Below are 46,535 nucleotides of genomic sequence, written 5' to 3'. Positions count from 1 at the left end.
GTTCTGCCTGGTCCTGGCGGACAGCGACGACTGACGCCTCACAGACACGGCGACGACAGCCAACCCGGCCCCGTCCCAGGCCACCAAATTCATCGCCGGGGTTTCGCTCCGAAGCGGCTGGGTAGCTTTCCTCGATGACGAAGATCCGGTCAAGGAGCAGTGGTCGAGTACGCGATCGCCGCGGATCGGGTGGGGGGTACGCCGGCCGTACCGCGGGGTCGCCGTTCGGATCACGTGGTGGCCCCGGCAGGCTCCCGATCAAGGCGGGCGGTGGTGTCATCGGACTGCTGGTCGTGGTCGCGATCATCGTGCTGCCCAGGATCTTGGGCAGCGAATCGTCACCGATCGGGCCCGCGGCCCAGGTGGAGGACTCGGGCCCGGCCGCGTGCGAATCAGAGCTGGAGCAGATCGTGTGCGGGGCCGTCGACGACGTGTCGGTGTACTGGGAAGGGCAGTATCCGCTGTCCTTCCAGGGCACATTCCCCGGAACGGACACGGTCTTCTTCTCTGGCGCGACGTCCACCGGATGTGGACGGGCATCGGCCCAGACCGGCCCCTTCTATTGTCCAGCAGATCAGCTCGTGTACTTCGACCTCGAGTTCCTCGCACAGCTCCAGGAACGATTCGCGGCGACAGGCGACCTCGCCGCCCAGTACATCGTCGCTCACGAATACGGCCATCACGTTCAGAACGTGACGGGAATCGCCGATCGAGTCGGTGCCGCCCAGCGGTCACGGCCGTCGGCGACCAACGGACTCAGCGTCGCGCAGGAACTCCAAGCCGACTGTTTCGCTGGCACCTGGGCTCGATCGGTCGCCGACCGAGGTCTGCTCGAACGCCCCGAGGAGATCGGCGAAGCGCTCGGCGCTGCCGAAGCCGTCGGCGACGACCGGATCTTGGAATCGTCCGGCCAGGACGTCGACCCGGAGAGCTTCACCCACGGCTCGGCGGAACAGCGCCGGAGCTGGTTCGAGCAGGGTTTCGAAACCGGTGACCCCGAGGCATGCAGCACGTTCGACGGTTCGCTCGCCCCCTGAGGCTCACGCGTCAACCGTGCCGGTCTCCCTCGGTCACCGCCTGTTCGCTCGCGATCTCACGTCCGCCGACCTGGACGAGTCGCAATGTCGTCACGAGGCCGACACCACCGATCAGGTTGCCGAGCGCGGCGAACGACACGAATCCGAGCCAGTCGCCGTACCCGAACTCCGCCCCGCCGATCAGGGCGACGAACAGCTCGATCGATCCGACGATGGAGTGCGCGAGCGGGCCGGCAACCAGCACGAACGCCAGTGAATAGGCGGCAACCAACTTGGCCGGCATCGACTGCGTGCTGTGCAGCAGCCACGTCATGAGGGTGATCACCATGCCTCCGAGCAGTGCGCTGGCCGCGAAGGTAGTTCCGATTCCTGCATCGAGATAGTCGGCGGACGCCTCTGACGCCGTGACCGCGAGATCCGGCAGCGCGGTCACGATCAGACAGGCGACGATCCATCCCGCCACGATGTTCGCAACCAGGGTCACCACCCACAGTCGTGCCAACTGGCGCATTCGAACCCGGCGGGCGATGACGGCAGCAACCGGGACGAAGAAGTTCTCGGTGAACAGTTCGCTGTTGCCGAGCGTCAGCGCGATGAAGCCGACGGGAAATGCCAACGCACCGAGCAGGACACTCCCGGTTGCTTCGCGCACCACCAGCAGTGCAAGAACCCCGACGCCAACATCGAATCCGCCGACCGCACCGGTCGCGACGAGCGCGAGCCACCCGCGGGTGCAACGCTCCGTCCCCTCGTCGATCGCACGCTCGAATGCAGCGGGAACGTTCTCGACCGATGGATCCCGATCGATCTCCCGACGCTCGGACCTCGCCTCCGGTCGAATGCTCCTCGTCTCGCTCACGGTCGCTCGATGCGTGTCCCGGTTTCGGGTGTCAGCTCTGGGCCGCGGCGATGAGCTGCTGACAGGCCTGCTCGCACTCGCGGCATGCGGCGGCGCACTGCTGACAGCACCGATCGTCGTGCTGGCTGCACTCGTTCGCACACTGGGCGCACAGTGCGACGCACGCCATGACCACCTTCTGCCACGCGTCGCCACGGGGCGCCGGCCGAGCGAGCATCTTGGCGGTCATCGCGCACAGATCTGCACAATCCAGGCACGTGCGGATGCACGTCGCCATCGAATTGGCATCTCGGCCGAGGTCCGAATCGGCACACGCCGAGCACGCGAGTGAACACTCCATCGCCGCCTGAGCGGCGCGGTTCAGTTCGGCGAGGTCGAACGTGGTCTTGTCGGGGTGGTCGGCGAGGATGTCAGCGAGGCCCATGGGGGTTCCCTTCGTGCGGTCGTACTCGGTTCGGCTGATCGCAACGATGAGCCGTCGAAGTCGAGTCGTACCCGCATCGATCGGCGTCAAACCCGCACGAGCCTTCCTTCCCGCAACGGTCGACCACCGAAACGGCCCGATCCGTTACGTCGAACCGTGCGAATCCGACCGGTCGGAACCGGGTACCGAACGGTGACACCGTTCACCGCCCAGAGGAGAGTCATGAACCCCCTTCACCGATTCACGACGGCCATCGAGGCCGCGTCCCGACTCGATCGACTGTCGTCGAAGGTCAGATCGATCGCGGCTCCCCTCGGGCGGCCATCGCTCGTCCGCGATGGTCTCACCGGACGTTGGCTGGGTCACAGCGTCCATCCGATGCTGGTCGCCGTGCCGATCGGGTGTTGGGCCGGGGCTGCGCTCCTCGATGTATCCGGAGCGTCGGCCCCGGCCGCCCGACGCCTCATCGGCGCCGGCACCCTCGCAGCCATCCCGACAGCGGCAACCGGCGTCGCCGACTGGTTCGACACCTCGCAGGCCGAACAACGGGTCGGACTCGTCCATGCGTTGCTCAACGATGCCGCCATCGCCCTGTTCACGGCGTCCTGGGTCGCTCGTCGCACCACGAGACCGACCGCAGCGAAGGCCCTCTCGGGTGTTGGGCTGGCGATGGTCGGAGCAGCTGGCTACCTCGGCGGCCACCTCGCCTACTCACGTGGGGTCGGGGTGAACACCACCGCGTTCCAATCCGGACCGAGCGAGTGGACCAGGCTGATCGAGGAGTCGAGTCTGTCGACCGACGAACCGGTCCGGGCCACCCTCGACGGCCTCCAGTTCGTGGCGATCCTCCGCTCCGATCACGTCGACGTGCTCGAAGACCGGTGCACCCATCGTGGCGCGCCGTTGTCCGACGGAACTGTCGTCGACAACTGCGTCGAATGTCCGTGGCATGCGAGTCGCTTCGACACTGCCGATGGAGGAGTCGAGGCGGGTCCGGCGTCGGTGCCACAGCCTGCGTATCTGGCGCGCCTCGTCGACGGGTGGATCGAAGTGCGTCGCGACGAATCCGGCGGACTCCGCCAACACCCGACCGGATCCGCACACGGTTCGGGTTGACCCCGCTCGACCGGCGATCGGAGCCAGAGGATGGTTGTCGAATGACGGTTGCTCACCATCCCGACGGTCGAGGAGCGTCCATCAGGAGCTTGGCCAGCGCACTCTCCGAGCGCCCGAGCCACTTCGACGTGCGCGACGAACTCCACGCCTCAGCAATCGTCTCGTCGTCGGCCTCCACGATCAGTGGATGCACGTAGGAGCTGCGGGCGACCGCACGGGTGTTGCCGAGTTCGTCGGCGGCTTCGTCGATGGCCTCCAGAACGCGCGACCCGGTGGCACGGGCCTCGACCGCGATCGCGGAGCCACCCCAGGTGCGGAAGTCCCGTGCCGAGAACGCCGACCCCACCTGCTCGACGATGAAGTGGTTCACATCGGAGGCGGTGGCACGTCGGCGTTCGCCATCGGGTTCGATGTCGAACCAGAACAGCTCGTCGTCAGCATCCTCGGCCAGCTCCGAAAGGACCGCAACGAGATCCTCGTCCTCGATCACGACAGCGCGTTCCTTGCCACTCTTCGCGGTGTAGTTCAGCATCATCACGTCGTCATCGACGACGTGATCGACCGTGAGCGTCGTCGCCCCGTAATGACCGTTCGTCGCCGAGTCGTCGTTTCCGACGCGGAGAAGCGAACGATCGATCAGTGCGACCGCCGCCGCAACCGCGTGATCGCGTGATCCGAGGGGCTGGTCGAGCGCCCGCTGTGTCGCCTTGCGGATGACCACCACGGCGCGCGCGAAATAGTGGAGGCGCGCGAACTTGCGATCCTCACAGAAGGAGCGGAAACGGTCGTGGTATCGATACTGCTTCCGACCGGCATCGTCGGTCCCGGACGCCTGGAGGTATCCGAGGGGATCGGGCGAGATCCAGACGTCGTTCCACGCAGGCGGGATGGCGAGCGCCTCGATGCGTTCACGCTCGACGAGGTCGATGTCGTTCCCGGATGCGTCCTGATAGCTGAACCCGCTGCCCCGGCGTCGCCGAGCGATGCCGGGCTGATCGTCGGCGATGTCGACCAGCCCGGCAGCCGGCGCGAGCACTGCGGGATCTCTCTCGATCAACTCGTCCGGGACACGCACGACCATCTCGACTCCACCGCGTCTACCGTCGATTGAAGATGCTGTACCCGCCCGGACCCACGAGGCAGCCGAGGACGATCAGCACGATGCCCAGGATGATCTGGCCCTGGAAGATCTGGACGATTCCGACGACCACGAGGATCACGGCGATGAGCCAGAGGATGAATGCCATGGGAGAACTCTCCTTGAGGAGTGACACATCGAAAGCGGTGAACGATGGGCGTCGACACCAGTACCCCCGAGCGCGACATTCCATTCGGCACACTCCCGGCTGCTCCGCGACGTCAGCGCTCGACATTTCTCGACGGGAGCATGAATCGGTGTTCGCGGGTCGGGGTACTGCTGACCCATGAGCAACGACAAGGCATCCATCTCCAACGACGACATCTCCTCCGGACCGACCGAAGACGACGAGAACCTCGACGCCCCCGGCGAACACTCCAAGGACACCGGCGACGAGCCGACCGAGGACGACGAGAACCTCGACGCCCCCGGCGAGCACTCCAAGGACACCGGCGACGAGGCCTGACCTGAGCATCTCGGCTGATCGCAGGCCGCACGCCCCGTCGGACCCCGCGTCCGACGGGGCGTTGGCGCGCTGCGTCGGCGACGTCGACACGTTCGAGAGCGAATACTGGGGGCGGGCCCCACTCCACCGGCACGGCGCATCCGCCGATTCTTTTCGCGACATCCTCACGACCGGCGACCTCGATGCCTTTCTGTGCAGTGGGATCCGGCGTCCGGTGGTCCGTCTCGTCGAGAACGGATCGCCGGTGTCGGGCGATCGCTACACGAACCGGGCACGCATCGGAGGGAGGGACTTCCGTGATGTCGTGGACCCCGATCGTGTCGCCGAACTCTTCTCGGGCGGCGCCACGATCGTGGCTCAATCACTCCATCGCACGCATCACAAGGTTCTCTTCTTCGCCGAGCGACTCGGCGACGAGATCTCCCACCCGATCCAGGCCAACGCCTACCTCACGCCGCCCCATGCAACCGGTCTGGCCCCGCACACGGACGGACACGACGTCATCGTCGTCCAGCTCGCCGGTTCGAAGCGCTGGTCCGTCGAGTCGCTCGGAGAGTTCGAACTCGGCGCCGGCGACACCCTCTATGTTCCGGCGGGTACCGAGCACGTCGCTTCGTCGAACGACCAGACTTCGCTGCACCTGACACTCGGAATCCTGCGGGTCACGTATCGATCCGTTCTCGAACGAATCCTCCGTGACGGTCCGGCTCGACTCGACGATCCACTTCCGCTCAGATTCCGGACCGCCGACGACGACATGCACGCCGAACTCGGGCCGATGATCGACGAGGTCCGGCGTCATCTCGCGTCGATCGATGTCGCCGAAGTCGCTCGATCCGAACGGACTCGGCGCACGAGGCGGCCACCGCGACCAGGGGCGCTGAATGCTGCCGTCGGACTCGCGAACCTCACACTGCAGGCCTGCGTCATCCGGACCGTCGACTGGACGGCGATCCGTCGAGCCGACTCCGTCATCCGGATCGAACGCGACGGACACTGGATGAACGTCCCATCGGTGTGTGCCCGTGCGATCGCACAGTTGCGGCGCGCTGATCACGTCCTGATCGATGACCTCGTCGGTCTCGACGACTCCAGCAAGCTGATCCTCGCTCGACGGCTGATCACTGCAGGATTCTGCCGCGCGACCGACGAATGATCGGGCCTCGCTATTCCTCGACGACACCGAGGAAGTCGTACAGGCCACCGACCTTCATCACCATCACCTGGAACGGTTCCGAGACCACCACCCGTAACTGACAACCGATGCGATCCAGTGAGTGGCGCAATCTGATCAGGCTGCCGAGCGCCGCCGAGTCGATGATCGTGGTCCGAGTGAGATCGACGGTGAGCCGAACGAGTTCCTGCGACAGCGCTTCACCGGCGCGATCGAAACGCGCGATCTGGACGCGGTCGAACTCCCCGATGACCCGGATCTCGGCCTCGGGCACGTCGAGGTCGCCGCGCACGGAGATCTCGAGATCGAGGCGTCCCGGTCGATTGCTCATCGGACGATCCCGAACCCGGCGAACGGCAGCGTGACGACGGTTCCGGTGCGCGACGACTCGAATGCAATCGCAGGAACGAGCGCCCGCGCGAGGAGGAGACCCCGCCCACGTTGGTCGGGTTCGCCGCCATCGATCGGGATGGGTGGAACAGATCGCAGAGCCGTCGAGAACCCCTCTCCCGAGTCGATCACACGGACCAACTCATCGGAACCGAAACGCACCTCGAGCACGATCGGCCGGTCCACCCCGAGCCGCGCGTGCTCGTCGACTGCGTTCGCGACGATCTCGGTCAAGGCGACCAGGAACGTGCTCTCCGCGTCCGAGTCACGGAAGGTGACGACCCGCCGCACCGTGGAACGGCTGATGGAGATGGACACGAGGGCGGGTGGCATCTCGAGTCGGAAACCGCCTCTCACCGACACCTCGGCGACATCGCTGCTCATCATTCCTCCTGCTCGTCGAGTTCGTTGCGAAGCCTGTCGATCGCGGACGACAGGCGACGATGGACCTGAGGCTGCGAGATTCCGATCAGACGGCCGATCTCGGATTGGGTCATGCCATCCCGATAGCGGTACTCGATCAATCGTCGTTCCTCGTCATCGAGTCTCGACATGGCGTGGGAGAGAAGTGCCGCGTCCATCGAGTCCCCAGGTGCCGCGAGATCGATCCCAGCATGCTCGACGGAGGAGGAGAAGCGCGACTCGCGCACGCGGACCGCCTCCATCACCCGCTCCCGCTCGAAGCCGGTTTCGTCGGCGACCTCGCCGACCGACGGCGAGCGTCTCAGCCGTGCCGTCAACCGCTCGGATGCCGAAGCGACCGTGATCGAATCCTCCTGCAGCGAGCGCGGCACCCGCACTCCCCAACCGTTCGATCGAAGATGCTTCTTGAGTTCACCGTTGATCGTGACCACGGCGAACCGCACGAAGACTCCGCGTTCGGGGTCATAGCGTCGGCACGCGAACAAGAGCCCGAGTCGTGCAACCTGCCGAAGATCCTCGTCCACTCCCGCTCCGAAGCTGTATCGACGCGCCAGCCTGTCTGCGAGATCGACGTGCCGATGGAAGAGTTCATCGGCCTCCACGTCGGACAGTGTTCCGCTCCTCGAACCGGTCACGGTCACACCGGCCCGCGTCATCCCAGCCGCGCAGCGAGGCGGACGCTCGCGGGGTCCTTGGAGATGGTCACATCGAAGAACGACTCGACGATCTCGCTGACGTCGCCAAGCGATGCACCGTCGTCGGCCAGCCCGGCTCCGGTCTCGAGACGGAGTTCGATGACGAGCAGATTGCCACGCGAGGTGACCACCGCCGCCTGCACGCCACGGTGATGCAGCGCGTCGATGCAGTCCTCGAGCGGGATGTCCAACGACTCGAGGGCGGCCAGATCGACGTCTCCGTCGGCGCACAACTGATCGACGACAGCCAAGAGGACGCGGAAGATCATCGAGCTGTCGCACCCGTCGAAATCGCAACGCACGTCCTCCATCACGTCCATCGTGTCGCTCACCGATCACTCGTGACGCGGCGGATGACGACTGCGGTGATGTCGTCGGACACACGCTCGTCCTGGATGAAGCCGATGACGTCGTCCACGACGCCGTGAGCCGTGCGCAGCGGACTCGTCGACCAACGGTCCTCGAGCGCCTCGTGGAGACGATCCGATCCGAACTCCGAACCGTCGGACGAGCGGGCGTTCGCCGGCCCGTCGGAGAACATCGCGATTCCATCGCCCGGTTCGAGTGCCCGACCCGCCTGTACGCCGTACGCGTGATCGGCGATCACTCCGAGCGGGAGCTCGGCCGTCAGGTCGAGACAACGCGCCTCTCCGCCTTCGACCGCCCACGCGGGCTCATGACCGGCGTTCACGAACTCGATGCCGCTCGCATCGATCCGCACGGCCAGTCCGGTGACGAAGCAGTCCCCTGCGAACTCCTCGAACAGCACGGCGCTCGCCGCGTTCATCTGTGCTGCGAGACCTCCACCGGAGCGACGCGTGTTCCGAATCGCCGACAGCGCCAGCACGCTCGCCATCGTCGCTGCAACCCCGTGTCCCATGCCGTCGAGCGAATACGCGAAGAGGGCGCCGTCGGTTGTTGCATAGTCGAAGGCATCTCCTGCGACCTCGTAGGCCGGCTCGAGCACGCTTCCGATTGCGTACTGGCCGAGGAGGTCCGCACGGTTCGGTAGCGACGCCCACTGCATCTCGGCCGCAACGCTCATCGAGCTCCGCCGTCGCACGCGCTCGAGATCCTCGAAGCGGGCACGGTGTGCGTTGGTGATCGGTCCCAGCAACTGCACGACCTCGTCCGACGGCAAGTTTGCGGGAGATGCGCGCACGACGAGCACCGGGTGTTCTCGATCCGAGATCGGAATCCAGTGCAGATCGTCCTCGACGAACGGGCGGTTCTCAAGCATTGCGGCGCGCATCGCGCCGTCCAGGGGGAACGACGTGGTGGCGCCCGGCGTCGATCGCACCTCCACCATCCGATCGAATGCATGGTCGATCGCGAACAACGCTGCATCCTCGCCGAACGTCTCGGTCAACGCGTCGAGGACGCCGGCGAAATCGCGAGCGGACGCCACACTGGTCAGGTCGACCATCGGCATCATCGTAGCTGCCGAGCGTCGCGGAGGATCATGATCGGTGAGTACCCGATCGGCGCGGTCGCATTCGCTCACGGATCGATCCGTCAGCCGACCGGCTCGTGCACGATCTGCAGGTAGCCGTCGAGATTGGCGACCTCGAAGACCCGGCGTTGGAAATTGCGGCCCGTGACGAACTCGACGCTCACCCCGCGCTCGGTTGCGACCTGATGGAGTCTGGCGGCACAGCCGAGAGCAGCGGAGTCGATCATCGTCGTCGCGGTCAGATCGATCACCACTCGATCACCGCCGGTGAGGATCGCTCGCACGGTCTCGAACAGGAGCGGAACGCTGTCGCGGATCAGATCGCCCGTCACCGTGCACCGAACGCGACCGCGCGCGAACTCGAATGACACCTGGAGTGCGTCGTTGCTGCGTGATGACACGGAGCATGGGTACCCCCGTTCGGGAGATCGAAACCACCAGACGAACTGTGCAACCTCAGCCGCGACTCGATCTTTCGAGCCGGACGGGGCGGGACGAACGAGGAGTCCGACCGACGAGTTCCGCGTCAGGTCGTTCGCGTCCACACGCGTGCGTCGAACGACTCGTCGACGCATCGTGTGCGGAGCTCGAGCCAGGGCACTCCATCGAGCCAGGTGCCGATCGATCGACCCGACCGGGGGTAGTCGGTCTCGCCCGTGAAGTGCACGGCGATCAGGTCGCCGCCCGGCTCGAGCCAGCGATCCAGCCCATCGAGCGCGGCTCGGGCGCCGTCGTCGCCGAGGTAGTAGGCGACCTCCGACCACACGACCAGATCTCCCCCGCCATCGGGCCAGAACCGAGGGAACACCTCCTGGCGGACCTCGACGTTCGACCGATCGGACAGACGTCGTCGCGCTCTCTCGACGGACGACTCGTGGAAATCGAACGCGATCAGCTCGTCGCAGCGAGCGGCCAGCAGCTCGGTCAACGAGCCGATCGAGCAACCGGGTTCGAGCGCGCGTCGGTATCGATGTCGCGGGAGCAGGGCAAGTGTGAGCGCATATTTGCGGCGTTCATACCACGCTGAGTCGAAGCCCCACGGGTCGTCGTCCTCGGCGTACATCGCATCGAAGTAGCCGAGTGGAACACCGGAGGCTTCATCGTGGGGCGCCATGTCGGAGTCGGTCACGGGCTCGACGAGCCGGTTACAGCGCCGAGCTCGCGCTCGCCGTGATGCTGACGGAGGTACAGGTGCGTATCGGAGAATCGGGTCGCCAACGCGGCATCGGTGGTGAACGGACGGGGTCCGAATGCCCGACCGAAGCGGTCGAGCACATCGGCGCACATCCGCTCGGTGAGATGGCGCAGCGAGCGAGCACGCCGCTCGGCCTCGACCCGGTCGTCGGGTGCCGCGTCGATCTGTCGAGCTGCGCTGTCGAAGAGCGCTTCGAGGCCCCACGCCGCTGCCCTCAGTGCACCGAGTTGCGCCTGTCGATGCGGATCGGAACCACCCGAGCGATCGCCAGCCTCGATGATCCCGAGCGTCGCTCCCGCCCAACAGGCCGCGGGTCCACACGCTCCGTGCCAGAACCCGACGCGATCGAGATACCAGTTCGGCGGGCCGACCATCCGGTCCGGATCGATCGGGTGACGGTCGTAGCGCACCACACCCGTGGCGGTGTCGGAGAGCGCACCTGTCGCCCATCCACTCGTGTCGAGTTCGATCCCGACGTCCGGACCGGCATCGACGTCGACGAGACGTTGGCGGCCGTCGTGATCGATCACCGTGACGAGTGCCCGGTCGACGATTCCGAGGCCGCTGCAGAACAGCTTCGTTCCCGAGATCGACGACGCCTCGAGTCGGGGATCTTCGGGACCGGACGATGCCCACACCCCGTACAGGGATCCCCCGTCCGGCTTCCGACCGGCTTCATGCAGGATCGACGTCGCGTCGCAGTGAGCCTCCGCGAGCCGCGCCACGCCCACCGGCAAGGTCCGTGCGATCTCGATGAGGGCTCGATGGCGTGCCGCGGTCGAACCACTCGCGGGGTCCGGCAGGTCGAGACGACCCGACACGAGCAGGTCTCGCAGGCAATCCGTCGTGCTTCCGATCGTGTTCACGGTCGCACCTCGGCGACGGCTGGACCGCACGATTCCACGAAGTATTCGTGTGTCCACATCGCCGGCTCCACCCATTGCTCGTCGAGGACGGGCGCCCGATCACCCTGACCATCGAACTGGCTGGCGTGTTCGCGCATTGCACGCTGTTTCGTCCGGCGGTCGTCGGCGTCGAGTTCGAACGACAGGAGTCGCCCGGCGTCGATCTCGTCGGGTCGACGGTGATGCCACGTCCAGAACAGCGAGAAGATCAGCGTCACCGGCACCTGTGCAGCCGCCTCGAGCGCGGCGCGCCCGCAGGCCTCGTGATCGGGGTGGACATCGTGGTTCCATGTCGCAACGAGCAGGTCGCCCGGCCGCAGCACGTCGATGATTCGGTCGCTCAGGTCGGACTCGTCCTCATCGACGTGGCTGTCGGGGAACCCGAGCCGCCGGATCGATCCATCTGCGACACCGAGCACGTCGAGGGCCGAACGTTGCTCACCTCTGCGGGTGGCCGCGAGGGACGCGTCTCCGGCGGGGTCGTAGCTCGCCTCGCCGTCGGTCACCGCGACGATGACCACCTCCACTCCGACGTTCCGTTGATGTACGACGAGACCGCCCGCCGACAGCGTCTCGTCGTCGGGGTGCGGAGCCACCACGACCGTCCGCCGAGCAGGTGGGGACCAGGTCCGCGCCGATGCGAGAACCGAATCCCATCGGTCGCGCACAGCCATGCCACCCTGCTCCATTCGTCGACGAGCTGCGACCGTCATGCCACGGTCTGCCTGAGATCCTCGAGCTCTCGATCGAGCGCGGCGAGATTGGCGGCGAACCCGGCCGGAGCACGCCCCACCAGCCGAGCGCTGGTGGTCACGGTGAGAGCTGTGGATGCCGTCACCGGTCCGACGCGCCGGAGCCGATTCCACAGGTCGTGATCCTCACCGGTTGCGAGTGGATTCCATCCTCCCGCCGCGCGGAATGCATCGGCACGACAACCCATGTTGGCACCGTGCACGTGGGGATGGGTTCCGTCCGGACGTCGGAGGTAGGTCCGATCGAACAATTCGACGAGGTCGGTTCGACACAACGCAAGCTCACGCAGTTCCACCACCCCCGCTGCACCGATTGCGCCCGAGCGTGCGATGTCGAGGTGAGTCGTCAACCAGTCCGGTGGAACGACGGTGTCGCCGTCGGTGTTGGCGATCCACACCCGTCGGGGTTCGACGCCGAGATCCAGCAGTGCGCACTCCACGCCGAGGTGTCGTGCCGTTCCGACGATGCCGGCATTCGACTCGAGCACGACGTCACCGTCACCGCCGGCCAGCGCCGCCAGAGCACGGCTCACCGTGCGATCGGTACAGCGGTCCGCCACGACGGTCACGCTGCAGCTCACCTCTGCGGGAAGCCGCCGGCGGGCGGCTGCGACGCTCTGCAGGCACTCGACGATCGAGTCCTCCTCGTCGCACGCAGGTATCACGACGACGACGTGAGCGATGTCGACGGACGGGTCCTGGGATGTCTGGGGGGACGGTGCGCTCGAGAGCGTTTGGATCATGACCACACGTACCCCGAATCGACGACAGATATCCCTGCGATCTGCGAACACGTCAGAGCTCGGGATCGCGGTCGGCGGTGCCGGCGCATCAGGTCTGGTCGACCGCCGGCTGGCGCTCCCAGTGCCGAACCTGCCGGCAGGCGCGGACGAACGTCGCCGCCGCGCTCTTCGTTCCGAGATCGTGATAGCCGTCGTCGAAGTCGGTGACTCCGACCGCATCGAACAACGGCGTCGAACTGCCCGTGTACGCGACGAACTTGCAGTGGGCGTGGGCGTCGGAGACGAAATCCTTGGCCACCGCGTCGAGCGCCAGCCGTTCGGCCTGCTCGTCGTTCAACACGACCGCAATCGCATCAAAAACCACCGACGGTCCACCGTCGATCTTCTCGGCGATCTCGAGTTCGGAGCCGGCACTGTCCATCACACCGTGCTTCTTCGGTGCCACGAGCGCCATGAGCGCCCCCTCGTTCTTCGCAGCCTTGCGCAATGCTGCCAACACCTTCGGATCGGTTCCCTCAGCGACGAGGACACCGATCTTGCGGCCGGCAAACGACTCCAGCGGATCGGCGAGCATCGAGAGCGCAGGCGACGGTTCGAGATCGGTACGCGTCGGGCGCGCCGCGTCGGCAGCGTCCGGGAGAGCGAGTCCGAGGCCGTCGGCGACCCGCTGCGCGAGGTCGTCCGACACGTTGCGCAATCCCGCGAGCATGCGCTCCTGGACCGCAACCGTTTCGACCTTCGAGAGTTCGAACACGAAGGCGTCGACGATGTGGTTCCGCTCGACGTCGGTCTGGCTGTCGTAGAACTGTCGGGCCTGGCTGTAGTGGTCGGCGAACGATTCGGCGCGCACGCGGCGCTTGTCGCCGGACTCCGCCGCGGCGAACGATCGGTAGCCGCGCTCCGGGTCTTCCCGAGGGCCACCCTCGCTGCCCCACGAGTTCGGTTCGTAGTTCGCCCGGCCGAACTCGGGCGCCTGCGTGGACATGTGGCCGTCCTGTTGGAAGTGCATGACCGGACAGCGCGGCGCGTTCACCGGGATGTGCGTGAAGTTGGGCGAACCGAGCCGCTTCAGCTGGGTGTCGAGATACGAAAAGTTGCGGCCCTGCAGGAGCGGATCGTTGGTGAAGTCGATTCCGGGCACGACGTTCGCGGTGCAGAACGCAACCTGTTCGGTCTCGGTGAAGAAGTTGTCGACATTCTGATTCAAGGTCATCTTCCCGATCGGGGTGACCGGAATCTGCTCCTCGGGAATCAGCTTGCTCGAGTCGAGCACGTCGAAGTCGAACGAATCGGCGAAGTCGTCATCGAACATCTGGACGCCGAGTTCCCATTCCGGGAAGTCTCCCGAGTCGATCGAGTTCCACAGATCGCGCCGATGGAAGTCCGGGTCGGCCCCGTTGATCTTCACGGCTTCGTTCCACGTCACCGACTGCACGCCGCCCATCGGCTTCCAGTGGAACTTCACATAGGTCGATGCGCCACCTTCGTCGACCAGTCGGAACGTGTGCACACCGAAGCCCTCCATGAACCGGAACGACCGCGGGATCGCCCGATCGGACATGATCCACATCAACATGTGCGTCGATTCGGGCATCAGCGAGACGAAGTCCCAGAAGTTGTCGTGCGCCGTCTGCGCCTGCGGGAAACCACAGTGCGGCTCGGGTTTTGCGGCGTGGACGAGGTCGGGGAACTTCATCGCGTCCTGGATGAAGAACACCGGAATGTTGTTCCCGACCAGATCCCAGTTCCCGGCATCGGTGTAGAACTTGACGGCGAACCCGCGCACGTCTCGCGCCAGGTCCGCCGAGCCCTTGTTGCCCGCAACCGTCGAGAACCTCACGAACACGTCGGTCTTCTTGCCGGTGGCGGCGAACAGGCTCGCCATCGTGATGTCGGTGAGTGCGTCATAGCACTCGAAGGTCCCCTTCGCTCCGTAGCCCCGAGCGTGGACGACACGTTCAGGGATCCGCTCGTGATCGAAATGGAAGAGCTTCTCGCGGAGCACGAAGTCCTCGAGCAACTGAGGGCCCCGATCCCCGACCGTGAGGGTGTTCTGGTCGTCGGAGATCACCACTCCCTGCTGCGTGGTCAGCGACGACCCGTCGCCTCCATCGGCGACGGTCTGATGGGTCTCGCCGCCCGACGGGGACGGGTTGCTGTGCTTCTGCGCCGTCTTCTTCGACGCTGCGGGACGCTTCTTCTTGGGCGTGGGCTTCGGTGCCATGGGAACTCCTGGGGTGAGACGTTGTGCCACGAAGTACCCCGGACGTGGAGCCGTCATTCACGGCACGTCGTGTTCGCGACCGGGCGTCATCCGTGCTGGTCGTCGTACTGCGCTCGAGCGTCGGCGTCGTCGAACCCCAGCACGCACCAGTACGAATCGTGGCCTGCTCGGCGGAGTCCTTCGATGCGATGGTTCCCATCCTCCAGCACCAGATGGTCGCCTTGCCACGTCACGACGAAGGGCGGTGGTGACCAGCCCTCGTCGACCGATTCCTGCATGTCCTCGACGGTCTCGAGGTCGTCGTCGCCGAGTCGTTCCAGCGTCGGCTGGTCCGGTGGCCCTGCGAGTCGGTGGAGTCGGTCGAACTCGAGTCGGAGGGGGCCGAACCACTCGGCGTACTCGCCGCTCAGTTGCTCGCCGAGTTCGGCGTTGTCGCTGCCGTCACTCGCGAGGAAGCGGGCCACCCAGGTGGACAGGTCGCCGACCTCGGCTGCGGTTCGGGCACTCTCGACGGTGAACTCGGAATCGGACATGATCGATCGATACCCCGCTGCCCGCCGATCCATACCTCACTCGAGGTGGCGAGCATCGTTGTACGCGCGCAGCGTCCATTGCCGCGTCAGCTCGTCGAACTCCCACTCGGTCAGCCCGGTGTGGGTCGGTACCAGTCGAGCGATGTGCTCACCGTTCGGGACGCCAAGCCGGACGCGCAACGAGGCTGCGATCACCCCCGCGTGGCACACCGCCATCACCGTCTGCGCGGGATGGTCGGAGGCGAGGCGATGCATCGTGTCGTCGACCCGCTCGTGGAAGCTGTTCCAGCTGTCGCCACCGGGCGCAAACGGGCGGTCGGGCTCGTCGATCATGTCGAACGATCCGAAGCGCGTCGGGTAGTCGACCCAATCGACTCCGTCGGCTTCACCGGTGTGGACTTCACACAGCGCGCAGTCGCGAGGAACGTTCGCGTGACCGATCGCCGGGGCGATGATCTCGGCGGTCTCGATCGCTCGCGGAATCTCGCTGGTGACCAGCTCATCGACGTCGACCCGACCGGTGGCCAACAGATCCTTCAGAGCGTGGGCCTGAGAACGACCGAGGTCGGTCAAACCACGGCAACCCGTCGGCCCGCCGATCGGCCCGTGGAAACCGGCGAACGCGTCGCCGTGCCGAACGAAGAACAGTCTCATCGCGTGCGAGGGTACGACCGATCCGCCATGCTCGAGGGCCCGGAACGCCCAGTGTCGACCCACCCGACGGGTGAGCCGACACCGAGCGACCGGCAGATCGGCCGGATCAGCTGGCGGCGTCCAGCTGAGTCTTGACCTCGTCGCGCGCCCGGGTGATGTCGGCCAGTTGAGCGCTCACCGTGGTGCGCAGATCGGCCGAGATGTCGGCGTCCAGCGCCTTCTCGTACTTCTCGACTGCGTGATCCTCGCCCTGGACCGCAGCACTGAGGACGCCGTCCGGGTCCGACCCCGAGATCGCGTCCTTCAACGTCATCCAACCGCGGTGCACCGCGGCAGCAACCGAACCGTCCTCGTCGATGTCATCGCCGTAGGCGGCAGCCATCGTCTCGAGTTGGCTCGAGAACTGCTGGCGCTCCTGCGCGTGGCGTTCGAAGATGGCTGCGAGGTCGGGTCGGTCGAGTGCCTTGAGCTTGTCGGCGCCCTCGGCGAATCCCTTGCGGCCGTCTTCGAGAACTTCGATCAGATCCTTGGTCGTCTTGGCATCTTGAGACATGAGTGCATTGCTCCTTGTGTGGGGGTGGGGTGGGGGTGTGATTCAGGCCAACGGACCGGGTTCGGGCGTCTGCGGATCCGGATCCGGCACCGTCGGTGGCACGGGCGGCACGTGATTCGGATCGGGGTCGGGAATGGTCGGCGTGTGGGTGGGGTCCGGCTCCGGAATGATCGGTTGGGGCGAGTTCGGAACATCGGACATGTCCCGGACGTACCCAGGCGTGAGCGTCGGTATTCGTTGCCACTCCGAATTCATGGCGACAGCGATCGGAGGGATTGAACGCCAGGAGTTCGGGTATCGACCCCTCATGGCAGTCGACCGCGATGTTCTCGCTTCGATCGGACCGCGGGTTCGACAGTCGCCCTTCTTCGACGCCACTCTGGCGGCCGGGTTGCACTCGGTGAGCTCCTACAATCACATGTGGCTGCCCATGGGCTACGGGCATCCGGACGAGGAATACGAACGGCTCACGACCGGTGTCTCGATGTGGGATGTGGCGGCCCAGCGACACATCGAGGTCGCCGGCGAGGATGCCGACGACGTGGTCCAACTGGTCACGGTCATCGACACCTCGTCGGTCGCAGTGGGGACGGCCACATACGCCCCGATGGCCGATCATCAGGGCCGATTGATCAACGACCCGGTGCTGTTCCACGTTGCCGACCGGGAGTGGCGCTTCTCGATCGCCGACAGTGACATCCGACTCTGGGTCGATGCCACGGCGAGAGCGCACGGACTCGACTGCACGGTCACCGAACTCGACACCGCGACGCTCGCAGTGCAGGGTCCGAAGAGCTCCGGGGTGATGGAGGCGCTCGGTCTCGGGTCGATGAATGCCCTCGAATCGCTTCACTTCCAATCGACCGAACTCGACGGACTCCACATCCGGGTTTCCCGGTCGGGATGGAGCACCCAGGGTGGATTCGAGTTCTTCCTCGACGATCCCGACGGAGCCGACGATCTCTGGCACCTGGTTGCGGACGCCGGGGCGTCACTCGACATCGGACCCGGCGCGCCGAATCCGTCCGAACGGATCGAGAACGTGCTCCTCTCGTACGGAACCGACACCGGCTACCACGCCGACCCGTACGAACTCGGTCTCGGAGACCTCGTCGATCTGAGGTGCGGCCACTTCGAAGGACGGGTGGCCCTCGAGCAACTCGCACGTCGACGACCGGAGCGCCGGCTTCGAGGACTGCGCCTCGACGGATCGAAGATCGAGCCCCTCCAGCAGCCACTTTTCGTCGAGGCCCAGGGTCGTCCGGTCGGCCAACTTCGCGCCGCCGCGTGGTCACCACGCTTCGGCACGAATCTCGGGCTCGCCTTGATCTCCTCCGACATCGACCTCGGTTGCCGGCTCGACGTGATCGGCCACGACGATGTCGGTACGGGTGTGGTCGTCGACCTCCCGTTCGATGACGACACGAGCGCGGGTTAGGAGCTTCGTGGAAGCCTGCCCGAAATCGATGGTCTTCGGACCGTGCGGAGGCGTCACCGCCATCGGGGGGTGCGAAGTCGACTCGCGACCGTGCCCCTTCGTCACCGAGGGCGCTCCGCCGTGGCGGCGTCGCCCGCACGAGCCACGTCCCCCACGACTGCCGGACATCGTCGTCGACATCCGTCCCGACCCGTCGGCCAGCGATTTCGACGAGTCGATCGACATCCTCGTCGACGCAGGCGTCGGCGGGCTGATCGGTGATCACGTGGATGACCCGGCGCACGTGTCCGTGCCCGACGTCGTCAGCCGCGTCGCGGCTCGTGGCCTGACCGTGACGGCGACGGTCGCGTGTCGCAATCGGTCCGTCAGGGAGTGCCGCAAGGCGATCGGCGACCTCGTCGACGCAGGCGCCGACGCAATTCTGTGCGTGACCGGCGACCATCCCGCAGCGCGCTTCGGGCCTGATGCGACCGCCACCTTCGCCCTCGACGGCACCCGTCTCGCCGCTCTGGCGCGTTCACTCGGTGGCTACGTCGCGGTGGCCGAGAGCCCGGGAAGTTCCCCGGTTCACCGTCGCGCCTGGCGACTGGCGCAGAAGCAGCGCGCCGGTGCCGACGTCGCGATCCTGAACCACTGTGGCGGTCTCGACGAACTCGAACGGTTTGCCGCCGATGCCACGGAGTGCGGCGTGACGATGGCGGTCGCCGCTCCCGTCCCCGTGATCAGCGATCTCGCGTCGCTCCATGCGCTCACGAGCTTCCCGGGATTGCTGCTCCCACCCGAGCTGGTCCGCGCGTTCCGAACCGCGCGCGACCCCGAACTCGCCGGGATCGACTCGGCGATCACGTTCGGTCGACAACTCCGCGCCGGCGGGAGATTCACCCACCTGAACCTGTCGGGGCGTGCGACCGAGGACGGCCAACTGGCACGGTGTCGCATCATGGCCGAGGTGGCCGTGGGGATTCGTCAGCCGTGATCGCGAACTGGCTCTGGAGTTCGTGGAGCGACGCCGTCAGCATCGTGCTGTCCGCGCTCCTGATGATGATCGCCGTCATCGGCATCATCCGCATCATCGGGCTGCGATCACTGTCGAAGATGTCGAGCTTCGATTTCGCCGTCACGGTGGCGATCGGTTCGATCACGGCCTCGACCGTGACGACGACGACACCCCTGGCGAACGGGGCGCTCGCAATCGCCGCGCTCCTCGTCGTCCAGGCGGTGATCGCCGTGCTGCGGCGTCGTGCATCGTTCGGCAAGGTCGTCGACAACGAGCCCGTGCTGCTCATGTCCGAGGGAGTCGTGATCGACGATGCCCTCACCCGATGTCGCGTCACCGAGTCCGATGTCCGAGCCAAGTTGCGGGAGGCGAACGCCCTCGATCTCTCGAGCGTGCGTGCAGTTGTCCTCGAGACCACGGGTGACATCAGCGTGCTCCACGGCACAGGCCCGATCGACCCTGTCCTTCTCCGAGGCGTTCATGACCTTCGATCGACGGGCTGAAACGGCGGCGGTGAACGGGCACCAACCGATGTCCTGGACCCATGCCTGAAGGCGACACGCTTCGACGCGCCGCAGAGGTCCTGACGCCGATCCTGGAAGGTCAGGTCGTCACCGACCTGTGGTTCAGGAAACTTCGCGGCTACCGGCCGCGGGTCGGTGACCGCATCCATCGGGTCGACGCCGTCGGCAAGTACCTGTTGATCGAGTTCGACCGCCGACTGGTACTCCACACCCATCTCGGAATGTCAGGGACCTGGCGCGCCGGCCCGGTCGATCGCCCGGCTCCGCGCGACCCTCGGCTGCGAATCGTGATCGAGACCGCCCTCGGCCGGGCGCTCTGTTTCGCCGCGCCAGACATTTCGACCCACCTTCGAGATTCCGGAAACGCACCCGCCGATCGTCTCGGACCCGATCTGAGCGATGACGACACCGACCTCGATGCCGTGCTGGAGCGCAGCCGCAGCATCGAGCAGGACACGTCACTCGCCGAACTGCTGTTGAACCAGCACGTTGCTGCGGGCGTCGGAAACGTGTTCAAGAGCGAAACGCTCTTCGTCGCCGGTCTCCACCCGTTCACCTCCGTCGGCGCAACGTCCGATGAACAGCTCACACGAATGTGGTCGGTCGCACACCGGCAACTCGTCGCGAACCGTGGACGTCCCTACCGATCCACCACAGGCGCCGGGAATCCTGGGCGGACCTACGTCTACGGCCGCCACCGCTTCGCGTGTCGCCGCTGCGACAACGCCATCAGCTTCTCGGCCGCGGGCGAACGAACCGAACGATCGACCTACTGGTGCCCCACCTGTCAGCCCGCGCAGGGTTGAACCCGATCGACGGGGTCAACCACGCCGGACGCTCCGCCGATGATCGGCGTCGACGTCGCTCTCGTGTCGGAAGGTGACCATCGGGAGGTAGAACCACGCCCAGCCCAGCAGCGCTGCGATTCCGGCCGCGGCACCCGCGGCGACGACGCTGTCGAAGACGAGACTCGACACGAGGTAGACGGTCGCCGAAACGGCGACGGCCATCACGATCGAACCGCTGATCGCCAGCCAGGTCGCCCAGATGAGATGACGTTTCGATCGTCGAGTCAGTCCGGAATCCGGCGCACGGACGCGTTGATGCACACTCGGAGCGATGAGCAACACCGACGCCACCCCCGAGGAGTAGAAGGCGATCGCGAACGCCGCACGCTCGACATCGGTGAAATCGCTGAATGCAGATTGCAGCGGCGTGATCAACAAGAACGCGAACAACACCTGGATGCCCGGCAGCGAGGTGCGCAGCCCCTCCATGAGCGACCGGAACTGATCGTCCACCGTACTCATCGTCGAGTCGTGATCCGTCGATTCTCCGGTGGCGGTGTGATCGGCGGTCACGTGCGGGTCCTCGTCGTCGACACCCCGGTGATCGTAGGTCATCGACATCCCGGCCGGGTCGAATCGGAGGGCGTGAAACCTTGTCACCCGGGGTACTCCTGCCGCATGAAAGCACAGAGTGTCGGATTGGCAGGCCTGCGTGGGTGGCGGAGTTCAGTGGCAGATGCCGTGGCATCACCGGTCGCCGACCGCTCTCCACTGCGACGGGATCAGATCCGCGCATCGGTCGGCGCGATCTTCCTGCTGATGTCGATCATCTACGTCTTCGGCGCGGTCAGGGACCTGCTGCGCGACGACGTCTGAGTCCTCCGTCGGCGAAGGACTCAGGGCGCTCGTCGCGGAGTCATCGCTGCCACGTGATGGAGACGATGGCGACGTCGTCGGCTTGTTGATGTTGCGGGTGGAACTCGTCGAACAGGTCATCGACGGTCAACCGGCGTCGGCGCCCCTCGACGAACTCCGTGAGGTGATCGAAGGCCTGGTCGAGGTCGACGCCCGGCGTCTCGACGAGACCATCGGTGTAGAGGATCAACCGATCACCCGGCTGGATGAGACGTTCACTGAACCCGAAGTCGGATTCGAACCCGAGCGGAGCCCCGTGCGGCGCGTCGAGCAACTCGACCGGAGCGGCGAGATCGGCCGGAACGAACACCGCCGGCGGATGACCGGCGCTCGACCACGTCAACGTCCGCGACACATGGTCGTACATCGCGATCGTGGCGGTGGCGTGGCCGTCGCCGAAATGCTCGATCGCCTTGGACGTCTGCGTCGCGATGTCATCGCTGCGCGAACCTCCGAGTGCGACGGCTCGCACCACGGAGCGGGCGTGCGCCATCTCGCCCACCACGGTCGGTCCGTGGCTGGCGATGTCGCCGATCACGATCAAGGTGGTGGTGTCGGTCAGCTCGACGATGTCGTACCAGTCACCGCCGGCCGTGATGGTCAGGCTCGACGGGCGGTACAGCCCGGACACGACGAAGTCGTCGATGTCGTCGACCACCATGTCCAGCAATGCGCGATCGAACGACTGGATCGCCATCGTCTGCTCGGAGATCAAACGCGCGCGAGACATCGCCTGGCTCGCCAGGCTGGCGATCGTGTACAGCAGCAAACGGTGCGTGTGGTCGAAATCTGTCTGCTCGGTGTAGATCAGGCCGAACGCTCCGAGCGTTCGCTCACCGTCGCGAAAGGGCAGCACCGCCCACGCGTGGTGATCATCCTCGAGGTACTCGGCCAGGTGGGGGTACGACGACAAGAAGTCGTCCCGGCAGGCGAAGAACGCGGGCTCGCCCGACTCGATGGCGTCTGAGAACGGCTCGGTTCCGGGGGCGAAGGGAAACGACTTCCACGCCGTGGCGAGGTCATCGGTGAGGCCTTCGACGGCGAGGATGTCGAAGCGATTGCCGTCCTTGCTGATCACCGACCCGGCCGCCGCTGCGGCGAGGCCGAGCCCGTCCCGCAGCAATGCTCGCGACACCTCGTCGGCCGTGGTCGATCCCACGAGCGCCGCGGTGAGATCGTTGAGGTGCTGCAGCCGTTCGATCGTCGCGGTGAACACCGTGTTCACGGCACGCGTCTGCCCGGCGGTCGATGGCGGTGTTCCCGTCGCTTCACGTGCGAGCCGCGGTGGCACGAACGACGTGACCTCCTCGGGGTGGATCAGGATGAACCTGCGACCCGATTCCGGGTCCGTGACGGGAGTGTTGGTGATCGACCAGTACCGCTCCGACATCCCGTTCCCGTCGTCGATGTCGTACCGGTGCAACGGCATCACCTGGGGGGTCCCCTGGGTGAGCGCTGAGTCGAACGATGCCCGCAGCGCCTCCTCGCCTCCTTCCGTCGCCACATCGGGGAACGCATCGAACAGGCCCGTGCCGACCAGCGACGCCCTGGAGCGGCCGGTCATCTCACAGTACGCATCGTTCACAGCGAGCAACTCGAACCGGGCTGACCCGGCCAACAGCGCCATCGGCGAGGCCAGCGAGGTGAACAGATGCTCGAAGTCCAGCCCGACCGCCGCTTCGCGATGGTCGTCGGTCATCGCCGACACGGCCCGATCGGGCGTCGCAATCGGTCGGCGGGAGCGTCGTGCATCGGGGGAATCTAGACCCCGTACGTGTGTCCCGTCGCCACGAATCCCGAAAGTCTGACGTCGGCGTTTGACTCCCCCGGGTTCGGGTACTGCAGCGCGATGACTGCGCTCGTCCTGATCATCATCGTCCTGCTTCTGCTCGGGGTCCTGGGCACGGTGATCAAGGGCCTGCTCTGGCTCACGCTCATCTGTGCGCTGCTCGTCGTCGCGGGAGTCGCGTACGGCTGGTGGAAGTTCCGGGGCACCGCAAAGAGCTGACCGGTTCCTCAGCCTGCGGCCGCTCCGGCGAGGACGGTGCCGTACCGGCGGCTGGTGCCGAGATCGTCGGCGGGCACGCCACCGGACCAGGCGCAGTTGCCGTTCACGAACACCGCGCGGACCGTGTCGTCGGTGCGCCGAACGAGGCGGTCGAGTTGGCCGAAGCCGGGCATCGGCTGCTCGTGGATCTCGTCCAGGTGCGTCGGATCGAGGACGACGACATCGGCCCGCTTGCCGGGTGCCAGCCGTCCCGCGTCGATGCGGTGGAAGTCGGCGATGTCAGCGGTCAGTTTGTGCACCGCATGCTCGATCGTCATGAACGGGCAACCGGCAAGCTCGGCGTCACGGACCCGCTTGAGTATCCGGAGCGGGAAGTTGTACAAGGCCATGTTGCGCAGATGGGCACCCGCATCGGAGAAGCCGATCATCGCAGCGGGGTGGCTCATGATCTGTTCGAGACGGTCCGAGTTCGAGTTGGCGACCACGCTGTACCAGCGGAGGTCGTTGCCGTGCGCCACCCGGAGGTCGAGGAACGTGACGATCGGTTCCTGCCCGCGATCGACTCACACGAGGAGGCGACGCATCGCGTCGATCTCGCTCTCGGTCGGCTGCACGGTTCGAGGCTTCGCCCAAGGCCCATCACATGACTCCGGGCAGTCGAGTGACCCAGCATGCCGACGATGTTCGGACCGAGTGGCAGCGAACGGAGGTGATCGACGTACTCGGCCGGCGATGTCCAGTCGACGATCTTCTCGAGCAGCGGCAGCACGGTGTCGCGCGGGATCCCCTCGACTCGGCAGAACGGTTCGGCGAGGTCCTCGGGTTCGCCGACGACCAGCGACAACCCGCACGACCCGATCAGGGCGGTCGTCACTCCGTGACGGAGCGACTCGGACAGCTGTGGATGGACCTCGACGTCGGCGTCGTAGTGCGTGTGCAGATCCACGAATCCCGGGGTCACCCAGCATCCGGCCGCATCGACGACGTCGATGTCAGCATCGTCGGCGACGTCGATCGCTGGTGCGATGGCGGTGATCGGCTCCGCTGGCGTCGACCCCCTGGCGGCGGGCGACGAGGAGGCGCTGATCGCGTACGCGTCGTTGATCGAGGTCCTCGAGGATGCGTCCCGCGCCACCGACGCCGCCGACTTCGGCCGGCGACTCGCGATGATGCAGGGCGTCGAGATCCTCGGCCCCGTCGGAGTCGCCGTGCGAACCGCACCGAACGTCGCCGGCGCGATCATGTCCGCCTCGCGGTACCTGTCCGTCTACAGCCCGGCGGTCTCGACCGCGTTGGTCGACACCGGAGGCGAGCGCACCGTCGGCCTCCGATTCACCATCCAGGTCGACCGCCCGCCCGATCACCGCCAGGCAACCGCGCTGACACTCGGAGTCGCGCTGCGGATCATGCGGCTGCTGTTGGGCGATGGCTGGTCGCCGGTCGCGGTCGATCTTCCCCACCGCCCGCTCGGTCCGGTGGACGCCTATTCCGCATATTTCGGATCCCGAATCCGGTTCGGTGCCGAGAGCAGCAGCTTCACGATCCTCCGGGCCGAGCTCGCGCGACCGGTGGCCGCTGACGCCGAGGTCCATCGAGTCGTCGGCGAGTACCTCGCGAGCGTCTCCCACCGCCGACGGGCGAGCTCTCACCTGCGATCCGGGACATGATCCGGCGGATGCTGCCGACCGGGGGCCTCGCACTCGAACCGATCGCCGATCGCCGATCGCCTCGCGATGCACCCCCGCACGGTCCAGCGGCGTCTGACCGCCGAAGGAACGAGTTTCGAGATCCTGGTCGACGACGTGCGTCGCGAGATCGTGGCGCACCATCTCCGTGACACCGATCTCCCGCTCAGCCGCCTCGCGACGATGGCCGGCTACAGCGAACAGAGCTCCCTCACCCGAGGCTGCAAGCGATGGTTTGGCGCGACGCCGACGCGTTGTCGCAGGGCGGACGGTTTCGGCGTCGCTCGGTCGAAGCCTGTGTGACCGCGACGTTTTGCGCGGGTCCCCGGCGGGAAGTCCATTCGGGCGAACGAACGGCCGGGAACCCGACCGAGAACAGGAGAGGACATGTCGGATCGGACAATCAGCAAGGTGCTGGTCGACGGACTGGTCGCCCACGGGGTCACCCACGTCTTCGGAGTCGTCGGTGACGCGCTCAACAGCGTGACCGAGGCAATTCGGCTCACGGACGGGATCGACTGGGTCGGGGTGCGACACGAGGAGGTCGCTGCCTATGCCGCCGGAGCGCAGGCGCAGTTGACCGGAACCCTCGGGGTGTGCGCCGGCACGGTCGGACCCGGATCGATCCACCTGCTCAACGGTCTCTACGACGCTGCCAAGAGTCACGCGCCCGTGCTCGCGATCACGGGCCAGGTTCCGCTCGCCGAGATCGGGACCGACTATTTTCAAGAGGTCGACAACGACCACCTCTTCCGCGACGTCTCGGTGTACAACCAGACGATCGTCGACGGGGCGCAGGTACCGCGCGTCGTGCAGGAGGCGTTCGATGCCGCACTCGCCCAGCGAGGTGTTGCAGTGCTCTCCATCCCCGGCGACGTCGGACCGGCCGAGGTCGACTCGGAACCGATCAGGGTGCTCGGCATGCCGCGCCCGGCCGCTGCTCCCCAGGACGAGATCGACAAGGCGGTCGCGCAGATCGATGCCGCAACGAACGTCACCATCCTCGCCGGGATCGGTGCCCGCAACGCTCGGGACCAGGTACTGGCCCTCGCCGACAAGCTCGCTGCTCCGATCGTGGCAACGATCAAAGCGAAGGAGACGTTCGATTGGGACAACCCGTTCAACGTCGGCCAGAACGGGTTGATCGGCAACCCGGCCGCCGCCGATGCCTTCGACGACGCCGACGTGCTCGTGATGGTCGGGTCCGACTTCCCGTATCGGGACTGGTTCTCCGACTCCGTTCCGGTCATCCAGATCGACCTGCGCTCCGACCACATCGGTCGTCGGGCTCCCGTTGCCGTCGGTCTCGTCGGTGATGCCGCCGCGACCGTCTCGATCCTCAACGATCTCGTCGAGACGAAGCGGGATCGGTCGCACCTCGACTCGGTCAGCGCCAAATACGAGCGCTGGCGCTCGCGTCAGGCCCGGCTCGCCGATCCCGCTCACGACGACCACCCGATCGGGGAGGTTCGCGCGGAGCTGGACAATCCAGAACATCGCATTCGGCCCGAGGCGGTCGCTGCCATCGTCGGTCGGATGGCGGACGATGACGCCGTGTTCACCACCGACACCGGGATGTCGACGGTCTGGCTCTCACGGTTCGTCGAGATGCGAAATGGTCAACGGCTGCTCGGATCGTTCAACCTCGGCTCGATGGCCAACGCGATGCCGCAGGCGATCGGCGCCCAGTGCTCGTTCCCCGACCGTCAGGTCATCGCCTTCTGCGGCGACGGTGGATTCACGATGCTGCTCGGCGACCTGATCACCGCGGTGAGCTGCGAGCTTCCCGTCAAGCTGATCGTGTTCGACAACAAGCGACTCGGCATGGTCAAGCTCGAGCAGGAGGAAGCGGGGCTTCCCGAATTCGGCACCGTCCTCGACAACCCGAACCTGGCCGACGTGGCCACCGCAATGGGCGCGCGTGGGATCCGGATCACCGATCCGGACGACCTGGAGTCCGGAATCCGTGCGGCGCTGGCTCACGATGGTCCCGTCGTCGTCGACGTGCTGACGAACCCCGACGAGATCCTCGTTCCATCCCACCCGTCACCGGGCCAGGCCTGGGGTTTCGCCATCGCAAAGGTCAAGGAGTTCATCCGCAGCCGCGGCGACGATGACGACGCCGCCGGTTGACGAGCAGCACCGGTCGGGATCCAAACACTCTCTCGGAGAGAACGAGCCGTTCGACGCGACAGTCCCGACTCACCTACATTTCCGCCGTGACCGACGACGCGTACCCCGGCCGGAACGACCACGGAATGCCAGCGGTCGAACTCGAGCAGCTGATCGACGCGCTTCAAGCCGACCTGTCGGCGGACGAGTTCGTCGAGCGTGGCATGTCCGTCGAGGGGACGTTCGACGAGATCGACGACCCGGTGCTCATCGGCCCCGACGGGCGCCCGATCAAGACGTGGATGGAGGGCTACCCGTACGACGAACGGATGACCCGCCAGGACTACGAGGAGAACAAGCGTCTCCTGCAGATCGAACTGTTGAAGCTGCAGGCATGGCTCCAGGAGTCGGGCCACAAGGTCTGCATCGTGTTCGAGGGTCGCGATGCCGCCGGAAAAGGCGGGACGATCAAGCGCTTCATGGAGCACCTCAACCCGCGTCTCGCGCGAGTCGTCGCGCTCGGAATCCCCACCGGACGCGAGCAGAGTCAGTGGTACTTCCAGCGCTGGATCGAACACCTGCCGACAGCCGGTGAGATCGTGATGTTCGATCGGTCGTGGTACACGCGTGCGGTCGTCGACCGGGTGATGGGGTACTGCACGGACGATCAGTACAGCGAGTTCATGCGCCACGTGCCAGAGTTCGAACGCTCGCTGCAGGCATCGGACACGACGGTCATCAAGTTGTGGTTCTCGGTGTCGCGCAAGGAGCAGGTGACGCGCTTCACGATCCGACGGATCGACCCCGTCCGCCAGTGGAAGCTCAGCCCCAGCGATCTCGCTTCACTCGACCGGTGGGACGAGTACACGGTCGCCAAGGAGGCGATGTTCCTGCACACCGACACCGAGGTGCCGTGGACGGTGGTGCGCAGCAACGACAAGAAGCGTGGTCGGGTCGAAGCGATGCGGTCGGTCCTCGATCGTTTCGACTATCCCGACAAGGACCACTCCGTCGTCGGACGACCCGACCCACTCGTCGTCGGGCCTCCCGCGCTCGTCGCAGCCGATGCGGGCGAACTCCCGGCCTGACCGCCCGCCGGCCTTTCCGACCGGCGTCAGCCCGACGAGGTCGGCGGTCCGAGGATCCGGAGGCACACGACCAACGACACCACTCCGAGAGCGACGCCGGCGATCACATCACTCAGGAAATGCATGCCCTGATACATCCGCGACCACGCCACCGCGACGATGACCGCAATCACCGTGGCGACAGCGAACGCTCTGACCCACTGATTCCGGGTGTGCCAGAACACGATCACGACGAGTGCGCCGTACACCGTGGCCGCCGCGACGTGACCGGACGGAAAGCTCGAGTTGACCGGGGAGTCGAGCAGACGCTCGACGTCGGGACGGGCGCGCCCGACGATGAAGCTGATGATGATGAACGCGGTCGCTTCGAAGATCAACGTCAGCGCGAGGAACACCGCTTCGTGCCAGCGTTTCCATGCCAGCGTTGCCACGACGGCGAAGATCGCCGTGGCGATGATCTTGATGTGGGTCGCTGCGAGAGTGGAGCCCCAGTGGGCGAGGTCGGTCTGCAGGTCGGTGCGCCCGGAGGCGAACCGTTCCGCGGTGTCCTGATCGAACCGGGTCAAGCCGTTCGGCGCGAGCGCGTCGGTGGCCAGCCAGCCGACCAGCGTGAACGCGGCGACGACCACCACCAGGGAGACTCCGAGCTGGAACCACTGATGCCGATGCAGCGGCCACGTGGCCTTCCACCAGGGCCGGTCGTCGGTCGGCGGGGTCTCCGACATTGTCGTCTCGGTGCTCACTCGTCCGCTCCGACCATCCGCCGCTTGGGAGCGCTGAGGATGCAGAACACGCCGTACACGAACAACCCGAGTCCGAGGGCGACGACCAACCACATCCCGGCACCGGACGACGCTGCCTTGCGGAGCGAGCCGTCGAGTCCCTGAGCGTCGTCGGGGTCGAAGCGGACGGCCGCTCGGGCGAGGAAGAAGCCGATCAGTGCCATCATCGCGGAGCGTCCCACCCAGCCGATCCGCCCGAGCACGACGAGTGCCCGATGCGAGACCGGCCCGACGCTGCCCGGAAGCAGTTGTGACGTGAACGTGGCGCTGATCGCCTTCCACAGGAACACTCCTGCGATCACGAACAGGACCACGCCGATCACGAAGATCAGGATTCGTCCCGCGTTGTTGGTCATGAAGTCGCGGGTGAAGCTCTCGACCTTGCCGTCCTCGCTCGAGCTTCCTTCACCGGACTTCGACGGCGCTCGAGCGAACGTGACTGCGGTCCATGCGAGCAGGAGATAGGTGACGGCGCTGACGAGGTAACCGCCTCGGGTGAGCCAACTCTTCAGGTCGTTGTCAGCGGGGAGGAGCACACTGGCGATCCGCCATACGGAGTAGATCACGAGGCCGATCGCCATCACCCACAGCACGATGACTCCCGCCGGATTCTCGGCGATCCGCGCAATCGCTCCCGTCTGACTCGCCTCCTGACCGCCGTCGCCGTTCGACGTCGATCCATCGGACGCATCGATGCCGATCAGCACCGCCAGGACGCCGGTGAGCGCGTAGACGATTCCCTTCGCGATCCATCCGATCCGGCCGAACTTGACGACGACTGGGTGCTCGCGTGCGAACTGCTCCGCGCGCTCCACCCCGACGTCCTGGTCGTCGCCGGCTGTGGTGTCTCCCGTTGCACTCATTGCGATGTCTCCCCTGTGTCAGCTGTCGGATCCGTCGTCCACGGTTGGCAGATCTGAATCGCCTTCGGCAGGCACCGGACCTCGAAGACATCCGTGCGATCCCGGTCTCCACCGTCGACCTCCCACGGGAGCGAGCGGTCGAGCGTGACGGTGAGTTTCTCGGCCGTCACCATCTTCGTCAGGGGTGATCGATGTGCCCGCTTGACGGCAGCACTCGCGAGGAGGCGCATCCACTCGGTCGACGAACGGGCCGAGACCACACCGACATCGAGTCGTCCGTCGGTGGGCGAGGCGTCCGGGAACGCCTGGAGCCCGCCGAGGATCGTGCCGACGTTCGCGACGATCACGCAGCTCGCGTCGCCGGTGTACCAGGGGGTGCCGTCGACTTCGATCACGGCGTGGGCCGGGCTCACGTCGCGGTTGCGCATCCCCGCCACCACGTAGCCGGCTCGGCCGAAACGTTCCTTCAGCTCGCCGTCGTCGGCGTCGCGGATCATCATCGCGTCGAAGCCGGTTCCGGCCATCACGGCGAAGTACGTCCCGTTCATCTCGCCGACGTCGATCGGTCGCGGGTCGCCGTGCACCGCGACGTCGACCGCGCCACGCAGGTCGATCGGGATGTCGAGGTTGTTGGCGAGCAGATTTGCCGTCCCCGCGGGCAGGATGCCGATCGAGACGTCGCCGTACCCCTCGCTGATGATCGTGTTGATCGCGCGGCGAACGGTGCCGTCGCCACCCCACATCAGCAAGCGATCGATGCCGTGTTTCTCCACGAGCTTGCGGATCTTCTTCGGTGCCTTCTTGCTCTTCGAAACCTCGCACCACGGCGGGTCGGGGTGGCCGGCGTCGGCGAGCGCTGACCGCAGTTCCTCGAGTCCACCGCCGAGTTCCTTTCCTTCGTTGATGATGACACCGACGCGGATCTGGTTGTCCGATGACGTGGAATCAGTTCCCATTTCGGGCTCCGTTCAGTTGGGATTCGTCGGCGGCCGGGGTGGCTGCCAGGTCCTCGAGTGGCTCACCGAACCGCTGGAACCGGCCACCGAAGATGATCGCCACCACGAAGAACCAGGCCCAGCCGACCGTGAGCCCGGCGACCACGTCGGTCACCCAGTGCACCCCGAGCAGGGTGCGGCTGGCGGCAACGAGACAGGCGATGGCAGCGGCGGCGGCGAACAACCACGGGCGCACACGCGCGGGGAACCAGCGTCCGACGACGAGTGCGATCGCCATCCAGCAGGCGGCGGCTGCAGACGAGTGTCCGGATGGGAACGAGGAGCCGGCTGCGCCGACCAGGTGGTCGACCGGGGGTCGCTCGCGATCGATCCACAGTTTGAGCGCGTTGTTGATGAGCACCACACCCACGCCCACGGTGAGCAGGAACCAGAGAGACGTCGCATCCTTGCGTCGGCGCCAGTCGACGAGGCCGACGACCACCATCAGCACGAGGAGGACCGTGGTGCCACCGAGTTGGGTGATGACCTTCATCATCGACGCGGTTGCGTCGTCGGCATGTTCGGGACCCCAGTCCGCCACCGACTGGTCCCATCGCGCAAACCCGCGGCTGGTGTCGACCGTGTCGAACACCCACCCGATGAACACGCCGGCGGCAACCAGAACGGCGAACGAGATCGCCACCGCGACGCCGCCGAAGGTGCGTCGATCGGCGCGGAGGAGAGCTCGGCGGAGCCGGGGATGCTCGGCAGCACGCGCCACCAGCCAGTGTTCGGTGACCTCAGCGCCGACCGGATCTTCGAGCCGACCCGACCGCCCGCGAACTGCGGCGATCGCCAGGAGCACCGCGGCACCGAGCACCCCCGCCAGCAACACCGCAACGATCGTCGACATGAAGTGGCGGATACCCCGCCACCACGGAGCCGAAACACAACGGAATCGACCGGCAGGCCGGACAACGGCCGGTGACACCCACCGTTCGTCGCCGGCCGCCACCTGTGGTGACCAGGGTGTGAGCGAACGCACAGGGCTGGAACCGTTTCGTCGCGAGATCGTCACCGAAGGCCGTCAGGATTGGGTGGGACCTGAGGAGGTGTGCTCATGCAAGTCCCCACGACCCCCGCCCTCGACGAGAACGAATCGGGTATCCGAATCTCGATGTCCGACGACCTCGTCGTGATCCGGCCACCGGATCCGGTCGATGTCGAGATCACGCGCGTGCTCGTCGACGCTGCTGCCTCGGCGGTCACCGCCGGCGCCGCCGTCATGGTCGACCTCGACCGCGGCCCGACCGACGATCTCCTGTGGTTCAAGCCGAGACGCGACGACTCGACGTCGCTCGCCGACGAGACCCCTGCCGCCACCGTGCTCGGCCCGGGATGGGTCCGCCTGTCGACCCGCGACGCGTACTGGACCATCGACCTCGCGAAAGGGCGCCTCTCCCGCGCCGACACCCTGGTCGATCCACATTTCGTCGCCGAGCACGACTGGACTCGCATTCGGGCGCTGTGGGTCACGTGTACCCACGTCACCGCCCTCACCGACGACGGGACCTACGTCTCGACGCGGACATCGTGGGCGAGTTCCAACCCACCGAGATTGTCGATTCCTGCGTGACGACACCTGGGGTGCGACACTGATCCGGTGACCTCCTGCTGCGGACCATCGCGCCCATCCTCCGAATCCGGCGCCGACATCGCCGGGGCGGTGCAGGACACCGATCCAGGGGGCCGGTCGGTTCCCCACGAACTCGGTCTGGTCGAGCTCACCGGGGGCGAGTTCACGATGGGGACAGCCGACGCGCAGGGTTACCCCAGCGACGGCGAGGGCCCGGAACACCGCGTCGAGGTCTCCGCGTTCTCGATCGGGCGGCACACGGTGACCAACGATCGCTTCGCCGAGTTCATCGATGCAACCGGATACCGCACGTCGGCCGAACAGTTCGGCAACTCGTTCGTGTTCGCCGGGCTGCTCCCCGACGTGTTTCCGGACACGCGCGCTGTCGCGAACGCCCCGTGGTGGCGGGAGGTGCTCGGTGCCGACTGGCGTCATCCCGAAGGACCGCAGAGCAACCTCTCGGACCGCGGCGATCACCCGGTGATCCACGTCAGTTGGCTCGACGCGACGGCGTTCTGCGAGTGGAGCGGCACCCGCCTCCCGACCGAAGCGGAATGGGAGTACGCCGCACGAGGCGGGGTCGAGGGCGCTCACTTCCCGTGGGGACACGACCGCGATCCGGGCGGAGAACACCTGATGAACGTGTATCAGGGCGAGTTTCCACAAGGTGATCTCGGCGACGACGGATTCGTCGGCCCCTGTCCCGTCGGATCGTTCGCCGCCAACGGTTTCGGGCTGCACGAGATGACCGGCAACGTGTGGGAATGGTGTGGCGACTGGTTCGACCCGGCGTACTACGCCCGCTCCCCCCGCGAGGATCCGACCGGTCCCGAGAGCGGAACTGCGCGGGTGATGCGCGGGGGTTCGTATCTCTGCCACGAGAGCTACTGCTGGCGCTATCGCGTCGATGCGCGGAGCGCAAACACCCCCGACAGCACCACCGGGAACATCGGCTTCCGCGTGGTTGCAGCCTGAGTCGAAATACCCTGTTCACGGGGTCGTCGTTCTGAGACTATGTTCCTGACCTCGACTCGTGCATTGGTCGTGTCGTGGGGAGCGCGATTCGACAGCTCAGTCGATCGTCTCATCGACAATTCACCAGGGGGCCCAGCGATGTTGACGGAGCGTGCATGAGCACCGACGACGATTCCACAGTGACCGAAACCGCGCCCACATCGGACGAGCCCACCGCCAAAGCGATCCGGTTCCCGACTGCGCTCACCGTCTTGGGCATCGTGCTCGTGGCGGTCTGGATCGCTTCGTTCCTCATTCCGTCAGGGCTCTACGAGCTCGATGCCGACGGGGCACCGATCCCCGGGACCTACGAGCAACTCGACTCGTGTGACAGCGTGGCCGAGGGCGAGGCCTGCTTCGACAAGGGAATCAAGGACCAGTTCCAGATCCTGTGGACCTCGACTCCGAACGGCCTCTACGGAATCGAGAGCCTCGAGGACGGCACCGTGGGGGCGTTCAACGACGGGTTTCTCTACGGCTCGGCTCAGGTCTTCCTGTTCGTCCTCGCCGTCGGTGCCTTCATCACCGTCACGATGAAGACCGACGCCATCCAGGTCGGGATCGGACGACTCGCGATGCGGTATCGCAACAGTCCGCAGATCCTCGTGATCGTGCTGATGTCGGTGTTCGCATTGGGTGGCACCACCTACGGCATGTGGGAGGAGACCCTCGGGTTCTACGTGCTCATGGTTCCACTCGTGTTGGCACTCGGCTATGACCGGATCGTCGGCGTGTCGATCATCTTCCTCGGAGCCGGTTCCGGCGTGCTCGCTTCGACGGTCAACCCCTTTGCCACGGGTGTCGCATCCGATGCCGCCGGCATCGAGATCTCCGACGGAATCGCTGCACGCCTCGTCATGCTGTTCATTCTCGTCCCGGTGGCGATCAGCTATGTGCTCTGGTACGGCCGTCGGATCAAGGCCGATCCGTCGAAGTCGTTGATGCCGGAAACGGGTGAGTCGGCGTTGAGGTTGAGCGGCGAGCAGGCCGAGGATGTCGACCCGTTGACCGGGAAACAGAAGTCGGTCCTCGTGCTGTTCTTCCTGGCGTTCGCGATCATGATCTACGGGTTCATTCCGTGGGAAGACGTCTGGCGGAATGTGTTCGATGCCGACTGGCCGTTGTTCACATTGGCCGATGTGCTCGGCGACTTCTACTTCACGGAGGCCTCGGTCCTGTTCATCGTGGCGGCCATCATCATCGGCATCATCGCCGGGTTGGGCGAAGCGGGAACCGTCAACACGATCGTCGCCGGCGCGTCCGACTTCCTCGGTGCCGCACTGGTGATCGTGGTGGCTCGTGGGATCACGGTGGTGATGAAGAACACCTACATCACCGACACCATCCTCAACGCCATGGAGAACGCCGTCGATGGAACGGACAGCATGGTGTTCGCCTGGATCGCGTTCGTGGTGAACATCCCGATCGCGTTCTTGGTCCCGTCGTCGTCGGGTCACGCGGCGCTGGTCATGCCGATCCTCGCCCCGGTGTCCGACTTCGCCGACGTTCCCCGATCGGTGGCGGTCACGGCCTACCAATCGGCGTCGGGCTTCGTCAACCTGATCACCCCGACATCCGCGATCATCATGGGTGGGCTCACACTGGCGAAGGTCGGCTATGACAAGTACGTGAGGTTCGTGGTGCCGTTTCTCGGGATCGTGTTCGTCATCGTGTCCGCCATCCTCATGGTCACCACGGCAATCGCATGAGAATCGTCATCGCTCTCGGAGGAAATGCCCTGCTGCGCCGGGGTCAGTTGATGTCGTACGAGAACCAACTCGCGAACGTGCGGGTTGCGTGCGACGCTCTCGCGCCGGTCGCGGCCGAGCACGAGTTGGTGATCGGTCACGGCAACGGTCCCCAAGTCGGATTGCTCGCACTCGAGGCGGCCGCGTACACCGAGGTGCCCGCGTATCCGCTCGATGTCCTCGACGCCGAGACCCAGGGCATGATCGGTTATCTGATCGAGATCGAGTTGGGGAATCGGTTGCCGTTCGATCGTCCGTTGGCGACGTTGTTGACGATGATCGAGGTGGACCCGCGCGATCCGGCGTTCGAGAATCCCACCAAGCCGATCGGGCCGGTCTACTCCCAGGACGACGCCGACCAACTCGCCGCCGAGAAAGGCTGGGTCTTCAAGACCGACGGCGATTCGCAGCGTCGAGTGGTCCCGTCACCGCGCCCGATCCAGGTGTTCCAGTTGCGTCAGATCCGCTGGCTGCTCGAACACGGCAGTGTCGTGATCTGCGCCGGCGGTGGCGGGATCCCGACGTACTACGACGACGACCACAACCTGTGCGGGGTCGAAGCCGTGATCGACAAGGACCTCGCGAGCGGCCTGCTCGCGAAGGAGATCGGTGCCGACCTCTATGTGATGGCAACCGACGCGGAGGCTGCGTTCGTCGGTTGGGGAACCCCCGAGCAGAAAGCGATCGCACGGGCCAACCCCGACGCGTTGATGGAACAGCACCGCGACGAGTTCGCGGCCGGGTCGATGCTTCCGAAGGTCGAGGCCGCATGCCAGTTCGCCCGAGCGACCGGACGCCGGGCGGGAATCGGTTCGCTGGATGGGATCACCGACCTCGTGTCGGGGCAGGGCGGGACGTTGATCTCGACCGAGTTCAACGGTGTCGAGTACCGCTCCTGAACCAGCCACCGATCATCCAGCATTCAAGCGAACGATCAACCCCATCAGGAATCTGAGCAGAGGAGAAGGAATCATGACGATCGGAGTTCATTCCGAGGTCGGCAAGCTGCGTACGGTGATCGTCCACCGCCCCGGACTCGAGCACAACCGACTCACCCCCGAGAACGCCGGCGAGCTGCTGTTCGACGATGTGATCTGGGTCAGCAAGGCCAAGTCCGAGCACGACTTCTTCGTCGAGGTGATGCGCGAGCGCGACATCGAGGTGCTCGAGGCCGAGACACTCCTCGCCGAGTCACTGAACAAGCCCGAGGCGATCGACTTCGTCTGCGAGCACATCCTCAACGAGCGCAACGTCGGGATCACCGGCGCTGCGGTCGCCCGTCAGCTCGTCGAGACATCCGACCCCACCGACGTCGCCGAGTTCCTGATCGGCGGTGTGGTGAAAGAGGACATGGATGACCTGGGTGGGTTGTTCTTCGAGTCCGCGATCGAGCACTCGATGCTCGTTCCGCCGTTGCCGAACTTCTTGTTCCAACGCGACCCGTCGTGTTGGATCTACGAGGGCGTCACGCTCAACCCGATGACCAAGGCGGCGCGGCGTCCCGAGACGGCGATCATGCAGACGATCTACACCTACCACCCGCGTTTCGCCGCCGAGCAGTTCGACATCTGGCTCGGTGGGGTCGAGGAGGACTGGGGTCGGATGCACGTCGAGGGTGGCGACGTGATGCCCATTGGCAACGGAGCCGTCATGATCGGCATGGGTGAGCGCACGACACCTCAAGCCGTCGGCTACATCGCCCGCGAACTGTTCCGCAAGGGTGCCGCCACCAAGGTCCTCGCCGTGCGGCTTCCGGCGATGCGCAGCTACATGCACCTCGACACCGTGATGACGATGTGTGACCGCGACCTGGTCACCGTCTACCCCGATGTCGTGCACGGCGCGCGCACGTGGGTGATGGAACCCGACGACTCGCTGAGCGAGATCCACACGGCCGAATACACGGGCACGGTCATCGAAGCGATGGCCGAAGCCCTCGGCGTCGAGGAGATGCGCGTCATCGAAACCGGTGGTGACAGTTTCGCTCAGGCCCGCGAGCAGTGGGACGACGGCAACAACGTCGTCTGCCTCGAGCCCGGCGTCGTCGTCGCCTACGAGCGCAACGTCGGAACCAACACCGCGCTGCGCAAGGCCGGCATCGAAGTCATCACCATCGAGGGCTTCGAACTCGGCAAGGGCCGTGGCGGTTCACACTGCATGACCTGCCCGGTCCACCGCGAACCCGCCTACTGACCCCCAGACTCACCCCTACGCCAGTTCGTCACAAAGGAGCCTGTCATGGCCTTCAACCTCAAGAACCGTCACTTCCTCAAAGAGATCGACTTCGAACCCGCAGAGATCCGGTTCCTGCTCGATCTGTCGAAGTCACTGAAGACGGCCCGCTACAACGGGACCGAACAACAGCTCCTCAGCGGCAAGTCGATCGCGCTGATCTTCGAGAAGGCGTCGACCCGGACACGGTGCGCGTTCGAGACCGCCGCCCACCACCAGGGCGCCACCGTCACCTACCTCGGACCCGACGGTTCGCACATGGGCCACAAAGAAACCGTCGCCGACACCGCCCGCGTGCTCGGGCGCATGTATGACGGCATCGAATACCGCGGATTCGGTCAGGACACCGTCGAGGAACTCGCCCGCTTCGCAGGTGTTCCCGTCTGGAACGGCCTGACCGATGAGTGGCACCCCACGCAGATGCTGGCTGACTTCCTCACGATGCACGAACACTCCCACAAGCCGTACAACGCACTGTCGTATGCCTACGTCGGCGATGGTCGCAACAACATGGGCCACTCACTGCTCGTCACCGGCGCGCTGCTCGGCAGCGACGTCCGCCTCGGCTGCCCCGCCGACCTGCAACCCAGCGACGAAATCCAGACGATCGCACACGACATCGCTGCCCGGACCGGTGCGCAGATCACCATCACCGACTCCGCGACCGACGCCGTCGCCGGCGCCGACTTCGTCCACACCGACGTGTGGGTCTCGATGGGCGAACCCAAAGAAGTCTGGGACGAACGCGTCGCCCAACTCGGCGACTACCAGGTCAACGCCGACCTCATCGCCTCCACCGGCAACCCGACGACCCGATTCATGCACTGTCTCCCCGCGTTTCACGACGCCAACACCGCCGTGGGCAAGGAGATGATGGAGCACACCGGGATGACCAACGGACTCGAGGTCACCGATGACGTCTTCGAATCCGACCGCAGCATCGTGTTCGATCAGGCCGAGAACCGCCTCCACACCATCAAGGCCATCCTTGTCGCCACGCTTGCGTGACCAACGACGACGCCGCTGACCCGGTGATCACTCCAGCCGACGGCGCTCCGCGATCGGGCTCCACCCCGCCCGCGGCGCGCCCGATGGGCACGTTCATGGCAACGTGCCTGGTCACCGGCAACATGATCGGGTCGGGCGTCTTCTTCCTCCCCCGCGCACTGTCGGCGTTCGGCTGGATCGCGATCCTCGCCTGGATCGTCACCGGCGCCGGCTCGATGCTCCTCGCGCTGACCTTCGCTCGGCTGGGCTCCGCGTATCCGTCCACGGGCGGCCCCTACATCTACGTACGCCACGCATTCGGAGACTCCGCCGGCTTCATCGTCGCATGGGGTTACTGGCTCACCGTGGTGGTCTCGAACGCGGCGGTCTCGGTCGCAGCGGTCGACTTCCTCAGCTACTTCTTCGACGGTCTCGCCGACAACACCGCCGTCAGGCTCGCAACCAATCTCGCGATCATCTGGGGCCTCACGGCCATCGCAGCCCGCGGCGTACATTCCTCCGGAGCGATGGCGGTCATCACGACCGTGCTCAAGCTGATCCCGCTGCTCGCGGTCACGATCGTCGGATTGATGGTCGCCGACCTCAGCGCCCTCGAATTCAACCCGAGTGGCGAGCCTCCCCTGACCGCACTCGGCGCAGCGGCAGCCTTGACCCTGTTCGCCTTCATCGGGCTCGAATCGGCCACGATTCCCGCCGGTGAACTCCAGCCCCCGGCCGGCCGCACCCTGGCCGTCTCCACGATCACCGGAACCGCGATCGCCGTCGTCGTCTACATCTTCGGCACCCTGGCCGTCTTCGGTCAGCTCACACCGGCCGAACTCTCCGTCTCGGCGAATCCGTTCGGGGATGCGGCCGAGTCGATCTTCGGGTCGACCGGTGGCAGCATCATCGCTGCGGGAGCGGTCATCTCGGCGCTCGGCACACTCAACGGCTTCATCTTGCTCCAGGGCCACATGCCACTCGCAGCGGCGCGCGACGGCCTGTTCCCCAACTGGTTCCGCAACGAGAACACGCGCGGTGTGCCGATGTTCGGCCTGATCGCGTCGAGCGTCATCGCATCCGTCTGCGTCTTCGTCGCCGAGCTCTCCGAGGACGGCTTCGACACGCTCGTCCTGGTCACCACGGTCACCGCGCTCCTGCCGTACCTGATGTCGGCCGCAGCGCAGCTCCTGCTGATGGTCACCGACCGCGACGCCTTCAACCCGGTTGCGCTGATCAGTGACGGAGTGATCGCCGGCCTCGCCTTCGCCTACTCGGCCTGGACGATCTGGGGGTCGGGAGCCGAGAGCGTGCGCTACAGCGCGATGCTGCTGATCGCGGGCGTGCCGCTGCTGATCATCATGCGTTGGCAACAGGCGCGAGACGGAAAGGTCTCCGACGCGGCGGCACTCTGAGGGGCCGTCGGACGACTCGCTCGACCCCTCACCGTGCCGTGTACGTTGCACAGATCATCATGCGCAGACCGACCTTTCGACGCCGCGCCCCGAGCGAGCGCCCGCACATCCCCCAGCGCGCGGACGAACTCACCGCCGAGTGGTTCACCGGCGTGCTCGACACCGGCGCGGTCGTCACCGAGGTGCACAGCGAGGAGATCGGGGTCAACGTCGGGTTCATGGGCGAGGTCCATCGCTGCCAGTTGACGTGGAGCGAGCCGACCCGCGACGACCTTCCCGCGTCGGTCATCGTGAAGGTTCCGACCCACGTCGACGAGAACTTCGCTGCCGGAGACGCCCTCCAGTCCTACGAGCGCGAGATCGTCGTCTATCAGCGGTTGGCCCCGACACTCGGTCTGCCGCTCCCCGCCTACCTCCACGGTGAGATGGACCCGAACCCGGCTGCATGGCTCGAACGACCGGTCCTGTTCCTGTTCGAGCACCTTCCGATCCGAGGGGTGAACTGGTTGATCGGCCAGTTCCTGAAGTTCTCCGGCAAGAGCAAGCGGCGGTACATCCTCGTCCTCGAGGACATCGTCGACGCCCGGGCCCCGACGCAACTGATCGGCGGATCGCTCGATGACGCCCGACAGGCGCTCGAGGTGCTGGCCCGGTTCCATGCGGCCAACTGGATGCGCACGGACGCGGCCGAGACCTATCCGAAGATCTGGCCGATGAACCGCGCGTCGCGCGTCTTCCAGGCGAGCTACATCCGCAACCGGGAACACTTCGTCGAACGCTTCGGATCGATCGTCGGCGACGACATGCTCGCCCGTCTCGACGAGATCCAGGAACGCGCACCGCAGATCAGCTCGTCGCTCGCGGCGGTGCCATGGACGCTCCTGCACGGCGACTACCGCCTCGACAACGTGCTGTTCCGGCCCGACGGAGAGATCGTGGTGCTCGACCTCCAGGGTCTCGGATCGGGGCGCCCTGCGGTCGACGTCGCCTACTTCATCGCCACCGCGCTCACGGCCGATCACCGTGCCGAGGAAGCCCAGTTGCTGCACACCTACCACGACGCGCTGGTCGAGGCCGGGGTGTCGGGGTACACGTTCGCCGAGCTCCGCCGCGACTGTGAGCTGACCAAGGAGATGCTCGCGCATCGCCTCGTCGGATCTGCCGACGTGCTCGACACCTCGATCACCGGCGAGGACGACGGGTTGCTCGACGTCATGCAGCTCCGGGTCCTCGACTGGCTCGCCTGAGCGGTGCCCGGCACTGCGTGACCGACACCCAACGCAGAATCTCCGCGACGAACGGCATCAGCCCTCTTCGCTCGCGCCGCTGATATTCTCGCCACGTCGTTTCCGGCCGTCCGGCCGGCGGCGACACAGAACTCAACGCTGTTGTACAGCACTTTCACCAGGAGAACCACGTCATGCTCGCATTTTCCGTTTGGGAAGCCCTCTGGGTGACCTTCGTTGCCTTCTTGTTCATCAGCGTGTTGATGATGATGTTCTCGGTCATCGTCGACATCTTCCGCGACCAGGAGATGAGCGGCATCGCGAAGGCCATCTGGCTCATCGCCCTCGTGTTCTTCTCGCTGATCACGTTGCTCGTCTACATGATCGCTCGCGGTCAGGGCATGGCCGAGCGTTCGGCCAAGGAGCAGGTCGAGGCCAAGGAGTCGTTCGACAGCTACGTCCGTGACGTCGCCGGTGGCGGCGCCGCCAGCGAACTCGAGAAGGCCGCAGCGATGCACAACTCCGGCAAGCTCAGCGACGACGAGTACGCCGCGCTGAAGACGAAGATCATCGGCTGATCGAGCCGCCTCCGGCGGACGGGATGCGATGCTGAGCCGACCGGCTCAGCATCCCCGTATTCCGTCCGCCGGGAGCGTCACCACCAGAGCGCGGTGGCCCGCGCCGTGTTCGGACCAACTCCAGGCGGTCCCGGGAGGAATGGCCACCGATGTCCTCGCCGCGAGGGCAACCGTCCGCTCCCCCAGGTCGAGCACGGCATCCCCGGCGAGGCCCACGACGAGTGCGAACTCGCCGTCGTGCGACAATGGTCGTCCCACCGGACCCGACGCAGACGACACCACCACCGCACCGGCGAGGCCATCGGTCGCTTCCCCGATCCCCGTGTCGACGACGTCGAGCGACGGATCGATCCACGAGGTGGGCTGTGACCCTTCGGCCACGTGGCGGACGAAACGCTGACCCGAGAACGACCGATCCGGCTCGTCCCGCGTCGTCGGAAGGTCGAGTTCGTGATCGGCGAGCGTGTCGTGCTCGGCCGGGCAGCCGATCTCGATCACCTCGAGTCCGCCGGAGCTGCGCAGCACGCGGTGCCGGATCTCGGGTGGCTGGAGCACACAATCGCCCGGATACATCCGGAACGGCTCGCCCTGGCCCTCGTACACCACGTCGACCCATCCCGCCGCGACGAAGATCATCTGGAACCGGATGCGGTGGAAGTGCACCCAGTCGGCGACGTCACCCTCCTCGTCGATCCTGATGTGGCTGGCGATGAACCGACCGCCCCACCGGTCCGGAAGCAGATCGCGGTACTGCATCCCCGCCCGACCGGTCCCGAAGTCTCCGTTCACCGCCTCGATGACCGTCAGAGTCGGTCGGTTGGGCGGGATGTCCACCGCATCGGAGCCGGAGGTGAGCTCGATGATCGACCCACCCGGCGAGACGATCTCGTCGTCCTGCGGCTCACCGTCGATGCGCACACGAACCGGATGATCCTCCGAGCCACGCCGCAGTTCGATCAGCGAGCCATTGCGTTCGACCACCACTCGTCGTGGGTCGTCCGCCGGCGACACCAGGTGCACCCGGAATCCCGCCCGATCGACGAAGAACCGCAGCTCACCATCGAGATCCGTACAGTCGACAACGGTCTGCATCGGGCCATTCTGGCGCGTCGCACATCGATGCGGCAGGTCAACACGCTCGAGCGATATCCTGGTGGCGGTGGACATCCGGCAGGACGAGACCAGGAGTCCGCTGCCATGGATTCTCGGGATCGTGCTGATCGCCGGGTTGCTCATCGCCGGTTTCATCGCCCAGGGATCGGGTTCATCTCCTTCCACGGCATCCGATGACGTCACCGCTGTCGACACGGCATCGACCGATGCGTCGATCGCGAGCGACGACACTGCTGCCCAGCCGACCGCACCGGCGCCGAGTGCGACGACCGCTGCTCCTCCGGCCGTCGATCCGACCTCCACCAGTACGACGGCGCCGGCGTCCTCGACGACACTCCCACCGACCGTCGCCGGTCCCGCACCACTGGCTGACGGTTCGTTCTCGAACACCGCCGCGGCCTTCGATCGCCTCGCCGGCGCGAACAGCGGTGCGTCGCTGACGGTGACCCGCGGGGGTGACATGGTCTTCCACGACGCGGCCGGTGCGACGATCGACGGGGCGGACGCGACGAGCGACTCACCGATGGTCGTCGCGAGCGTCAGCAAGCTCATCGTCGCGTTGGGCATCGCCCGGCTGGACGAACTCGGGCTCATCGACGTCTCGGCGCCCGCGCCATGGGCCGATCTCGACCTCGGGCAGAACGACGGATGGAACGACGTCACCGTGCGCGAGTTGCTCGACCACACCGGCGGCGTCCCCAAGGCACAGGAATCGTGGTTCACCGGCAGTGGGATCTCCTGTCGCGATCACATCCCGTCTTTGCTCACGTCACCGCCCGCGGGCGATCGCGGTCAGTGGGTCTATTCGAACGGCAACTACTGCCTCCTCGGCCTCGTGATCGAATCCGTGACCGGGGAGCCGCTCGACGTCGCGCTGCAGCGACTCGTGTTCGACCCGGTCGGCGCATCGGGGCTTCATCTCACGGGCGACGAGTTGCTTCCCGGCGATCTCCAACACTGGGAAGGTGTCGTCCGATTGTCCCAGCTCGGCGGCGCCGGAACGCTCGTCGTGTCGACCGACGATCTCGCGACGGTGTTCGACCACCTGAGCCCGGCCGACCGGGCCATACTGCAGCCGCCCGGAGTGTTCACCGATCAATACGGATTCGGCCACACGGGAACGGTCACCGGTGCGAAATCGTGCGTCTGGGTGCTCGAGGACGGGGCGACGGCCGTTGCGGCGACCATCTCGGGCAACTCGGTCGCCTCGGGTGGCGACATCTGCGACATCGTCGTCCCGGCGGTCGCGTCCGACCTCGGACTCGGCTCCGCCAAACCGGACCGCACCCCCTGAGCAGCAGTCGGCTCAGACGTCCCAGAGTTGGCGCGCCGCCGTGATGACGGGAAGACCGATCTCACCGGACGACGCTTCCTCGGGCCGGTAGTGCTCACCGACGAGCGCGCTCAGGGTCGCACCGGTCGACATCCGCAGCGCGTCGGAGTCGTACCCGCCTTCGAGCCCGACGACGACGCGACGGGCTCCGACGAGTTGGCGGAGGCGATCGGCGAGATCCGCGTAGTCGGCGGACGTGAGTTGCAGCCCGGCAAGCGGGTCGTTGCGGTGTGCGTCGAAGCCAGCGGAGATGATCAGCCACGTCGGGTCGAATCGTTCGACCACGGGGGCGATCACCTCGTCGACGGCACGACGGAACACGTCGCCGCGAGTCCCCGGAGCGAACGGGAGATTGAGGTTCGTGAACGGCGCCGCCGGTCCCCCGGTCTCGCCAGCGCGCCCGGTCCCCGGATACAGCGGAGCCTGGTGCGTCGAGACGTACAGAACCTGGGGATCGTCGTAGAAGATGTCCTGCGTTCCGTTCCCGTGGTGCACGTCCCAGTCGATGATGGCGACCCGCTCACCTCGGTCCGTCAGGGCTCGCGCCGCCACGGCCACGTTGTTGAACAGGCAGAAGCCCATCGCCGTGGCATGTTCGGCATGGTGACCCGGCGGGCGGCTCGCGGCAAACGCGACGTCGCAGGTCCCGGACTCGAGCGCATCGACCGCATCGAGCATCGCGCCGGCGGCGCGGCGCGCGGTCGTCCACGAGCCGGACGTGACGTACGTGTCGCCGTCGATGTGACCGCCACCCGCCTCGGAGAAGACCCGGATCCGCTCGACCATCGCGGCATCGTGGACTCGGCAGAGTTCGTCGACGGAGGCGAGGCGAGGCTCGACCATACGGGTCGCATCGTTCAGTCCGGCGGCACCGATTCCCTCGAGCGAGGACCGGAGACGACCGACCTGTTCGGGATGTCCCAGGGGCGCATCGTGCGCGTCGAGATCGACAGCGGAGAACACGGCGATCGGCTGATCCACGTGTCCAGCGTACGCTGGGTCGTCATCGGTGCCATGCTGGTCCGGTGAACACGCCCGACACGACCGAATCGCGTTGGGCGACGACCGTCGTTCTGGGCGACGGCTCGACGGCATTCATCCGCCCACTCGTGCCCGACGATCAAGAGGCGCTGCTCGCGTTCCACATGGCGCAATCGCGCGACAGTGTGTATCGACGGTTCTTCTCCCCGAAGCCGACGCTCTCGACATCAGAACTCGCCCACTTCACCACCGTCGACATGGTCGACCGGGTCGCGCTCGCCGTCGAGGTGCACGACGAGTTCGTCGGATGGTGCAGCTACGAACGCCTTCCCGGTCGCGACGAGGCCGAGGCCGCGTTCATGGTCGACGACCGCTACCACGGTCTCGGGATCGCCACGCTCATGCTCGAGCACCTCGCTGCGATCGCGCGGGTCAACGGCATCGCGCGGTTCGCAGCCGAGGTGTTGAGCGACAACCGCGGAATGCTGGCGGTGTTCGCCAAAGCCGGCTGGCCCCTCCAGCGCCGCTTCGACTCGGGCGTCGTTGATCTCGACTGGGAACTGACGGCGACCGAGGAGTTCATCGACACGGTCGAACGACGCGAGCAACGGGCAGACTCCCGCGCGGTCGCGCGCATCCTGCTCCCACGTGCGATCGCCGTGATCGGAGCGTCGGACCGCGAGGGTTCGGCAGGCAACGTCCTGTGGCACAACGTGCGGTCCAAGGCGAACGTGCCCGTCTACCCGGTCAACCCGCGTCTCGAGGACCTCGACGGAGTCCGGTGCTACGGATCGGTGGGCGACCTTCCGCCCGAGGCGTCGCTCGCGATCATCGCCGTTCCGCCGGGCTCGCTCGAATCGACGATCGACGCGTGCATCGAGAAGCGGATGCGCGGCGCGGTGGTGGTGACCAGCCCCGACGGTGACGAGTTCGACGTGCCGACGGTCGTCGCTCGCGCCCGCCGGCACGGACTTCGACTGATCGGACCGTCGAGCCTGGGAGTCGCGTCCCTCCACCCCGACTCGGCGCTGCAGGCGGGATTGATCGACGTGACGCTCCCCGCCGGAGGGGTCGCGATCTCGATGCAGTCCGGTTCGCTCGGGGCATCGCTCCTGCGACGGGCACGCGATCTCAACATGGGTCTGAGCTGGTTCGTCTCGCTCGGTGACAAATCCGACGTGTCCGCCAACGACCTGCTCCAGTTCTGGGAACACGACCAGTTCACCCGCGTCATCGGCCTCTACACCGAGTCGTTCGGCAACCCGCGCAAGTTCGCGCGCATCTCGCGGCGGGTCAGCCGGACGAAGCCGATCGTCGCGGTCCGCACCGGTGCCGCCGCCGACGGGCTCGGGAGCGCCCTGTACCAGCAGGCCGGACTCATCGAGGTCCCGACCGTCCATGCC

At 66.1% G+C, this 46,535-nt stretch carries 53 protein-coding genes; 25 read left to right on the top strand and 28 right to left on the bottom strand.

Annotation, left to right across the window (positions count from 1 at the left end):
- Positions 1-134 precede the first annotated feature (134 nt).
- The gene (gene ypfJ / locus WBV89_RS08865; protein WP_423980973.1) at positions 135-1,037 is read left to right on the top strand and encodes a KPN_02809 family neutral zinc metallopeptidase; all 903 of its coding nucleotides are present in this window, start codon (positions 135-137) and stop codon (positions 1,035-1,037) included.
- A 10-nt stretch (positions 1,038-1,047) separates the two neighbouring features.
- Here the strand turns inward: ypfJ and WBV89_RS08860 are convergent, their stop codons facing one another.
- Complete coding sequence (locus WBV89_RS08860; RefSeq protein ID WP_423980972.1) at positions 1,048-1,896, bottom strand: formate/nitrite transporter family protein; 849 nt, start codon at positions 1,894-1,896, stop codon at positions 1,048-1,050.
- 31 nt (positions 1,897-1,927) lie between these two features.
- Positions 1,928-2,320, bottom strand: coding sequence for a four-helix bundle copper-binding protein (locus tag WBV89_RS08855; RefSeq protein WP_423980971.1), 393 nt, complete (start codon positions 2,318-2,320; stop codon positions 1,928-1,930).
- A 222-nt stretch (positions 2,321-2,542) separates the two neighbouring features.
- Between WBV89_RS08855 and WBV89_RS08850 the strand changes: the two genes are divergently transcribed.
- The gene (locus WBV89_RS08850; RefSeq protein WP_423980970.1) at positions 2,543-3,436 is read left to right on the top strand and encodes a DUF2231 domain-containing protein; all 894 of its coding nucleotides are present in this window, start codon (positions 2,543-2,545) and stop codon (positions 3,434-3,436) included.
- Positions 3,437-3,488: 52 nt separating this feature from the next.
- On the opposite strand, the gene WBV89_RS08845 is transcribed toward WBV89_RS08850, so the two are convergent.
- Positions 3,489-4,517 carry a DNA topoisomerase IB gene (locus tag WBV89_RS08845; protein WP_423980969.1) on the bottom strand — a complete coding sequence of 343 codons (1,029 nt, stop codon included), beginning with the start codon at positions 4,515-4,517 and terminating at the stop codon, positions 3,489-3,491.
- Positions 4,518-4,533: 16 nt separating this feature from the next.
- Positions 4,534-4,683 carry a GPGG-motif small membrane protein gene (locus tag WBV89_RS08840; protein WP_423980968.1) on the bottom strand — a complete coding sequence of 50 codons (150 nt, stop codon included), beginning with the start codon at positions 4,681-4,683 and terminating at the stop codon, positions 4,534-4,536.
- Between the two features lie 177 nt (positions 4,684-4,860).
- On the opposite strand from WBV89_RS08840, the gene WBV89_RS08835 reads away from it, so the two are divergent.
- Entirely contained in the window at positions 4,861-5,040 is a 180-nt protein-coding gene (locus WBV89_RS08835; RefSeq protein ID WP_423980967.1) for a hypothetical protein, read from the top strand.
- A gap of 61 nt (positions 5,041-5,101) precedes the next feature.
- Complete coding sequence (locus tag WBV89_RS08830) at positions 5,102-6,196, top strand: JmjC domain-containing protein (protein WP_423980966.1); 1,095 nt, start codon at positions 5,102-5,104, stop codon at positions 6,194-6,196.
- A 10-nt stretch (positions 6,197-6,206) separates the two neighbouring features.
- On the opposite strand, the gene WBV89_RS08825 is transcribed toward WBV89_RS08830, so the two are convergent.
- From WBV89_RS08825 to WBV89_RS08760, 14 genes are all read right to left on the bottom strand, one after another.
- Positions 6,207-6,545: an STAS domain-containing protein gene (locus tag WBV89_RS08825; protein WP_423980965.1), complete on the bottom strand. Its 339-nt coding sequence runs from the start codon at positions 6,543-6,545 to the stop codon at positions 6,207-6,209.
- Entirely contained in the window at positions 6,542-6,988 is a 447-nt protein-coding gene (locus WBV89_RS08820) for an ATP-binding protein (protein WP_423980964.1), read from the bottom strand. Before WBV89_RS08820 ends, WBV89_RS08825 begins: the two co-directional genes overlap by 4 nt.
- A complete protein-coding gene (locus WBV89_RS08815; protein WP_423980963.1) occupies positions 6,988-7,629 on the bottom strand; it encodes a sigma-70 family RNA polymerase sigma factor in 642 nt (213 codons plus the stop codon). The genes WBV89_RS08820 and WBV89_RS08815 overlap by 1 nt, the downstream gene beginning before the upstream one ends.
- 50 nt (positions 7,630-7,679) lie before the next feature.
- A complete protein-coding gene (locus WBV89_RS08810; protein ID WP_423980962.1) occupies positions 7,680-8,054 on the bottom strand; it encodes a hypothetical protein in 375 nt (124 codons plus the stop codon).
- Positions 8,051-9,148, bottom strand: coding sequence for a PP2C family protein-serine/threonine phosphatase (locus WBV89_RS08805; protein WP_423980961.1), 1,098 nt, complete (start codon positions 9,146-9,148; stop codon positions 8,051-8,053). Before WBV89_RS08805 ends, WBV89_RS08810 begins: the two co-directional genes overlap by 4 nt.
- Before the next feature lie 89 nt (positions 9,149-9,237).
- Positions 9,238-9,576: an STAS domain-containing protein gene (locus WBV89_RS08800; RefSeq protein ID WP_423980960.1), complete on the bottom strand. Its 339-nt coding sequence runs from the start codon at positions 9,574-9,576 to the stop codon at positions 9,238-9,240.
- A 125-nt stretch (positions 9,577-9,701) separates the two neighbouring features.
- Positions 9,702-10,304: an SAM-dependent methyltransferase gene (locus tag WBV89_RS08795; protein ID WP_423980959.1), complete on the bottom strand. Its 603-nt coding sequence runs from the start codon at positions 10,302-10,304 to the stop codon at positions 9,702-9,704.
- Positions 10,301-11,236 carry a hypothetical protein gene (locus WBV89_RS08790; RefSeq protein ID WP_423980958.1) on the bottom strand — a complete coding sequence of 312 codons (936 nt, stop codon included), beginning with the start codon at positions 11,234-11,236 and terminating at the stop codon, positions 10,301-10,303. Before WBV89_RS08790 ends, WBV89_RS08795 begins: the two co-directional genes overlap by 4 nt.
- On the bottom strand, positions 11,233-11,949 hold the full coding sequence (locus WBV89_RS08785; protein ID WP_423980957.1) for a PIG-L deacetylase family protein: 717 nt from the start codon (positions 11,947-11,949) through the stop codon (positions 11,233-11,235). The genes WBV89_RS08790 and WBV89_RS08785 overlap by 4 nt, the downstream gene beginning before the upstream one ends.
- A gap of 35 nt (positions 11,950-11,984) precedes the next feature.
- A complete protein-coding gene (locus tag WBV89_RS08780) occupies positions 11,985-12,770 on the bottom strand; it encodes a glycosyltransferase (RefSeq protein ID WP_423980956.1) in 786 nt (261 codons plus the stop codon).
- Between the two features lie 88 nt (positions 12,771-12,858).
- Positions 12,859-14,994: a catalase gene (locus tag WBV89_RS08775; RefSeq protein WP_423980955.1), complete on the bottom strand. Its 2,136-nt coding sequence runs from the start codon at positions 14,992-14,994 to the stop codon at positions 12,859-12,861.
- 86 nt (positions 14,995-15,080) lie between these two features.
- Positions 15,081-15,527, bottom strand: a complete 447-nt coding sequence (locus WBV89_RS08770) for a hypothetical protein (protein WP_423980954.1) — start codon at positions 15,525-15,527, stop codon at positions 15,081-15,083.
- Between the two features lie 36 nt (positions 15,528-15,563).
- Entirely contained in the window at positions 15,564-16,181 is a 618-nt protein-coding gene (locus tag WBV89_RS08765) for a histidine phosphatase family protein (RefSeq protein ID WP_423980953.1), read from the bottom strand.
- Positions 16,182-16,287: 106 nt separating this feature from the next.
- Positions 16,288-16,734, bottom strand: a complete 447-nt coding sequence (locus WBV89_RS08760; RefSeq protein WP_423980952.1) for a ferritin-like domain-containing protein — start codon at positions 16,732-16,734, stop codon at positions 16,288-16,290.
- A gap of 418 nt (positions 16,735-17,152) precedes the next feature.
- Here WBV89_RS08760 and WBV89_RS08755 point away from each other — a divergent pair, with 418 nt between their 5' ends.
- The 4 genes from WBV89_RS08755 to WBV89_RS08740 are packed head-to-tail and all read left to right on the top strand — an operon-like array spanning position 17,153 to position 20,499.
- The gene (locus WBV89_RS08755; RefSeq protein ID WP_423980951.1) at positions 17,153-18,172 is read left to right on the top strand and encodes a glycine cleavage T C-terminal barrel domain-containing protein; all 1,020 of its coding nucleotides are present in this window, start codon (positions 17,153-17,155) and stop codon (positions 18,170-18,172) included.
- Entirely contained in the window at positions 18,114-19,148 is a 1,035-nt protein-coding gene (locus WBV89_RS08750; protein ID WP_423980950.1) for a methylenetetrahydrofolate reductase C-terminal domain-containing protein, read from the top strand. Before WBV89_RS08755 ends, WBV89_RS08750 begins: the two co-directional genes overlap by 59 nt.
- The gene (locus WBV89_RS08745) at positions 19,145-19,672 is read left to right on the top strand and encodes a DUF421 domain-containing protein (RefSeq protein WP_423980949.1); all 528 of its coding nucleotides are present in this window, start codon (positions 19,145-19,147) and stop codon (positions 19,670-19,672) included. Before WBV89_RS08750 ends, WBV89_RS08745 begins: the two co-directional genes overlap by 4 nt.
- A gap of 41 nt (positions 19,673-19,713) precedes the next feature.
- Entirely contained in the window at positions 19,714-20,499 is a 786-nt protein-coding gene (locus tag WBV89_RS08740) for a DNA-formamidopyrimidine glycosylase family protein (protein WP_423980948.1), read from the top strand.
- Between the two features lie 15 nt (positions 20,500-20,514).
- Here the strand turns inward: WBV89_RS08740 and WBV89_RS08735 are convergent, their stop codons facing one another.
- Positions 20,515-21,096, bottom strand: coding sequence for a DUF6328 family protein (locus WBV89_RS08735; RefSeq protein ID WP_423980947.1), 582 nt, complete (start codon positions 21,094-21,096; stop codon positions 20,515-20,517).
- 63 nt (positions 21,097-21,159) lie between these two features.
- Here WBV89_RS08735 and WBV89_RS08730 point away from each other — a divergent pair, with 63 nt between their 5' ends.
- Positions 21,160-21,357 (top strand): hypothetical protein, encoded by a 198-nt coding sequence (locus WBV89_RS08730; protein WP_423980946.1) that lies wholly within the window; start codon positions 21,160-21,162, stop codon positions 21,355-21,357.
- A 40-nt stretch (positions 21,358-21,397) separates the two neighbouring features.
- Here the strand turns inward: WBV89_RS08730 and WBV89_RS08725 are convergent, their stop codons facing one another.
- Positions 21,398-23,095: a SpoIIE family protein phosphatase gene (locus WBV89_RS08725; RefSeq protein ID WP_423980945.1), complete on the bottom strand. Its 1,698-nt coding sequence runs from the start codon at positions 23,093-23,095 to the stop codon at positions 21,398-21,400.
- A 150-nt stretch (positions 23,096-23,245) separates the two neighbouring features.
- Between WBV89_RS08725 and WBV89_RS08720 the strand changes: the two genes are divergently transcribed.
- The gene (locus WBV89_RS08720; protein ID WP_423980944.1) at positions 23,246-23,404 is read left to right on the top strand and encodes a hypothetical protein; all 159 of its coding nucleotides are present in this window, start codon (positions 23,246-23,248) and stop codon (positions 23,402-23,404) included.
- 8 nt (positions 23,405-23,412) lie between these two features.
- On the opposite strand, the gene WBV89_RS08715 is transcribed toward WBV89_RS08720, so the two are convergent.
- Together WBV89_RS08715 and WBV89_RS08710 are read right to left on the bottom strand one after the other, a co-directional pair.
- Positions 23,413-23,922 carry an amidohydrolase family protein gene (locus WBV89_RS08715; RefSeq protein WP_423980943.1) on the bottom strand — a complete coding sequence of 170 codons (510 nt, stop codon included), beginning with the start codon at positions 23,920-23,922 and terminating at the stop codon, positions 23,413-23,415.
- On the bottom strand, positions 23,847-24,395 hold the full coding sequence (locus tag WBV89_RS08710; RefSeq protein ID WP_423980976.1) for an amidohydrolase family protein: 549 nt from the start codon (positions 24,393-24,395) through the stop codon (positions 23,847-23,849). Before WBV89_RS08710 ends, WBV89_RS08715 begins: the two co-directional genes overlap by 76 nt.
- Between WBV89_RS08710 and WBV89_RS08705 the strand changes: the two genes are divergently transcribed.
- The 4 genes from WBV89_RS08705 (at position 24,394) to ppk2 (ending at position 28,289) form a co-directional block, all read left to right on the top strand.
- Positions 24,394-25,071 (top strand): AraC family transcriptional regulator, encoded by a 678-nt coding sequence (locus WBV89_RS08705; protein WP_423980942.1) that lies wholly within the window; start codon positions 24,394-24,396, stop codon positions 25,069-25,071. The genes WBV89_RS08710 and WBV89_RS08705 overlap by 2 nt on opposite strands.
- A gap of 48 nt (positions 25,072-25,119) precedes the next feature.
- Positions 25,120-25,392: a helix-turn-helix transcriptional regulator gene (locus WBV89_RS08700; protein ID WP_423980975.1), complete on the top strand. Its 273-nt coding sequence runs from the start codon at positions 25,120-25,122 to the stop codon at positions 25,390-25,392.
- An 84-nt stretch (positions 25,393-25,476) separates the two neighbouring features.
- Positions 25,477-27,222 (top strand): thiamine pyrophosphate-dependent enzyme, encoded by a 1,746-nt coding sequence (locus tag WBV89_RS08695; protein WP_423980941.1) that lies wholly within the window; start codon positions 25,477-25,479, stop codon positions 27,220-27,222.
- A 203-nt stretch (positions 27,223-27,425) separates the two neighbouring features.
- Positions 27,426-28,289 (top strand): polyphosphate kinase 2, encoded by an 864-nt coding sequence (gene ppk2, locus WBV89_RS08690; protein WP_423980974.1) that lies wholly within the window; start codon positions 27,426-27,428, stop codon positions 28,287-28,289.
- A 26-nt stretch (positions 28,290-28,315) separates the two neighbouring features.
- On the opposite strand, the gene WBV89_RS08685 is transcribed toward ppk2, so the two are convergent.
- From WBV89_RS08685 to WBV89_RS08670, 4 genes are read right to left on the bottom strand one after another with little or no spacing between them, the layout of a single operon-like run.
- Positions 28,316-29,032, bottom strand: coding sequence for a phosphatase PAP2 family protein (locus tag WBV89_RS08685; RefSeq protein ID WP_423980940.1), 717 nt, complete (start codon positions 29,030-29,032; stop codon positions 28,316-28,318).
- Complete coding sequence (locus tag WBV89_RS08680; RefSeq protein ID WP_423980939.1) at positions 29,029-29,934, bottom strand: DUF1206 domain-containing protein; 906 nt, start codon at positions 29,932-29,934, stop codon at positions 29,029-29,031. The genes WBV89_RS08685 and WBV89_RS08680 overlap by 4 nt, the downstream gene beginning before the upstream one ends.
- Positions 29,931-30,890, bottom strand: coding sequence for a diacylglycerol/lipid kinase family protein (locus tag WBV89_RS08675; protein ID WP_423980938.1), 960 nt, complete (start codon positions 30,888-30,890; stop codon positions 29,931-29,933). The genes WBV89_RS08680 and WBV89_RS08675 overlap by 4 nt, the downstream gene beginning before the upstream one ends.
- Entirely contained in the window at positions 30,880-31,782 is a 903-nt protein-coding gene (locus WBV89_RS08670; RefSeq protein ID WP_423980937.1) for a phosphatase PAP2 family protein, read from the bottom strand. Before WBV89_RS08670 ends, WBV89_RS08675 begins: the two co-directional genes overlap by 11 nt.
- A 207-nt stretch (positions 31,783-31,989) precedes the next feature.
- Between WBV89_RS08670 and WBV89_RS08665 the strand changes: the two genes are divergently transcribed.
- The 9 genes from WBV89_RS08665 to WBV89_RS08625 all read left to right on the top strand — a co-directional run bounded on the left by WBV89_RS08665 (position 31,990) and on the right by WBV89_RS08625 (position 41,705).
- A complete protein-coding gene (locus WBV89_RS08665) occupies positions 31,990-32,505 on the top strand; it encodes a hypothetical protein (RefSeq protein WP_423980936.1) in 516 nt (171 codons plus the stop codon).
- A gap of 27 nt (positions 32,506-32,532) precedes the next feature.
- Complete coding sequence (locus WBV89_RS08660) at positions 32,533-33,480, top strand: formylglycine-generating enzyme family protein (protein WP_423980935.1); 948 nt, start codon at positions 32,533-32,535, stop codon at positions 33,478-33,480.
- A 155-nt stretch (positions 33,481-33,635) separates the two neighbouring features.
- On the top strand, positions 33,636-35,228 hold the full coding sequence (locus WBV89_RS08655) for a YfcC family protein (protein WP_423980934.1): 1,593 nt from the start codon (positions 33,636-33,638) through the stop codon (positions 35,226-35,228).
- Positions 35,225-36,166 carry a carbamate kinase gene (arcC, locus tag WBV89_RS08650; RefSeq protein ID WP_423980933.1) on the top strand — a complete coding sequence of 314 codons (942 nt, stop codon included), beginning with the start codon at positions 35,225-35,227 and terminating at the stop codon, positions 36,164-36,166. Before WBV89_RS08655 ends, arcC begins: the two co-directional genes overlap by 4 nt.
- A 73-nt stretch (positions 36,167-36,239) precedes the next feature.
- Positions 36,240-37,460 carry an arginine deiminase gene (locus WBV89_RS08645; RefSeq protein WP_423980932.1) on the top strand — a complete coding sequence of 407 codons (1,221 nt, stop codon included), beginning with the start codon at positions 36,240-36,242 and terminating at the stop codon, positions 37,458-37,460.
- 45 nt (positions 37,461-37,505) lie between these two features.
- On the top strand, positions 37,506-38,507 hold the full coding sequence (gene argF, locus WBV89_RS08640) for an ornithine carbamoyltransferase (protein ID WP_423980931.1): 1,002 nt from the start codon (positions 37,506-37,508) through the stop codon (positions 38,505-38,507).
- The gene (locus tag WBV89_RS08635; protein WP_423980930.1) at positions 38,504-39,901 is read left to right on the top strand and encodes an amino acid permease; all 1,398 of its coding nucleotides are present in this window, start codon (positions 38,504-38,506) and stop codon (positions 39,899-39,901) included. Before argF ends, WBV89_RS08635 begins: the two co-directional genes overlap by 4 nt.
- 59 nt (positions 39,902-39,960) lie before the next feature.
- A complete protein-coding gene (locus WBV89_RS08630) occupies positions 39,961-41,148 on the top strand; it encodes a phosphotransferase (protein WP_423980929.1) in 1,188 nt (395 codons plus the stop codon).
- A gap of 206 nt (positions 41,149-41,354) precedes the next feature.
- A complete protein-coding gene (locus tag WBV89_RS08625; protein WP_423980928.1) occupies positions 41,355-41,705 on the top strand; it encodes a PLDc N-terminal domain-containing protein in 351 nt (116 codons plus the stop codon).
- 45 nt (positions 41,706-41,750) lie between these two features.
- Here the strand turns inward: WBV89_RS08625 and WBV89_RS08620 are convergent, their stop codons facing one another.
- Positions 41,751-42,797, bottom strand: a complete 1,047-nt coding sequence (locus tag WBV89_RS08620; RefSeq protein ID WP_423980927.1) for a cupin — start codon at positions 42,795-42,797, stop codon at positions 41,751-41,753.
- A 67-nt stretch (positions 42,798-42,864) separates the two neighbouring features.
- Between WBV89_RS08620 and WBV89_RS08615 the strand changes: the two genes are divergently transcribed.
- Positions 42,865-44,112 (top strand): serine hydrolase domain-containing protein, encoded by a 1,248-nt coding sequence (locus WBV89_RS08615; protein ID WP_423980926.1) that lies wholly within the window; start codon positions 42,865-42,867, stop codon positions 44,110-44,112.
- A gap of 12 nt (positions 44,113-44,124) precedes the next feature.
- Here the strand turns inward: WBV89_RS08615 and WBV89_RS08610 are convergent, their stop codons facing one another.
- On the bottom strand, positions 44,125-45,132 hold the full coding sequence (locus WBV89_RS08610; protein ID WP_423980925.1) for a histone deacetylase family protein: 1,008 nt from the start codon (positions 45,130-45,132) through the stop codon (positions 44,125-44,127).
- 44 nt (positions 45,133-45,176) lie between these two features.
- On the opposite strand from WBV89_RS08610, the gene WBV89_RS08605 reads away from it, so the two are divergent.
- A partial coding sequence (locus WBV89_RS08605) for a GNAT family N-acetyltransferase (RefSeq protein ID WP_423980924.1) occupies positions 45,177-46,535 on the top strand: 1,359 nt, incomplete at its 3' end.

Origin of the sequence: Ilumatobacter sp., assembly GCF_049588435.1 — a bacterium.
In the GTDB taxonomy this organism is placed as follows: Bacteria; Actinomycetota; Acidimicrobiia; order Acidimicrobiales; family Ilumatobacteraceae; genus Ilumatobacter_A.
The sequence above is the reverse complement of the archived record's forward strand: the minus strand, read 5'-3'. Positions and strand labels throughout refer to the sequence as shown.

Excerpts from the sequence above, each read along its gene's own strand:
- WBV89_RS08850 (WP_423980970.1), top strand. The coding sequence starts at position 2,543 with ATGAACCCCCTTCACCGATTCACGACGGCCATCGAGGCCGCGTCCCGA.
- WBV89_RS08770 (WP_423980954.1), bottom strand. The coding sequence starts at position 15,527 with ATGTCCGATTCCGAGTTCACCGTCGAGAGTGCCCGAACCGCAGCCGAG.
- WBV89_RS08725 (WP_423980945.1), bottom strand. The coding sequence starts at position 23,095 with ATGACCGACGACCATCGCGAAGCGGCGGTCGGGCTGGACTTCGAGCAT.
- WBV89_RS08780 (WP_423980956.1), bottom strand. The coding sequence starts at position 12,770 with ATGATCCAAACGCTCTCGAGCGCACCGTCCCCCCAGACATCCCAGGAC.
- ypfJ (WP_423980973.1), top strand. The coding sequence starts at position 135 with ATGACGAAGATCCGGTCAAGGAGCAGTGGTCGAGTACGCGATCGCCGC.
- WBV89_RS08825 (WP_423980965.1), bottom strand. The coding sequence starts at position 6,545 with ATGAGCAATCGACCGGGACGCCTCGATCTCGAGATCTCCGTGCGCGGC.
- arcC (WP_423980933.1), top strand. The coding sequence starts at position 35,225 with ATGAGAATCGTCATCGCTCTCGGAGGAAATGCCCTGCTGCGCCGGGGT.
- WBV89_RS08680 (WP_423980939.1), bottom strand. The coding sequence starts at position 29,934 with ATGAGTGCAACGGGAGACACCACAGCCGGCGACGACCAGGACGTCGGG.
- WBV89_RS08645 (WP_423980932.1), top strand. The coding sequence starts at position 36,240 with ATGACGATCGGAGTTCATTCCGAGGTCGGCAAGCTGCGTACGGTGATC.
- WBV89_RS08670 (WP_423980937.1), bottom strand. The coding sequence starts at position 31,782 with ATGTCGACGATCGTTGCGGTGTTGCTGGCGGGGGTGCTCGGTGCCGCG.
- WBV89_RS08845 (WP_423980969.1), bottom strand. The coding sequence starts at position 4,517 with ATGGTCGTGCGTGTCCCGGACGAGTTGATCGAGAGAGATCCCGCAGTG.
- WBV89_RS08630 (WP_423980929.1), top strand. The coding sequence starts at position 39,961 with ATGCGCAGACCGACCTTTCGACGCCGCGCCCCGAGCGAGCGCCCGCAC.
- WBV89_RS08720 (WP_423980944.1), top strand. The coding sequence starts at position 23,246 with ATGACTGCGCTCGTCCTGATCATCATCGTCCTGCTTCTGCTCGGGGTC.
- WBV89_RS08765 (WP_423980953.1), bottom strand. The coding sequence starts at position 16,181 with ATGAGACTGTTCTTCGTTCGGCACGGCGACGCGTTCGCCGGTTTCCAC.
- WBV89_RS08755 (WP_423980951.1), top strand. The coding sequence starts at position 17,153 with ATGTGGCTGCCCATGGGCTACGGGCATCCGGACGAGGAATACGAACGG.
- WBV89_RS08695 (WP_423980941.1), top strand. The coding sequence starts at position 25,477 with ATGTCGGATCGGACAATCAGCAAGGTGCTGGTCGACGGACTGGTCGCC.
- WBV89_RS08820 (WP_423980964.1), bottom strand. The coding sequence starts at position 6,988 with ATGAGCAGCGATGTCGCCGAGGTGTCGGTGAGAGGCGGTTTCCGACTC.
- WBV89_RS08835 (WP_423980967.1), top strand. The coding sequence starts at position 4,861 with ATGAGCAACGACAAGGCATCCATCTCCAACGACGACATCTCCTCCGGA.
- WBV89_RS08840 (WP_423980968.1), bottom strand. The coding sequence starts at position 4,683 with ATGGCATTCATCCTCTGGCTCATCGCCGTGATCCTCGTGGTCGTCGGA.
- ppk2 (WP_423980974.1), top strand. The coding sequence starts at position 27,426 with ATGTCCGTCGAGGGGACGTTCGACGAGATCGACGACCCGGTGCTCATC.
- WBV89_RS08855 (WP_423980971.1), bottom strand. The coding sequence starts at position 2,320 with ATGGGCCTCGCTGACATCCTCGCCGACCACCCCGACAAGACCACGTTC.
- WBV89_RS08750 (WP_423980950.1), top strand. The coding sequence starts at position 18,114 with ATGTCGGTACGGGTGTGGTCGTCGACCTCCCGTTCGATGACGACACGA.
- WBV89_RS08705 (WP_423980942.1), top strand. The coding sequence starts at position 24,394 with ATGTCAGCATCGTCGGCGACGTCGATCGCTGGTGCGATGGCGGTGATC.
- WBV89_RS08665 (WP_423980936.1), top strand. The coding sequence starts at position 31,990 with ATGCAAGTCCCCACGACCCCCGCCCTCGACGAGAACGAATCGGGTATC.
- WBV89_RS08785 (WP_423980957.1), bottom strand. The coding sequence starts at position 11,949 with ATGGCTGTGCGCGACCGATGGGATTCGGTTCTCGCATCGGCGCGGACC.
- argF (WP_423980931.1), top strand. The coding sequence starts at position 37,506 with ATGGCCTTCAACCTCAAGAACCGTCACTTCCTCAAAGAGATCGACTTC.
- WBV89_RS08760 (WP_423980952.1), bottom strand. The coding sequence starts at position 16,734 with ATGTCTCAAGATGCCAAGACGACCAAGGATCTGATCGAAGTTCTCGAA.
- WBV89_RS08675 (WP_423980938.1), bottom strand. The coding sequence starts at position 30,890 with ATGGGAACTGATTCCACGTCATCGGACAACCAGATCCGCGTCGGTGTC.
- WBV89_RS08775 (WP_423980955.1), bottom strand. The coding sequence starts at position 14,994 with ATGGCACCGAAGCCCACGCCCAAGAAGAAGCGTCCCGCAGCGTCGAAG.
- WBV89_RS08730 (WP_423980946.1), top strand. The coding sequence starts at position 21,160 with ATGAAAGCACAGAGTGTCGGATTGGCAGGCCTGCGTGGGTGGCGGAGT.
- WBV89_RS08620 (WP_423980927.1), bottom strand. The coding sequence starts at position 42,797 with ATGCAGACCGTTGTCGACTGTACGGATCTCGATGGTGAGCTGCGGTTC.
- WBV89_RS08655 (WP_423980934.1), top strand. The coding sequence starts at position 33,636 with ATGAGCACCGACGACGATTCCACAGTGACCGAAACCGCGCCCACATCG.
- WBV89_RS08740 (WP_423980948.1), top strand. The coding sequence starts at position 19,714 with ATGCCTGAAGGCGACACGCTTCGACGCGCCGCAGAGGTCCTGACGCCG.
- WBV89_RS08735 (WP_423980947.1), bottom strand. The coding sequence starts at position 21,096 with ATGACCTACGATCACCGGGGTGTCGACGACGAGGACCCGCACGTGACC.
- WBV89_RS08805 (WP_423980961.1), bottom strand. The coding sequence starts at position 9,148 with ATGGTCGACCTGACCAGTGTGGCGTCCGCTCGCGATTTCGCCGGCGTC.